Source organism: Variovorax sp. dw_954, from assembly GCF_018449755.1.
Classification (GTDB): domain Bacteria; phylum Pseudomonadota; class Gammaproteobacteria; order Burkholderiales; family Burkholderiaceae_C; genus Variovorax.
The window spans coordinates 114,778-172,448 of sequence record NZ_JAAVVD010000013.1; the positions used below are offsets into that span (position 1 = coordinate 114,778).

Here is a 57,671-nt window from a genome sequence, read left to right on the forward strand (position 1 = left end):
AACCGCCCTTGTCATCGGTAATTGTCGTCATTTCTTGCCCGTCGAATCCCGCGACTGCCATGAGTGCTTCGTGCACTCATGATGAGCTTTGCCAACATCGCCGAGTTCATCGCTCGACCATGTAGCTAATTGATTAGCTTCATGCTCCTGACCATTTACGAAGCTCGTGTTCCAAGTTGCTCAAGAAGCGCTCTTCGTCGTTTGCGTGCGATGGGACCATCCCCAAAAAAGGATCCGGCCTGCTTGTTTTGGAAAAGTATTGCTGAAGCTTCGTGGAGGCGATGTTGGCAATAAATCCTTTGAATCTAAGCGTTCCACAATCTGCCACCAGGCCGACAAAAGTTCTACCGAGACTAACTCCCGGAGTTGCCTCGTAGAACTTGCATTCGAGTGCTACATGGAGCTTGGGCGCACTGGGGGTTCCAAAACTATTTCGCACCGCCTCCGCATGCACCTTTTCGCAGAATGACACATCCAACTCATGTAAAGCTCCGGACGTCCCTTGATACTCGACATCGACGTGGATTTCGAAGCGCTTTGAACCAAGCGAACCGTCGGCGTATACATAATTTTGCGCACGTGAAGACATGCTACCAGGAGCCCCGCGGAAAACGACCGGCGAAGGGTTGCTGCCGCTCTTAATCCCAATGAGTTCGATTTTTCCGCCGGCACGCTTTACAGCGTCGCAGCATAGTGCGAAGACGTAAGCCTCATAAGCTCGATCGCACGTATTCGAATTCAGTTGAAGAAGCTGCTTTGCTGCGCTCAAATTGAGAAGTTTTTCAATCTGAGTTTTGAGGTTCGCAAGTTCAGCCGCACTAGCCACGAAAGTTCCCCGAGGAGTTAGCTATAGCGTGCTCAATCTCCCGCATTAGTTGCTGAACTTCTTCTAGTCCAGCGGGGCGCAACTCGTCTAAGCCGGCCTCGAAGAGCGGCGCCTGCGATGGGTCGACGAACTCGGGGTCTACTCGCCATTCGATCGCTCTGCCAATCCTTGTTTCTATCGCGCTGGCAATCTCCGGAACAATGAAGATCCTCTGTTTCAATCGCTCCAGAACAATAAGGAGCAACTCTGGCTCCGTGGGCGGTCTTCGCCGGAGTGATCCAACACCACCGCTCCTCGACGACATATCGTCAGGGACAGGCTCTTCCACCCCTGCTCTTCTACTCTCCTGTATGCCCTCCAAAACGTCGCTTGCCCCTAATTCCCTAAGCCTATCCACCGTGATTCCAACCACTTCTGAGGCTTGGCCCTCGTCAAGCTGCATTTTTATCTCCTGTACGCCGGCATGTGCTTGATACGCTTATAACTCAAAAGATGAGATGGACGGTCGCTAGTGCAGCTTCCAAACCATTGCAGCGTTTAGGCGGCCGCCAGTTAGGCGGCCTTGGCCCTGGCGGCCAGCCGCTGCGGTGAAGGGGAGCGTGAACAGGCAGGAAGACTCAAGGCGCCGTGTCTTAAGGCACAGACTGAAAATGTCCTGCCGCGGCCGGAGCCGGAAATGTGCTAGCGGTTACAGGCCGACTAGGCGCAGGTCGAAGCTGGCTTCACCCGGGTGAGGGTGGACTCGGCGCTGGCCTACGCGCAGCAAGCTCGAAACGCTGGAGCAACAACTAGCGGAGCAGCGTGCTGAGACCGCACAACTGCGGGGCGCTTCGGAGGGAGGAGATCGCTTTTGCCCAACGCCCTCCGCTAGGGGAATCTCAGTTTCGGTACTTCTGCGCGCTTGATCCAGCTTCCCGATGAAAATCCAAAGGTCGCAGACAGGTCGCTATTGAACTTGGCGCAGAATGGCCAAAGCCAGTTCTCCAGGGAGGATCGGCGCACCCGCGGTTCTTGACCGCCAAGAGATTGCACTGAAACCGAGATCACCCTAAGCCCAGGCCGAGTCGTCGCTACGATAAAGCCGATCAGGCAATCGGCCAGTATGGGGCCCGCCAGCGGCGGCCGGGTAGCATAGTGCTCGGATCCCTTGGGTAGCAGTAAGCAAAACGAGGGCTGGCGCTTCGAGAAGAATGACATTGCTTCCCGGCCTGCTAAGGGTGGCCGACCACGGTCGGCAAAGTTCAACATTTTGAGGAGATAGCAAATGACTGACGTAGTGACGGCTGAAGTACCGGAGAAAGAAGTGCACGAGGCGGAACTCACAGTTGGCCCAAGGGCAATCGACGCCTACGCCCGACTTAGTTATACGATGTGGTTTGCGCTAGGTGAATTTGTCGATAACTCCACTCAATCCCGCTTGAACTACGGCAATCTAATTGACGAGGTTTTACGTGTCGAAGGCCAACCATTGACGGTGTCGATAGTGCACGACAGGCCAAACAAGACCTTGACGATATCCGATAATTCAATCGGAATGAGCAAAATGGACTTGATTGCAGCATTGCGGATCGCGCAGCCTACGCCAGACAGCAAGGGCCGTTCGAAGTACGGTATGGGGATGAAAACAGCCGCATGCTGGATCGGCGCGTACTGGGTCGTCACAACTTGTGAATTGGGGAGCGGCGAAGAGTGGACTGCGACGGTCGACGTTGATGCCATCGCCAACCGCGGAGCAAAGGTGCCCCTTACTATGCGTAACGTCAGCCGCGATGAGCATTACACAAAGATATCGATCAGCAAGCTCCGACGGGTCATCCAAACTCGGTCCGAGCAAACGATCAAGGATTACCTCGGCTCGATGTACATGTTCGACTTGCGTCCTAGCGAAAGTGGCCAAGTTGAGATGAAGTTGACTTACAACGGCGAAGAAGTGCTCCCGCCTCAGGAAAGCGACTGGGATACAGATCCAAGCGGGATTGTGATGAAGCGCGACCTTTCGACCTTCACGGTCGACGGTAAGACCATCAATGGCTGGATTGGCGTCCTTAGAAAGGGGGGGAGAAAGTATGGGGGCTTCTCTATGTTCCAGAATGGGCGCCAAATCCAAGGGTATCCGACTGCCTGGAAGCCCAGTGTGATCTTCGGGGGCGTGGACGATGAGGGGGCTAACAATCTCATTACGCAGCGCGTGACTGGCGTTCTTCTGCTTGACGGTTTCGGCGTCTCCCATACGAAGGACAAGGTACTTTTCGAGGGAGAGGAAGAGGAAGCGCTCGAAAAGTTCCTGGTTGAACAGACGAAGGACTACGTCGAGTATGCGAAGAGCCGGCGAAGTTCCGGACGCGGGGTTGCGAAGTGGTCGCGGGATCAAGTGCGCGATCTTGTGAAGGACATGCAGTCCGAGTTCACCAGCGCCGAGATGAAGGATGCATTGGCGAGCGCTACGTTGCCTCCGCCTGAAATCATCATGGCAAACAATCAGCAACAGCTTTTGAACTTGACCGCAGAAGACGAAGTGGGACGCCTCAATATTCTCCCGGAGCTTCAAGTCAACATCTCTGTGAAGGAGACAAGCCAGTATGAGCCACACGTAGTTTTTGTGCCAGGTTCGCAGGCCGGTGTGCTCCACGTCATTATTAACGGCCTGCATCCGTACTATCAAACGCTTGAAGCAAAAGACGCAATTGCCGAATGCGTCCAACAGTACATTTTCGATGCCGTGGCCGAGTTCAAGACCAGCAAGCTCATTGCTCGCGTAAATCCGGATAGCGTACGCAATCTTAAAAACGGGCTGCTGCGCGCTCGCGCCGAACAATTGGCGAACGCCGATGCCGAGGTGCGCGCTCAGGCCACAGCTGGGCTTTTCGGCGGCCAGACCGAAACCTGACGGAGAGGTCATTTGCCCAAGCTGGCGCCTCGCGGATGGCAAGTGGAAGCGCTCGCCGAATGGGAGCGCGCTGAACATCGCGGGATAGTAAGCGTCGTAACCGGCGGCGGAAAGACGGTGTTCGCGCTTTCTTGCATCGATCGAATTAAGCCTGAAGCCACGCTCATCGTTGTTCCCACGGCGGCGCTGCTTGAGCAGTGGTGGGAAGAAGCTGCGAGCTATTTTGACCTGAATCTCGACGAAATTAACATTGTCAACGGCAGTTTGCGCTTCCGCGTCGGCACGATCAATATCGCTGTGCTCAACACGGCCGCCAAGCTCGTGGGCCGGATGAAGGGCCAAAAGTGCTTCTTGGTCGTTGACGAGTGCCACAAGGCTGCCTCCGAGCACTTCCGCGCCGCGCTACAAGTGAACAGCATCGCTTCGCTCGGTCTTTCAGCAACCCCAGAGCGGCCTTATGATGAAGGATTAAAAGATGTCCTAATTCCTGCTCTTGGCCCTGTCATTTTCAGCTATGACTACGCGGCTGCGCTCCGAGACGGCGTCATAGTCCCGTTCCAGCTGCGCAATATCATTTTTGAACTTGAAGATGACCGGCAGGCTGAGTACGACAAACTGAGCAAAGCGATCGCACGATCAATTGGACATCACGGTGCTGAAGCACAGCAAACAGTTGCCCTCTACCTCAAGCGCGCCCGTGTGCTGAACCTGAGCCTCAATCGAATTCGCATAACTTTACGGCTTGTTGCAGCGAATCGTGGAAGGAAGACGTTGGTCTTCCATGAAGACATCGAAGCGTGCGACCTTATTCAAAGTGTCCTTTCGGAAAATGGCGTGCGCTGCGGCGTCTACCACTCAAAGATGAGGCTCCGAGATCGTGCGGCGATGCTAAGCCGATATCGCCGCGGGGAGATAGATCTGCTGGTTACGTGCCGTGCCCTAGATGAGGGTTTCAACGTACCCGAAACAGAGATAGGCATTATCGCGGCCAGCACAGCGACGCGGCGGCAGCGAATTCAACGCCTCGGGCGAGTCGTGCGTCCCGCGAAGGAGAAAGAGGGCGCGGTGATTTATACGTTGGTCGCCAGCGGACCGGAGATTCAGCGTCTGCAGGATGAAGAAGAGACCATGGATGGCGTAGCCGAAGTTAGCTGGAGCAAGGCGTGAAGAGACTTTTCATCGGCGAGTGTCAGGAAGACAACATTTTCGAACTTGTAGACCCGACTTCCTTCCTGGAGATCGATTTCGAGGCACAAGTTATTAAGGCGCTAACCTGTTTACTGCCTGGCTACATGTGCGGCGTCTTTGCCGGCACGTTCATCCTCGAAGGAACGCGGCGCAGCGCTGATCTGGCTCTCATTCACAAGAGCTTTTCGCACTGGTTTGTGATCGAAGTCGAATTGGCCGGCCACTCGTTTGAAGGCCATGTGCTCCCTCAGGTGCGGTGCTTTCGCTATGGCGCGCCGGAAGACAGTTGTATTACCAGCCTCATGCGCGGCTTCGAGGGTGTTGATGCTAAGCGCGCCGAAAGCATTCTTCGCCACATTCCGCGCTATGTCGCTGTGGTCGCAAATTTGCCAAATTTAGAATGGGCGAAGCTCTTGAACACTCTAGACGTGCAGCTTTTAACGGTTTCAATTTACCGCGACCATAAAGGTCGATCGGCGCACGAAGTTGAAGGCCGCCTCAATGTGCCGAAGGTCAGTCTCGGTTTTGCCCGGTTCTCGGCGATCGAAAACTGCTTGCGCATTCCCAGGAACTGTGGCTTGCCAGTAGGCAACATTCAGATAATTGACCAGTTTGACGTGGCCGGTTCGTGGACGGTACACGAAGCATCGGGCGTCCTGTGGGTGTCAAAAGATCGAGGTCCAACTCTCCTCGTTCATGAAAGCTACGTGCAGATCCTTCGCGCATCTGATGGTCGGATTTGGATAAGCCCATGAGGAATAGCCCAATAGGTGATCGATTGCCTGGCGCGCAGCGAAATCTGCTGCGAACGGGTTGTATGCCCTGTAAATGACATCCCTGCGGTCCAGCATCATTGGAAGGGATCTGCTCGCGCTACTACCTATAAGAATAGTTACGTTTCGAGTTTGATTGGTTATCATAACCAAATGACAAGGCAAAGCTGGTTGGTTTCTTGGATTGGCCGAACGGACCATGAAGCAGCGGAGAAGGGGGCGGAGACCGACCTCGGTCCCATTGCCACAGCACTCTCGAGTCCGAAACGTTACGACCGCGTGTACTTGCTGACCAACTATCCGTTCAAACGGAGTCGTGACTTTTGCGCGTGGCTGCAGGAAAAATGCGACTACCCCGACGGAAAGGTCGACCTGTATGGCATCGATCTGCGAAGCCCCATCGACTACGCCTCGATCTATGCCGAGGTTTCGAGGAATTTGAAAGAGGCTCGACTGCCCAGGGACGAAGTGGATCTCACGTTTCATCTCAGCCCTGGCACGCCAGCGATGGCGGCCATCTGGATCATCCTGGCGAAGACCCGATTTCCGGCGACCCTGATTCAAACTTCCCGCGAGAAGGGGCTCGAGCCGGTAGACTTTTTCTTCGACCTCGCAAGCGACTTCTTGCCGGAGTTCCTCAAACGCGCCGGCGACCGCATCGACAGGCTCGCGGCGGGCCCAGTCGACGTCAGTACACGCTTCGCCAAGATCCTTCATGCCAGCGAAGGCATGCGTAGCCAAGTAGCCCTAGCGCAGCGGATCGCCGTTCACGAAGTTCCCGTTCTTATCCTGGGCGAGACTGGAACGGGCAAAGAGCTATTTGCGGAAGCTATCCATGCGACGAGTGCCAGGAATGGGAAGCCCTTCTTGGCGGTCAACTGCGGGGCCATTCCCCCCGAACTGGCGAACTCGGAACTCTTTGGGCATAAGCGGGGCGCCTTCACGGGGGCCACTTCGAATCGCAAGGGCCACTTCCAGGAAGCGGACGGCGGAACGCTCTTCTTGGACGAAATAGGTGACCTTCCTCTCGAAACTCAAGTGCGACTGCTCCGCGCCTTGCAGGCGAGGGAAGTGACACCGGTGGGAGAGTCGTCGCCAGTTAAGGTGAATGCACGTGTGATTGCGGCAACTCACCGCGACTTACTCGCCGACGTAGCCAGTGGCCGGTTCCGGGAGGATCTGTTTCATCGCCTCGCAGTTGGGATCTTGCGATTGCCGCCTTTGCGCGAGCGAGGGGCAGACATCACGCTTCTGTTGGATTCTTTTCTCAGGCAAATCAATGCGGACGCGAAAGGGCGCCCTGAGGCTCAGGAAAAGTCTCTTGCCCCAGACGCGAAAGCGCTGCTGTTAGCGCACAGCTGGCCGGGAAACGTTCGAGAGCTGTATCACACGCTCCTCAGAGCGTCGATTTGGTCGCTCGGCCCGGAAATCGGAACAGCGGACGTGACTGCAGCCATCCTGCGACCTCCCCGAACAGACGCGAGCTTGTTGGATCGCCCTTTGACGCCTGGCTTCCAACTGCAAGAAGTGCTTGACGACGTGTCAAGGGCGTACCTGAGCCGCGCGCTGAAGCAAGCCGAAGGGCGCAAGTCTGCCGCGGCAAGGCTCTTGGGCTTTTCGAACTATCAGACGCTAGATAACCGGTTGGCCAAGTTGCAGATGACTGCAGGCGTCGACATTGCGAGGACGTAAGAAATGGTATTGAAAAAGTAAATATTATTACGCTCTCATGAGTCAGAGAAATCGTAACCCATTGATTTGAAAGGAAATTAGAGTGGTCCCGAGCTGGAACGATCCTCGCATACGGGATGGCACACAGATTGGAGACCATCTTGAACCACGCGAGCACGCCGACGAATCCCTCTGCAGTAGCAGTACCGCTGCCTACTTTGACCAAGCACGCAAGCACCCGCATGCAGCAACGCGGGATCGGCTTGGACGACATAGATGCTGCCCTCACTTATGGAAGGACGATCCACGCCAAAGGCGTCACGTTCTTCGTGATCGGGCGCAAGGAGGTCCAAAAGTTTTCAGCCCAGGGTATTGATCTCGCGGCAGCCGCCGGTATTCAAGTGCTGGTCTCCCATGATGGCGCCGTCGTGACCACCTATCGCAGCCACGATCTTCACGCGATCAAGTCGCCGCCCCGCGCTCAGCGCCACTGCCATTCAATTAGCCATCACTAAGCAAACAAGGAGCATGAAATGGGCTGGGCCAGCATGAACGAAGACAACGAGAGCCGATTTTTCAACGCAACCATCATCCGCAATGCGGTAGACAAGAACATGAACACACCCCAGATCGCCCCGGACAAGAAACCCGGTGTCGCAACAAAGCTCAAGGCGTTCGCCGCTCCGCAAGCGCGCCCCTTGCCCGTGATCATCCTCGCCGATGTCAGCGGCAGCATGGCGGAAAACGGAAAAATAGAGGCGCTCAACGTTGCTGTGAGGCAGATGGTGACGAGCTTTGCCAATGAGTCGCGGCTGCGTGCGGAGATTCAGGTTGGCCTCATCACCTTTGGTGGGGGGGAGGCTGAACTTCACCTCCCCCTCGTCAGCGCCCACGCGGTCAAAGAAGTTATCTCTTTCTCGGCCGCTGGTGCTACGCCAATGGGCGCGGCGTTTGAACTCGCCAAGCAACTCCTGGAAGACAAGGATCGTATTCCGTCCCGCGCATACCGGCCCGTGCTGGTTCTCGTCTCGGACGGCGCGCCCACCGACAAGTGGGAGGCGCCCTTGGCAGCACTCAAATCGAGCGAGCGCGGGCAAAAAGCGTCGCGCATCGCAATGGCGATCGGCGCTGACGCTGACAGGGATCTTCTGGCGCAGTTTGCCAACGATGCGGAAGCGCCGGTATTCGAAGCCCATGAAGCGCAGGATATCCGACGCTTCTTCCGGGCAGTCACGATGAGTGTTGTGGCGCGCTCGTCGAGCCCCACACCTGACAGACCCCTCACTTTCGACATGAGCGAAATTCCCGGCGACGACCTCGACCTGGATGCGATCTGATGCTGCGCGCAGTCGGCGCAAGTGTCACAGGGCCTGGCCATTTGGAAGTCAATGAGGGTTGCCAAGATGCCCACTTGGTCAAAGGCTGGAGGGGCGGGTGGATCGCCGCTGTGGCAGACGGATTGGGATCCCGCACTCACAGCGCCCAAGGAGCGCAAGTCGCTGTTCGGTCGGCCCAAGCAGTCGTTCGAGAGTGGGAGAGTACTTCCGCGTGGCGAACTCTGCCCGCGCGGGACGTGGCGACGGAAATCTACCGGCGGTGGTTGCAAAAGGTTCCCTGGAGCGACAAATCGGTGGCGGCAACTACCCTCCTGCTCGCTATTTGCGATGTGGACGGTTACACCCGCGTTTGGCAGATCGGGGACGGTCTGATCGCTAGTCTTGTCAACGGGCAAATCAAGATTCTCACCCCGGAGCGAGGCGGCTTTGGAAATGAAACGCGGGCCTTAGGTGTCGACACGGCTTGGTCAGCTTGGCATTCGGCCGACCTTGTTCTCGGCAACGCCGACGACACGCTCTTGCTCATGACGGACGGGATCTCTGACGACATCCCACAAGACTTGATTGAGGGCTTTGTCTGCGCCGTCCGGGGAGAGTTCAAGAAGCGGTCCCGCCGGGGCGCTCGCAAATGGCTACAGCGCGAACTCACCAACTGGGCAACGCCAGGGCACTCCGACGACAAGACGCTGGCCGCCATCTTTGTGGACAGGAGGAATTCATGACAACAACATCCGAACAGCCCAACAGCCAGCCGGTGCGAAAGCCGCGGGTCTTCGACGACAAGGGCGGCATGTACGAGTTGGGAAAGCGCATAGCAGAAGGCGGCCAAGGCATCGTGTGCCCGACACAGGACCCACGATTTTTGGTCAAGGTAAGCAGACACTCCGCGGGAGATCCCAGAACGGAAGCATGGTCGCGGCAGATTGCCGCCGTCCAGCGCATGCCGATCGACGAAAACGACTTGCCCATCGCGATGCCCGTAGCCCTAGTCACCAAGCCGCGACCGGGTTATGTGATGGAGTTGATGGATGGACTTATCCCGCTGGAGGAAATCCTCAGGCAGGCGCACGAGCACTTGCTCATCGAGGACAGCTTGGCCGGATTCCTCGCGACCGGCGGCCTCGAGCGTCGCCTGCGTCTACTGGCGCGCTTGGCGCGGATCCTTGCCCGCCTACACGGGCTAGGGATTGCACATGGCGACCTATCGCCCAAGAACGTCTTCATATCGCGCTCGGTCGAACACGATCAGGTTTGGTTGATCGACTGCGACAACCTCACTTATGCGGTCAAAACCAGCACTTTGCAGATCTACACGCCGGACTTCGGCGCCCCCGAGATATTTCGCGGCCAACTCGGCATCAGCACCTACACAGACATCTGGAGCTTCGCGATCATCGCGTTCCAGACACTTACTCTGTTGCACCCTTTTAAAAGTGGTTCCTTGGTCGATGCGGACAGCGACCTCGAGGCGGCGGCCTTCCGAGGCGAAGTCCCTTGGGTCGACCATGATTCCGACGATCGCAATCGCGCAACCGCAGGAATTCCACGAGAGTTTGTCTGCACCTCTCAATTGAGCACTTTATTCCAACGCTGCTTTCAGGACGGTCTGAGCGAACCCGAAGCTCGCCCCTCCCTGGCGGAATGGGCGGAAGTGCTGGAAGCTGCGGCTGCCCTGCAGATTCAGTGCTCGGAAGCAGGTGGGGGCTGCGGAAGCACTTTCCTGTGGTCGGACACGATGGAGTGCCCGTTCTGTGGCCAGGCAAAGCTTGGAGCGAAATCGGCAGTCCTCATGGACCACATGATCTTCGCTCACCGCTCCGTCCTCGGTGACGATGCGAAGCCGGCAGACCAGTGGACAAGAACCGGGTGCGCTCAAGTCGTGGGCGCCATGCCTGTGCCGCTGCGACAGTCGCCGCCAGGCACCGCTAGCTATCCCGACAGCAAGCAACTCGCCTCTATCTGGATCCAAGATGGTGCTCTGACTATCAAAGTCGAGAGAGGAGCCGACGTGACGCTGCAAACCTCTGGCGTCAAGCAACTCGAGACCCTGAGAGGTCGTGTTCAGCTGCCCGCTAGTGGCCTTCGTCTGGCGCTGCATCTCGGGCGGCTCGACGCCCCACATAACGTGTGGCGCCTGACGTGGTGAGCCCAAATGCAGCTACATGAGTCTCCCCTACTGCAGCCTGAGGTGCTGCTCGCTCGGCCTGCGGAAAAATCGTTTGACCCTCAGGCCTGGATCATAAACAACGAGGTTAGCCTGCGGGCTGAGCAAGACGCCATCCTCATGCGGCAAGGCGACCGCGTGGCGCGGCTCGTGACAGGGCCGCAGTCTGGGAGCATGGAGCATCAGGCTGCCAATTCTGACGTCCTCTGGCTTCTGGTTCGTGCCAAGCCGAACCAGGTCGGGCTCAAGTGCATGGTGCCAGTGAGAGCGACACCGTTGAATCGCCTGGACTTGCGCGTCGACCAACGCGTGGCCGACGACCTGCATGGGAAGGGTCGCATTGCGCTTCCAGGCATTCCTGATGCGATTGCATGGCTGAACGAGGAATTCGTGCTGGCTGATGGCCTGCGAGACTCGCGACGCGTCTTCGCCGTGATCCACTCCAGAGGCGACGACCGTAAGTTGCAACTGCACGGCCGGCGGTACCAAGCGGACCTCACGCGTTCCGCCGAAGGACCAATTGTCGTGGATCGGATAGCTGACAGACCGCGAAAGTCGCTGGCGCCCATCGCCGTGCTGGCAGGGCAGATCGGCTTCGCAGACGCGTCGAACCTAGTTTCCGGCATACCGCATCTCGACCGCACGCTGCTTGACAGCGCAGTCACCAGCTACGGCGCTTACCTGGATCTCTGGCGGCTTTATAGCGAGAAGGAGTGGCAGCGTGACGTGGCACGTGCCGCTGCCATTAGCGCTGTACGCTATGCATCCTTCCAGCCAATAAGTGAAGAGGGTGGAGGCTGGAATTTGGCGATCGAACAGAAGTCCCTCGCAGCACTCAAAGAGGCCTGGCGCGAACACTCGACAGAAGATGACCAGGTCGAAATCGACGAATCCGCGCCCGAGTGGACGTCGGATCACTACACCGACTTGAGTGCGATCGACAAGCGCAAACGCGTGCGCGCGCGGCCGCAATTCACTCCCGGTGGCCTCCTTCTCAAAACCGATGACCGGCTCACACCGCCCTCAACGGGCTTCGTCTACCTCTCGCTGACCGGCAATCGGACACAACAAGAGCGGCGGGACAATGCCCGCCGTGCGATCGAATCTGGCTTGGGCGTTCCGACTCTGAACCGTTTGCTACAGGACATGCCGTTGCCCCGGCAAAGACAGTCGATGCTCGTAGGGCTCTCTTCCTATGCGAAGCAGAGCTTCAAAGCGGGAAAGGCCACGGTCAAGCAGGAACTTGCGATCAAGGTTGCCTTGAATACTCCGGACGTGGCGCTGATCATCGGGCCGCCAGGCACAGGTAAAACGCAGGTCATAGCCGCCCTCGAGAGACGGCTCGCCGAACTCAACGAAGGCCATGCGATTGCGCAGCAGGTGCTGATCTCGAGCTTCCAGCACGATGCAGTCGAAAACGCCTTGGGACGAACGGACGTGTATGGACTGCCTGCGGTGAAAATTGGTGCCCGACGGCAAGAGGCAGCTGACCCGGTGGACACATGGCGCCACAGGCAGCACGCGAAAGTGGCGGCGGAGATCGCTCGCCTGGAAGCAGAGGAACCCAGTGCAACGCTGCTAGAGGAACTCACTCGCTTGCTCAACGAACTACTCATTGCCGGGGCCTCCGCAGATAGCCGCACACAGAAGTTCGACCTGCTGCAGGAGTTGCTAAATCAACTCGCAAGTGTGGCCCGTATCCGGCCCTCACTCGACTGGCAGAGCCAGTGGGATGCCTATCGTGAAAGCATGGTATCCCTTGCTCGCACTTCTGGATCCTTGTCGAGTGTCCGGCGACAACAATTGACGCGTGCGGTCCGCTCCTTGCGCGTGTTGCCCGAGTCTTTCGACGACGATGGAACGCAGCGCGCACTTCTAGTCTTGCGCATGGCGCAGGGCTCGGAGTGGTGCACGGAGCCGCACGTCGACGTCCTCAACAGAATGTCAGACGAATCGGCGCCATCGTTGGCGCAGTTGGAAGAACTGAAAGAAGTGCGGGACGCACTTCTTGACCTTCTTCGCGCTGATCGCCGCCCAGCCAAGGTTCGAAAGACGTTGGACGAAAACGCCAGGAGGTTGCTCGGAGCGCTTCAAGGCGAACTCGCGGCCAAAGTGGCGAAATCGCGCACCGGTGCGTTTGGAGTGGTGCGGCAGTTCGCCGATGCGCTCGTCTCGCAGCCAGCGTGGGTGCGACGCGCTGTGGAGAACTACAGCAGCATTGTAGGAGCCACCTGCCAGCAGTCGGCGAGCCGCATGATGACGCAACTCAAGAACGTCTCCTCCGATGCAGTGCAACAGATCCAGTTTCAGAGCGTGATCGTTGACGAGGCCGCTCGCGCGAATCCCCTGGACTTGTTTATCCCCATGGCCATGGCTCGACGGCGGATCGTTCTCGTCGGCGACCATCGGCAGTTGCCGCACATCCTGGACCCAGTCATCGAGGAAGAGATCCGCGGCGAGCGCGGCGAGCAGATTCAAGCCGACACTTACCAGCACAGCTTGTTCGAACGACTGTGGCGGCAGTTCAAAGTGCGTGAAGCCCTCGATGGGATCCCCCGGGTCGTGATGCTGGACATGCAGTTCCGGATGCACCCGACGCTGGGCGATTTCATCAGCAAGCATTTCTACGAGGCTGCTGGTCTTGACAAGGTGTACTCAGGTAAGTTGGAGGCCGACTTTCCTGAAACAGTGCCTCTTTACGGTCGCGTCGTGTGCCAATGGGTAGACATTCCTACCAAAGCCGGAGGCGACGAAAGACTTGCGAGCGGCAGTCGCGTCCGACCCGCCGAGGCGATACGCGTCGCGCACGAGGTCCAGCGCCTGTTGGAGCAGCTTTCGCCTAGCCAGAGCATCGGTGTGATCACGTTCTACGCGGCACAGAGAGACCAAATCTTTCAAGAACTTGCCAAACTCGGGCTCGCTGAGCGAGGTCAAGCGGGATGGCATATCAAGGAAGAAATTGCGTCGAACTCGGAATGCCCTGAGCGCCTTCGCGTCGGCACAGTTGACGCTTTTCAGGGCAAGGAATTCGACGTTGTGTTCTTGTCTGTCGTCAGAAGCAGCGGCCAGAAGCTCGAAGTCCGCTCCGACTACGACATCCCGGATGCGTTCGAACGCCTTGCCAGCCGCAAGTACGGCCATCTGCGCAGCGCGAACCGATTAAACGTAGCAATGAGCCGTCAACGGCGCTTGCTCATCGCTGTTGGTGATAGAAGCATGTTCACAGGACCTTCGGCGAGAGAGGCTGTACCGGAGATGTGCGCTTTCCTTGATCTATGCGAGAAGGAGGCCGCCCGTGTCCAGTGAGCGATACCTGCGTTGGGAGCACAAACTGCCAAAGGCCAAGCAGGCGTCGCTGCTATGGCCCGTGGAGGTGTGGACCATTCTCGCCCCTGACGCAAACCGTAGCCTCAATGTCTTCCAGGAGGGCATTCTCGGCCTGCTGAGGGCAGGAATCCGAGATCGTCAACAGATGGCGAAACTACTGTGCTTGGACGAGAACCTGATCGCCTTCATCATTGCGCAGGAAATCATGCCGAACGGGTGGGTCGACGCGCAATTCAAGATTACGCCGGCGGGCGAGGATCTCCTTTCCAGTGGCATTGACGGCCAAGGCGCGCTGACGCTGCAGTACGCCTATAGAGATGGCGTCTTTGGGCACTGGCTCCCGCGCGTCAGCCGTGACCTACCAGACATTAATCCCCTCGAAATGGGCGCGAAAAAGTTCCCAGCGTTCCGCAATAGCCGCGAAGGAGGCGGAGAAATTCGGCCCTTCCTGCTGCCGCGAAGGCATAAGGTGAGCCTGCCTCACAAAGCCGACGTCCTGAAGGCGTGGCGCAAGGGTCTTCGCGACGTGATCCACGCAGATGGTGACGATGAAGGCGTGCCCGAAATTCTGAGCGACGACATCGAAATTGTCGGAGGCGAGCCCGCGTTGGCGTACGTGTGGTGCGAGATCATCCACAAACCGGGCGACCTGCAACCTTGGCTAGTGACGGATCCTTGGCGGATAACTTCGGTGGCGAGATGGCTGCGCGAGCCGTTGCAAGCGGGTCTGGCCTCCATTCCGGGGCTGGCTGGGCGCATCGAAAGTGTGTTGCCGGACAAAGGTTCTGCCGTGTTGACCGCGGAAGACCTCAGAGGACTGATCGAGCGAAAGGTGGAATTTCATCTCACGCAATGGCCTGCGCTAAACATGCCCCACCTGTCACTGTTAAGGGAGCACCTGGCGAGGGTGCTGCGACAAAAGGAGAGGACAGAAGCGACGGGTGCTTCCTCCCAGGAAGAGTTGGGAAGTTTGATACAGGAATGCGGGTCTTTGCTTGAAGCAGTAGCGCAGTGGATGCTGGAGCGCTGGCCAGTGGGAAATATTGTCTGGCCGCGCGACGGCTTGAACCGGAAGGCCGCAGAAGACATGCTAAGCATGGTGCCCATCCGCGCGACGTTGCCGAGTGAGTGCAGAAGGTTGTTGGCTGGGCAGAATTTTCGCGACGTTCGTCTCGCAGCGCAGCATCGCGATCGGGCATTCAAGGCCCTCCTGTTCGCGTCTTTGTTGGCAACGCATAACCACGACGACCATCCACTTCGTGAACTCGACGAGACCCAATTGGAGTGGGTTCGTTTGTTCACGTTGATCGACATGCGAAACAAGGGGAGCCACGCGAGCGGGAGGCGTTTGCAGCGAGGGCACGTCCTTTCAGAGGCGGACTTCGCGATCGCGTGGTTCATGAATTTCTCGAATTACTTTTGAAGAGGTCCAAGAAAGATGGGCAAAAGCAAGGCCAAGAACTATCAACAGGGACGACCATCAATCCCTCAACCGGCAGCAACTGCGCCTGCATCATCTGCGCTTGTTATGAAGCTCCTTGCGTCAGGGTCGCAAATTGCACCACTTATCGCAGAGCCCGCACCGGAGTGGTCCGAAGACACCATGACGGAGTTTCTTGACAAACTGCCGGACGGCGATCGAAGCCGGTTCCAGTCTTTCATAGATGTCTTCGATTCCCTTGGTACGAGAGCCAAAGAGGCCCATGATGAATTCAAGAGTAAGGAGGCCTCCCTTGCGGGCGAGCGCGCATCGCTCGTGGCGGACCGTGAGATGCTAAGGCTTGAAAAAGCCTCGTTTGAGGAGGCGCAATCCCGATTCGAAACGGAATCTCTGAGCTTGGGGAGAGATCGCGAGGAGTTGTTGAAGCTGCGGCTCGACCTTGTCTCGGCGAAACAAGAACTTGCGGTGCGGGAGGCCGAGATCCGAGGCGGTCTGGTGCTGGAACGGGAGGGGTCGCTCGCGATCCTTCAAGAGCAAATCGCCGTTTTCGAAAGGCAGCGCGACCGACTTCCGGGGGAGCTTGCGGCGCGGCGGCAGGAACTCATGGATGAGGCTCGCAAGGAGTCTGCGCGCTTGGTCGCGCTCGCACAGCAGCATAGCGCGTCACTTCAGCAGAGGGAAACAGAACTTGCGCTGCAGGAAGTCGCCATCCAACGCCGGCAGGAAAAAGTTCGTGTTGAGGAGGATGTTGTCAAAACACGGCAAAGAAACGTTCAGGAAGATGCACGACTGCAAGCTCAGGCCCTCTTGGACGAGAAAAGCGCGATCCTCGCCAAACATTTGCGGGAGATTGAGAGGCTGCGCAAGGTGGTAGATGAGCAGCAAGTCGAACTTGATGGCGTGGACGCAATTCGACAAGTCTTTGGCGATGACCCCCAGCGCCTGCTCGACGAGAGTGAATCGCTGCGCGCGCAGAACAAACAACTTGATCGCAAGGTACAGGAACTGCTATCGAATCAGTCTCAAGACGACGCGAAGGAACTCAGAACGCAACGCGACGCATTGCAACAGAGCCTGGATGCAGCGCGGGGTGAAGTCTTCGGCCTTCGTCAGCAAGAGCACCAGTGGCAGCGCAGTGTTACCGAACGAGAAAACGCCGAAACAATGCGCGTCGTCCTCGAAAAGCACAAGGCGCTGCTGGGCAGCGCGGTACAGGAACTCCGGACGCAGGTGGATGAACTTATCGACCAAGGTAAAGAGGGTACCGTCTTCCCCGAGCTAACGCGAATGGACAAGGATCTCACGCTCCGCGTTCCCACTGAGGCGGCGCCGATACTTTCCGCGTTGGTTGGCGATTTGCAGGCCCGCATCGCCTACGCGGAGCGCGGCAAGCAACTCCACTTCTCAAGGGAAGTACTGCAGCTCTTTATGGGTGGCTTGGCGATGAGCCGCTTGCACGTTTTTCAGGGCATCAGCGGGACCGGAAAGACAAGCTTGGCAACGGCTTTTTGCGCCGCCATTGGAGCTACCTGCAAGGTGGTTCCGGTGCAAGCCGGATGGCGGGATCGCGCCGACTTGATCGGCCACTACAACGCATTCGAGAAGCGCTACTACGAGAAGGACACGCTGCAGGCCCTGTATCGCGCTCAGACCGAGGCGGAACGAGACAAGCTGCATGTTGTTCTGCTGGACGAGATGAACCTCTCCCGTCCTGAGCAGTATTTCGCAGAATTCCTGTCCGCAATGGAGGTCTCCGAAGACAAACGGTTCATCACCCTCATGGAGTCTCGGCCCGCCAGTGGTGCGCCTGTGCTGTTGAAAGATGGGCGCCTGATCCGCCTACCGTCGAATGTCTGGTTCATCGGAACGGCCAATCACGACGAAACCACGAACGCCTTCGCAGACAAGACCCATGACCGCGCATTCGTCCTAGATCTCCCGAAGCACGGTCCCGTTACCCAGAAGATCGACCGGCCAACAAATGGTGTGACGTGGTCATTCGAGAACCTCATGGATCAATTCGACCAGGCACGCAAGATGCACGAAGCTCACGTGAAGAAGCTGCTTGGGTTCATCGACGCCAGCCGCCTGACAAGGGTCCTGAATGACGACTTCGGCCTGGGTTGGGGCAATCGTCTGGAGCAGCAGATGATCCGCTTCATGCCAGTAGTGCTCGAATGCGGTGGAACCGAGGCGCTGGCGCTCGACCACATGCTCGCCTCACGGATGTTCCGAGAAGGCAAGGTCACAGGACGGCACGACAAGCGCGCGGACGATCTCCTTCGGGTTCACGATGCACTGGAGGTCCTGTGGAAGGAGGGCAAGCTCGGAGGCATCCCTAGTTCATGCTTCGAAGCGATTGAAAGGGACATCCAGAGGTTGGAGCGCGGTGGATGAAGGTGTGGGATCGTTATTCCGGAGCAGAGGCAGACCTCCCCGACATTGTGGTGCCTGGCCGGTTCCAGGTTCTGGCGCCGTGCACTCTGAACGGCCACGCCTTGATGAACAAGGGCGACATCCTCTGGGGCGACGGTAACGTCAAGTGCGCGTTGACTGGAGACAGGGCAGACAGAACCTTTGCGCCGGCGGCGAACTGGCCCGCTGGCGTCTCCCCGAACGCGCTGGTCGACGAAGCCGTGGGTGCCGTGACGGACCAGCTCGAGACCGGCGAACTGCCCTCTCCCATCATGCCGTCACAGCTCGAAAAGCATTTTGATCTGCTCGACTTCGAACGGCTGTTGGCGGATCTCCTGGACGCGGGCCACCTCCAATCCATTTCACAACGGCCAAGGCTGGACATGCGCTACGACGTCGAGGTGCTGCCAGTCTCCCGGGCAAGGCGGCCAGCGCCCGACGCGCTGACGGCGCTCGCTTCCAACTCGCAGGATTGGAGTCGCAGGCGGATCACGGGGATTGTTCCCGCGCGGCTCAAAGCTCTTGTGAGCGAGGACGAGCATGCCATCTATGAGAACGTCGTCTTTGCGCGACTGGTCGATCGTGTCCTGACTCTGCTTCGGGCGCGGATCCATGACGCATTGCAACTATTGGAGAAGCACCAGGAAGCGAAGCTGCTTTCGGACGCGCAGCAACTCGATCGCAGGCTGCGACAGGACCTCTGCACTCTCTGGGGCCAGTCCTTTGTCGACAACCCTGAGGCCGGCACAAGGGCTCACGAAACCTATGAAGCTTTGATAAAGCTGCATCGGAAGGTCAAGCAGCTGCAGCATAAGGGGCTTTACACGCAGATACCCCGAAAGTCGAACCTCCCCATTGCGCTCAGAAACACGAACATACTGCAGCACGACCCGCACTATCGGCACCTTCGGCCGATCTGGCTACTTGCTCACGCCGGAGCGGACCGGGAGGTCAAGACGCCCCACCAGAAGTTCGAAGCGGCGAAGGCAGTCGGCGAACGATACGTCACCTACGTCGAGTTACTCGTTCGAAGGGCTCTGTTCGCCAGCGAATTGGTCAAATGGGACGATGTGGGCCGGAAGGCAACTTTTGGCCCTTGGGAACTGCGGCTTGCGGGCCAGATGGGTGGCTGCCACTTGGAACTGTTCGACGGAGAAACTTCAGTCGATCAATTGACGATTGTTGCAGGCTGGCAGGGCCGCTTAAACTGGGCAGACCAGCGCGACAACTACTACGTCTTCTTCTGCCATGACTCGGAAGCGACCGCCGACGGCTCCGGAGACGCCAGCGTTCTCCATCCGCTACAGTTTTACTCCGTGGAGAGGGTCCGACTGGCTATCGAAAAGTGGCTGCTCAAGCAGGTCTTGAGCAGATATCCGTTCCGTGTCACGCCACTCCCGGCCGATCTCCAGACAGCGATCTTTGCCGCAGCGGGCGACAGGGCGCAGAAGGCCGGCCACGGTATTCGATTCTGCGAACTTCTGAAGCCTGACGTTCAATTCGAGGTCGAAGCGGCCGTAAGAGGGAGTACTGCCAACGAACTCACAAAAAAGAAACTGCTCGAGTCGCTGAAGTTGGCGCATGTGCTCGGGACATGCCGTGCTTGTGGACATAGCATCAGCCCTTCGGCCTTTCACGGATCAGATCATGGATTTTGGGCGAACTGCGGTGAATGCGGCGCGCACTGGACCCTGAGAATTCCGCATGGTACCGGCGCGAAGGCCGAGTATCTAACGGGGAAGGTCTCGCGGCCTTTTGCAGAGGTCGGTTGCCGGGAGCTAACCGTCAGTTGGTCGACGCCCCTCGCGTCGAGCAACCATGGGAAAAAGTAAAGGGGACAAGTCCATGGGTAACCCATACGTCAGTTGCCTGGCACGATCAGGCCTGGAACGAGGCCTCTGCACTGCGCCACCCTTTCCACCGAGCGCCCTACTCATGCGAACGGTCCTTGTGGTCTATCGACACAGGTTGTGCCTCGATACAATCTAACACTCAGTTACATACCGAAGAGAAGGCTCTCCAACGCTTACGAGGACTAGGACGCGGTCGACCAACCTAAGCTAGACAGCGCAAGAAAATCCGCCAGCTGTCGCTATCATGGCCGAGGCCGAAAAAGAGGGTTTAAAGGGTGAGCCGTCCCAGAAGCTGCTATCGCTCCGAATCTGAAGCACTCCCAGACTTATGCTGAGCAGTTCTGTTGGCCGCGGGGCCCACTCCGACTTCCCGGATCTAGCGCTTGACGGCCACTATCGAACTGGCGAGCGAGATCCTGTAACTGGCTTCTACAAGCCTTGCCTCGACGTCGCTGTGACGTACGACCGGGCTGTGGGATATTTCCGCTCCAGCATCTTCGCCATCATCGGCCAGCCCTTCTTGGATTTCGCTCGCCGAGGCGGCAAGGCCCGGTTCATTTGTTCTCCCTCCATCACTGACGAGGATGCCGAAGCGATCGCGTCGGGCTACATTCAGCGCGACAAGATGGTGGAGCGAGCGGTCTCGCGGGACATAGATACTCTGCTTTCGGATCCTGCTGCGGCACATCGTGCAAGGCTCTTAGCCACCTTCATCAAGTTTGGGGCCCTCGACATAAGAATTGCCATTCGCAGCGGAGGAAATGGCATTTATCACGAGAAGATTGGCGTCTTCAAGGACGACTTCGGACACCAGGTCAGCTTCTTAGGGTCGGCAAACGAGACATGGAGCGCTTGGCACGCCGCGGGCAACCACGAGTCCATCGAAGTTTTTAGGAGTTGGCTGCCTGCAGATGAAGTCCGAGTCCAATCGCACCAGAAGATTTTTGACCTATTGTGGAAGGGCGAAACGCCGGGTGTGGACACGATTGAATTTCCCGAGGCCCAACGGCGAAAGCTTTTGACTGTTGCCGCTCCCGGACTGGACGACCCGGAAATCGCCTCGCACGATGCGACCGGCTCAAGGCGCCGTAGGCTCCTGCCACATCAAGCCACCGCAATATGCGCGTGGGAGAAGGCGGGCCGGCGCGGAGTCTTCGAGCACGCCACCGGCAGCGGGAAGACTTTCACCGCCATCGAGGCGATGAAGAAGCATTTGGGCACAGGAGAGCCGGTGATCGTATTGGTGCCGAGCCAATTGCTGCACGAGCAATGGAAAAAGGAAATCCTAGAGGAAATACCGGACGTTTCCGTGCTGATGGTAGGCGGCGGGCACGTCAAGTGGAAGGAGCGCGGCCGCCTGCGGTCGCACACAAGTCACGGGCTTGGCATGAACCGAGTGGTTATCGCCACCATGCAGTCGGCGTCGACCGACGCGTTCATCAACGGCCTTGCCCAAGGAGCTCATCTCCTGATCGTAGCCGACGAGATTCACCAGATCGGCAGCCCCAAGAACTCACTCGCACTTGCAATTCAATCTGGCGCGAGCTTGGGCCTCTCGGCGACGCCCATTCGCTACGGCGACCCCGAGGGCACCCAGAGAATCCTCGACCGCTTCGGACCGGTCATTCCTCCGCCGATTACTCTGCAGGATGCGATCGCGGCAGGGCGCTTGGTCAATTACGAGTATTTTCCCCATGCGGTCCACCTGAACGAAGACGAGTCCGAGCTTTGGAAAAAACTCACGAAGCAGATCAGTTTTGAACTGAGCAAAGCCAAAAAGGCGAATGGTAGCGGGGGGCTGACGGACAAGGCCAAGATGTTGTTGATACAGCGATCGCGGATCGCAAAAAAGGCCAGAGTGAAGACCGGTTTGGCCGCAGGAGTGATCAAGAAGGAATTCCAGGAAGGACAGAGTTGGCTGGTGTATTGCGAGGACTCGGGGCAGCTCGATGAAATGCTCTCCAAGCTTCGGGACGAAGGTCTCCGACCGCTCGAATACCACTCGAACATGTCTGGAGAAAAAGCGGAATCCCTCGCTTGGTTCAAGAAGTTCGGTGGCGTGCTGGTTTCGATAAAGTGCTTGGATGAAGGGGTGGACATCCCGGCAGTGAGCCACGCGTTCATCTTGGCATCGAGCCAAAACCCCAGGCAGTTCATCCAGCGCCGTGGGCGAGTGCTGCGTAAATCAGTCGGCAAGGATTTGGCGGTTATCCACGACGCGATCGTGGTGCCTGTGGACCCTCAAAGTGAGAGCGAACAGATCTCGCTCCTGAAGGCGGAAATGGTACGCGCGCTGGAGTTTGCTGACTCGGCGCTGAACAAAGGGGCCGGCGCCGAACTGCGCCGTATTGCCCTCGATATGGGGATCGACCCCTCACCCGAAGGCCAAGCTGCCATTGAAGAGGATCAGGACGAAGAATGACAGACGACAACGATATGGCTCTTGCGGCCTTGCTCAAAGCGGCGGCGGAGGTTGATCCATCGCTCTCCACAGAGTTGCTTCACAAATCCATGGCGATCCAACGCAGGCACCAGTTCGACCGCGATGACATCCGCGAGCTTTCTATGCAGGAGCTGAAATCCCTATTGGATGTCATGGTCGACAAGGACGACGCGAAATGATCCTGCAAACACTTTCGACCACGAACTTCATGCCCTACCGAGGGAAGATGTCCCTCTCTTTCCCAACCGATAAGGACCGCAATGTGATGCTGGTCTTTGGCGACAATATGCGCGGCAAGACGAGCCTGCTCAACGCGCTACGCTGGGTTTTCTATGGCAAGGCCGTGGGGCGACACTCCCGCGAAATTGGCCTCTTCGACTTGATAAATTCTGAAGCGACCATGGAGGGCGACTGGTCGATGGAAGTGGTAGTCACGTTTGAAGATGACGGGCATCGCTACGAGATGAGGCGCACGGCGACGAAGCGTGCCTTAGTGTCGAAGCCAGCACGCTCCGAGGATTTGCTCATGGAGCGTGCGATGCGGAAGGACGACATTCCGCTTGGGGACCACCTGATTGACGCCGAGATTAATCGATTCGCGCCAGAGCAAACCTCGCGCTTCTTCCTCTTCGATGGCGAGTTGCTGGACGAGTACGAGCAACTGTTGATCGACGGCAGCGAGCAAAGCAAGTTGATCAAAGAGGCAATCGAACAGGTCTTGGGTGTCCCCACTTTGATACGTGGGCGCGACGATGCCCAAACTATCTTGAAGGCAGCTCAAAAGCAGCAGACCGCGGATCTTCAAAAGATGGGTGGATTCGAATCTCAAGCCGAGAAGCAGCGGCACTACCAAACGCAGATTGAGTCAATCGAAAAGGACATCAAGAGCCAGCAGGATCGCTTAAAGAAGGTCAATGCAGATAGAGAAGAACTTGACGACGATCTGGCAAAAGTTGAGGCCTTTTATCAAGCAAAGCAAAAGCTCGACGACGTCATTGCGACCCGCGACAAAGCCACGACACGTCAAGACGAGTTGCAGCAGCAAAGGCTTGGGCTTGTGAGGGACGCATGGAAAGAAGTGCTTCGACCACTTCTAACGCTTAAGCGGGAGCACATACAGGACGCGCTTTCAGCGGTCACCTCCCAAATGTTTGCCCGCGCCAAGGTGGAGACCAGGATTGCCCAGATGCAAGGCGCGGTCAAATCTGCGACTTGTCACGCTTGCGGGCAGGCCCTGCATGAGAAAGAGCGCGTCGCGGCAGGCGAAGAGCTGGGTCAGCTTCAGGCCGATCTGCTGGGATTCAACGTGGACACAGATCTCATTTCTAAGCTCTCAAGCGACATGCAGTCCTTAGACAAGCTATTGAACCCCACTGAGGCGAGACAAATTGCGTTCATCGATCGCGAGGTCAACCGTTTGAGTGTTGAGTTGACAAGGTTGGACAACGAGGTTGAACAACTCAATGAGGTGATCAAGGATCAAGATACAGCCGAGATCGCCCGAAAGCGATTCCTTCGCGATGGCCTTATCAAGGAATCCTCCCGTATCACCGGAGAGATCAATGCTAGTCAAGAAAAGCTCACTGCATTCCAGCGCGAGTTGGCAATGATCTCCAAAATCTTGGAAAGCCTGCCTAAGGCCCGTGCTGCCAAAAGCTCTCGCTTGGTCAAGCTTGCTTCGGCGTTGGAGAAGGTTTATTCGCGAAGCATTGACCAACTGCGCGACGACCTCAAGGCATCGGTGGAGATGCTGGCCAGCCGAGCGTTCCGCAAACTGACCACCCAAAGCCAATATTCAGGCCTGCGCATCAACGGCAACTACGGCCTGACAATCTTGGACGAGCGTGCTCAGGAGGTGCCAATCCGAAGCGCGGGCGCAGAACAGATCGTTGCGCTTTCGCTTATCGATGGGTTGGCGCACGCTGGGCGCGCTGCAGGCCCTGTTGTCATGGATACGCCGTTTGGGCGATTGGACAAGAAGCATCGCGCGAACATCTTGGCCTACTTGCCCACCACAACCGCCCAACTGGTTTTGTTTGTGCATGAGGGCGAAGTTGACAAGGCTACCGACCTGGCCCAGCTGAAATCAAAAGTCGGCTGCGTATATGAAATCAAAGAAGTCAGCCTGAGGCACTCGCGCATCGAAAGGATCAATCAATGATCGACGTAATTGCTGCAACTGCATCAGAGCGTACGCAAGTGCGCCTGAGCAACAAGGGACACACGATTCTCACCCAATTAAAAGAGGACGGGTACTTAGCAGAGATGACCGACGGGTACCGACTCGGCATTGCCTTGGCTCTTTCGATGGGTGCCACGCCGGGAGAACTTTCAACGGAAAACCGGAATTTCATTGCCGTCTCTACGCTGGATCCGACCGGCGAGATCGCTGCAGCCATCCGCATGCTGGTGAATCTCGAAGGACAAGGTGTGTATGCCTACTCCGAACGCCTAGCCGATTGGGGGATCAAGGAGCTGCAGGAGCGCTTCAAGGGGGGCTTCCTCGATGTCGCGTCCCTCATGAGCGTTGCCGCGGAGAAATCTTCTTAGACCGATGAGACCGATTCGCGCGTTTTTGTTTGCCCAAGGCGAGAGCGGCCTGTGGAGCTGCCAAGTCTTCCGAGAGTTCGAGCCGCTCTTCGATGCCATAATTGCCGCAAATAGGGGAAGTCAGTACCCCGTCGGAGTACACGTAGGATTCGAGCGGCCCGACACAGAAGCCGTCGCGGAATTACTCTCCAGTCAAGCGGGGCTCGTATACCTATCGAGCGGAGCGATTGGGACGATGCCACTCCCAATCCGCGCAGGTCGCGCGCCGATCGGATCAACGGGCGCAATCTCGTTCCACCCCGCCATTGATGGTTTCGGGTATCAAGTTGAGCAAACTGTAGAGCCGCCACAGGCCCTCCTACAGTCAGAGACGAAAATGCCCTCGGCTGAGAGCGCCGCGCCGAGGGGATGGGTGGGCAGGCTTGCCAGCGTCAGTCCTGCTTTGACCGAAAAGCTCGATGCCGCTGGAATATTGGACGAGGATTCATACCTCCTACACGAAAGATCCCTTGACCGGGAGACTCGCCACGTCTTGGGCCTGCGTCGGTACGAAATATTAGAAGATCGGTTGCCCGACCCTGCCTCGTTCATCGACCACCTTAAATCCGCCCCTCCCTGGCTTTTGAATGCGCCTATCGCACTGCTGAATCTTTCGGTTCGTTCCAGTAATGTCTGCGCAGCCCATGAGATCAAAACCATGGGCGATTTCGCGAAGTATGGCCTGAATGGTCTCTTCAAGCTCCCGAATCTAGGTCAAAAATCGGTCCACGAGATCGGTCGGGAGATGGTGCAGCAGTTTACGACGGGGCATCCATTGAAGGCCGTCATACCAAAGTCCGAGTGGGTCGTACCTGAGCAACTTGGGGACAGCCCACCGAAATACAGTGCCTGTGATGACAACACGGACACCGATGACGAAGTTCCTACTTGTCATGATGACTCGTATACCTCACCAAGCATCACGAGTGGCCTTATAGACACTGCCGATGGGCTCAAACAAAGCGAAAGAGGTATTTGGGCTGGCCGCTTGGGCTTCCGTTGCGAGCCGATGACGCTCCAGCAGATTGCCGATCAGATCGGCCTTACTCGAGAACGAGTCCGTCAGATCGAAATCAAAATCTACAAGAAAGTTGGTACACATCCTTACTGGGACGAACTCTCCCGAAAAGTACAGGAGCATTTGAGCGAAAGAAGCTCGCCGCTTTTCCTTAATGGAGTATCTGCGATTGACCCTTGGTTCGAGGGTGCAGGCGAACTCGAGCATGCCCTGCGCGAGGTCTGTGACCGCATTCCCCGTTTGGGCTTCTACGTCTTGAGCTGGAACGACAGTCCCGTAATTTCGCGCATGAGTCAGGCGCGGTGGCTCGAAGCAATCCAGGAGGCCAAAGGCATGATGTTGGCTCTCGCGGAACAGAATCTGAGTGAACGCGACGCGCTCTCACAGGTCGCAAGTGTCCTCATTGGCAATGGGGAGGATATGCGAGAGGCCCTGCGAGAGGAAGTTTCCAGACTCTGCATATGGTCTGCCCTGCCCGATGGGTCGCGAATCCTTGCTGGCTTCGGCAAGTCGGCAGCGGCTTTGGTTTCAGGCGTCCTGCAGGCATCCGATACTCCTCTTCACATCGATGAGATCCAGCGGCGTGTCCGCACTCACTCGACCTACGAGGGCACTAACCTCCGCAACATCAGCAGGGCTGCATCCGAAGTGGGTATGCTTTTCGGACGCGGCACCTATGGCCTTTCAAAGCACTGTCCCCTGAACCCTTCTCAGATGCAGGCCGTCCGTGCGGAGGTCGAAGACATCATCTCTGGGGGATCGTCTTCAAAGCAATGGCACAGCAGTGAGTTGTACGACGAACTCCTCAATCGCGGCTTTTCATACGAGGGAAAGCTCACCAAATACATCATTAACATGGCATTGTCCAGTTCGCCTTCGCTCGTCTACCTGCGCCGCATGGTTTGGGGGGTGCGCGGCGAGTGGAGCGAGAACGCCGATGCTCGACTAGATGTGAGGCAGGCCATCGTTTCACTACTTGAAGACGAGGGCAAGCCCATGAGTACGGAGAAAATCCGCTCGAAGCTGATTGAAGGCCGGGGCCTCAACATCCATTTTCAAATCTGGGCTTCGAGCCCTCTGGTCCGTCTAGGCCCTGGCCTTTGGGGATTGGAAGGCAGGGATGTGGACATGCAGCAAGCCGGCGATATGTCATTCCAACTACTTAAGGAGCTTGCCGCTCGGCAAGTTGGCATGCATGCCTCCGAAGTAGCTGCGTACTTGGGCTTAGATAGCGAAGACAGGTTACCAGTGCTTGTCTCGGTGGCCAGTAAGGATGGACTGCGCATGGACAAGGGACAATATTGCTATCTGCAGCCATGGGGAGAATCGCGTCGCGTCTCCGTCGGGGAGGCCGCTACCGCGACGCTGAAGGCTCATCCTGAAGGCTTGTCCAGAGCCGAATTGCTTGAGTTTGTCGAGCGTGAAACTAAGCGCAAGGTTGACCGCCAGCAATTTAGTGCTGTGTTGCAGAACATCGATGCGATTTTTGACTCCGAGTCCTCTTTGTGGAAGTTCGCCGGACGTGGAGACGAGGACGAAGGCGCAGAGGGCCCAGCCGAGGCTCCCGTCACGGCTTGACCATTGGTCGACAGGGCGAGAGAACTAGAACGAAGGATAACTTTGGCCACCACGCGAAACAATATTTTGGGCGCGGAAGCTGCGGCTCGTTCGGCCTCTTCTGCCCCATTGCGTGCTTTCTCGTACGACCGCAGGACGTGCGGAACTCGCGACCTTGCTCTCTCCGAGCCCACCTCTGCTGAGACGGGGTATTGGGCTAACCCTTCTAACATCAGCAGTAAGCCGCCTCGCTGGATTGTCAGAATCGACGCCACGGTGCCGGAACTATCGGTCGACATTGCACGCGATGCGGAAGGCGAGCCATTTCAGGGCGCGGAGACCGTTGGTTATATCAACAACGGGCAGGGGCGCTGTGCTCTAGCAGCCTTTCGACTGAAGCCTTCTCTGAAGCTCTCGAATGAGTCCTATGCCTTCCCGGAGAGTTGGGAATGGATCATCCAATTCGGGTTTTCGAAGCCCTTGCCAATGGGGACGTCAGGAGACGCGCTCACCGAGTTCTCCGCGGATCGCAGCGAGATCGGATACAAGGGGCGGGCCGACGTGAAGGCCAACTTCAAGATCCAGCAGATTGGCCTGGTGATGACACTCGCTCCTCGCGAGTCTCAACAAATGCCGGACGGGCGGCTGGTCAGCTACGAAGACGCGACCGACGCACTCCAATCTTGGCTTTCATCGGGAACGGCAGAAGTATCCGCCTACGATCCCAGAGATCCAAATGAATTGATCCGTATGGAGGTCGATCTAGGGCGCTGCTTTGGAGCGGAAAGTACGGTGGCTGCTCTCGCCTCCGACATCATTCCTTCCACTGAACTCCTTGGCATACCCGACGAAGTTTACGATGTGATCAATGCATCTCTCAGGGCAGGTAAGCGCCATTTCATCTTCCATGGCCCTCCTGGCACTGGGAAGACCACCTTGGCACAGTACGTCGCTGAAAACTTGGGAGACTCGGGCGATGCGTCAGCGCCCTACACTCTGCTCACAGGTTCCGCTTCATGGAGTTCCCAGGACTTGGTTGGCGGCTACCAGCCGCTGGGGCCCGGCAAAATAGGATTCATCCCCGGCGTCATGCTTCGGGAGTTCCACAAGCCTATCATCATCGATGAACTTAACCGTTGCCCCATTGACAAAGTCATAGGTCCTTTGTTCTCTGTTCTTTCTGGGCATGCCACGTCGCTTCAGTACCGTGTAAATGTTGAGGACCCCGGAAGCCCCTTTTATCGGCTCCTTCCCAAGACCAATCCGGCCATGGAGTCACATGAATTTGCCCCAGGGGCCAGTTGGGCGATGATTTGCACGCTCAACCAAGCCGACAAAGAACAATTGGAGCAAGTAAGCCTTGCAATGACGCGACGTTTCACTTGGATTCGTCTAGGGGCGCCCCCAGATCTTCGCAGTTTCGTTCACAGGATGCTTGCGAAGCTCGCCTTGATGAAAGGCCCTTACAACGAACTGCTACCCAATCCCGTGGCAGACGTCTGGCGCATCGTGTGCGCATTCAGAGAGATGGGAGCTGCCCCTGCCATTGACTTCCTGAGGCTCGTGTCCGCAGTCGATGATTCGATTGATTTCCTAGCAAATCCTTTGCCCTCAACTCAGCGAACTTTCGTTGCTGCATTCGCCTCGACCTTCCTGCCACTGCTCGATGGGATTGGCAAGGACGAAGCCGTAGACTTGGCGTCGGAGATTTCCGCGGCATGGAACCTTTCCGAAGAGGCCGCAGGCGACTTGCAGCGCCGCCTATCGGAACTAGGCTAGGCCCTTGAGCGCTAGTCGGTCCGCTGCCATTGCAGAGTTATGCCTTTCCTTGGTGTTGGGCAGCTACAAGCGCCTAGCGCCCAACGGAAGAATGCTTGCTTCTTCAGAAGCTCGAGGCGCCCGCGGCGCTCTCCTTCTGGCTTGGGCGATGTCCCACGAAATCCATGAAATAGCTTTGGGCGCTTTGGGGCACCGCCGCGGGATGCGCCAACGAAGTGTTTTGGAGACGTCGGAGCACCTCGGACAAATCTCGGGCTCCATCGACGCTAACGAAACGCTCATGCGCCAGCATGTAAAGGCCGACCCCAGCGTCTTCGTTGTCAACGAATTAGTTGCATCCAAGGAAACCCTTCAAAGCCGTCAAGTTCCAGCTTGGGCCTTAAAGCTAGCCCGCGACGAGATCTCAAGGGCAATATGCGTTAGTGACTCAGGTGCTCGCCGAGACCTTGAAGCTCGCCTTGCGGTGTACAACGCAGCCCTAGCATCCTCTCATATAAAGAGAGCCCTCGCTGGAAGAATTGGAAGTTATCGTCCGCGACATTCGGTGATTAGCGGTGCTCGACAAAGCAGGAGCGCTCTGCATCCAAAGTCCGGCGATGTCATTCGAGTTTACGAGGGATTGCGTCGCCTCGCACCCTTCGCATTGAGGCGCATTGTTCTTGATGCGGTGCTAGGCCGCACGGGCGAACAGCGGCTTTTGGAGTTGGCGGCGGGACTGTCACTGGCTCAGGCGTTGTCTATCGTCAGTGGGCATCCGATGGTCTGGAACTTGTCGGCGGAGCAGGATGGCATCATTGCCAAAGTGGGGTTCTTCACGGTGGGGTGGAACACACCCGTACACCTTGACGCAGAAGACCCGCGCATCGTCTGCGTTCAAGACGGGCACTCCGGCTCATATTTAGCCTTCCTACGATGCGCACAAGTATTGAGCGCAGACTTTGAAAGCGAAGCGATACGTTTGGCCACTGAGAGCTTGGTGGCCGAATGCCGAAAAGAGGCCAAAAAGGGGCCACGATTCGAAGAAACGCCCTTGGCCAACTGCGCAGTTGTTTCATTTCGATTTCTTAAGTTCGATCCGGGAGAACCGAAAGTAAATCAGCTGATCGCCGCAGACTTCGATGACATCGGCCGTGGGCGGCTTGTTGAACTAGCCCGTCGAACATGCCGCAGATCCAGTCTCTCCTAACTATCTTGTCTCACCGCCGTTAGGGTGCAGCGGAACTTGCGATTCGTCTACCGGCTGTGCGCAAGGTGTACTGATCGAGTACGTAGCAGCCTTACTTCTAGGCGCGTCTGCGGCCTCCGCTTGGAAGCGAGCCATGCCCCCCCTTATATACTCGCTGGATAGCTCCACGCATGTCCATCTGCGCCTCAATGCTTCCGCGACCATTCCCGTCATGCATGAACCGCCGAAGGGGTCGAGAACCAAGTCGCCTGGATCAGTAAGCATGCGAATGAAGTATTCCGGCAGGAGGGCCGGGAAGCGGGCGGGGTGAATGTCAATCCCATTGGCTCTGCAATAGTCTTGGTAGAGGCCATTGCTCTCAGTGTTTGCGATTGCCAGCAGGTTCGGCGGAACCGAACCTCCGTTGTCTTTAGAGAACTTGTCTGATATGTCATGCCCTGACGGTCTCAACCTAGCCGAGTAACCATTCTTGAGCAGATTTCTCATGGAGTCCGAATAGGGCATCAGCACTCGCTTGTTGCTGGCCTTCGGGAACGGGGTCTTCGAGAGCCACCAAACGCAGTTGACAGCGTCCTTAACCCGAACCCTGCGTACGTTGACCCATTCCGCCGGGCTCGGAAGCTTCGCCGGATTCCACCAGTAGTGCTCTTGTGCGAGATGAAAGCCGTATTCCTCGCACAGCATAACCAATAGCTTGAAGTGGTAAAGCGAACGGGTGGGGGTGCCTGACTTCCAAGCACCTCCAATGTCAATCACCACGCTTCCGTCTTCTTTGAGTACGCGATGGAATCCTTCCGCAAATGGACGAAACCACTCGCAGTACTCGGCGGCATCCTCATTGCCATAACTCTTCTTGCGCACCAGCCCAAAAGGGGGCGATGTCATAATCAGATTTACCGACTCGGGCTTGGCAGCGTGGTGGAGGTATTGAAGACTATTCCCCTGCAGAATTTTGCCCAGCGAGGTCTTGTGAGACTCGTGCAACTTGCCGAAGTCTCGCCCTTGCAATTCCTGCCGCTGCTTGCGCAAGGGCGCCGCGGAAACGTTGTGGAGGTGGCGTAGATAGTCGCCTAGCGACTTAAACCCTAGGGTCGCGGACACCTCCTCCATCTCTTGGCGCTCGTTGGTGGTGAGCCGAATGCTTGTGATGTTTTCCCGAGTCTCGACCAACGGCGGCCTCCCCATCAAAGACTCCTTAGCGATTATCGCATCAATAAAACTGGCAGTTTAACGTATTACAAAAACGGCCGGTTGGCGTTTCCGCACGGCACTACGTCGCGTCTCGAAAGCAAAGGCCACCGAGTTCGCCTCTCGATTCCGCTGCGAAGCTGCGCGCCAAGGTAGGAGGTCCAGGCTGATCGCTGTCTGGCGCCCACACTAGGGAAAGAGCACGTGAGCCGGCCGGTCGCCGAGATGGCGGCGACTGTCATCCAGCTGGGACGTGTCCAGCCCGTAGGTCCGCAGCAGCCACCTCGACTGCCCGCCGATTTCACTCCCTACTTCACCGCGGCCGTGCAGACAAAGTCGGTTGCTCACGAGCAGCAGGTCGCCTGCCTGGATGGCCACGGCCAAGGCTACTTCGCTGCAGGCCTTAGTAAAATTCTCAGTTGCTTTTTCTGCAGCGCCGCCAGGCTCAGTTGGAGAAACGCTGGAATGGCTGAATCGAACGATCGTGCCGATGGCTGCATCTTTGAGCACTGGCTCATCGATGGCGGTATGGACCTCCCCGAGGATATCGCGCATACCTTCGAGAAAGGTCGCTTGCGACTCGATGGAAAACTGCGCCTGCTTCAGTTCGTGAATGTCTTCCGGTGACAGCTTTCCCAAGGCCTCTCGGAGCACCATCACCGTCGTCGGCACGGACTTCGGATTTCTCAGGCCGACCAGAGTCACCAAATCGGGCGACGGCGCGATTCGCGTATTGGACGCGTCGGTCTCGCCGTTGAACGGAAAGCTCACGCCGTCCGTGTGCCCGCGCAGTCCTCCCTGAGACTTGCGCGCGAACTTACCGTCGCCAGGGATCGCAGTCAGGCTGACGAAGAGTTCTCCGCTGTTCTCGGAACCGTACGACACGGTTTCCATGCCGAGGAAGGAATGGGCAGCGATGGCCGCAGCGCGGCCCGCGTACGTGCCTGTGGCGTCCGGAACAGGCGTGAACCAGTCCGGCGTGTCGGGCAAGTGGGTCGGCTCGAATACGTTGGTCAACACCACGAATGGCGCCGACAGGACTCCTTGACGGACCGCCGCCAAGTCTTCACCAGCTGCAATGAGCGCTTCTTCCACGCCGATGGACAGCTCGCCACCAAGCTTTCTCGGCTCAGCCAGCTCGTCCACTCGTTGCTCAAATGAGGTCGCCAGCTCCCAGGCTGCGACGGCGGTCCTGATGGCCGCAGCCAGCTTCGGCGCAGTCATAACATCTCCACGGGGGGGGTTGATACATTATTGATATACATCTACACTGCGTCAAGGGGCTCGCGTGCCCCGCAGCCATGGAGGGCGTCAATGCAAACCACGCTTAAACCGGTAGACCTTGCCGAAGCTCAAGCACTCTTGTCCCGGCTCCCAGATACATTCTCTAGCATTCTTCGGACAGCCCGATTGCGGGCGACGCCTGAGGGACATATTTCCGTTTCCTATGCCATGCAAGGCTCTTTGAAGCGCGAAGTGACGGCTGCTTCGCCGAATGAAGCGATTCGACTGACTCTCGTCGACGTGGCGACCTATGTCACGTCGTGCGCACAAGAACACGAAGCGATTCCAATGAGTTCCTGTGCTACTGGCACCGAATTGGCAACGGAGGCGCCTTCTCCAGAGCGCGCGCTTTCCAAAGCGAAGCAACAGACGCTTGGTGCTTCGTTGCCTTCTCGCCTGAAGGAACATCTCGGCGAGTTGGCTGCCGCCGAGGCGACGAGCTTCGCCGACGTGTGTCGGCGATTTGTTGTCTTCGGATTTGAAGACTTCATCGCGAGGGCGCTCTACGCGGGCCCCACCTTGCTATTCAATGTGCTGGCCAACGAGTTGCACGAATGGGACGACTCCGACACCGAGCAGGTAATGGTGCGTTTGGACCCAGGCCAGGCCGTGCGGCTCCGGTCGACCGCGAAGGAGTACGAGAAGTCGGTCTCCGAGTTGACGGTGCTGTGCTTGGCCCATGGTATTGCGATGCAGAGGCTGCTCGAGCCCCTCGAATCTCGGGTTTCGAAGTGCAAGGGGCCGGCAATTAGAGGGCTGGTTTCAAAGCTTGGACTTCAGCCTTTTGCCGTTCCTCTCGTATCGGGCATCCTCGCAGGAAGCGTACGCGCACCGAGGAAATTGCTCCCCAAACTCGCCATAGCCTTGGACGCGCCTGAGTCTTTGCTGTCCACTGTATTTCGAGGTAGTTTTGACCGGAGGCTGGTACCCGCATTCAAAGCGGAGGGCGGAAAGCCAGTGCTTTCTACGGCGCCTTCAACTTGGACCACCGCGGTGAAGGCGTTGAGCCTTTCCCCAGAAGATGCGAAAGCTCTTCTTGAACTGGGAGTCTGATACGCATGAATCCCTTCCAGCGCGCTCGAAATGAAGCACATGCAACCAGAGCGAAACTGGAGCCCTCACATGCGCACACCCCGCTATCGGCCAAAGACCTGCTGCAAAGGGTCGAGTCGATCCTAAACATTGCGATTGAGTCCGTGCCGCCCACCTATCCCGACCTTGGGGGCGGGACGGCTGTGCTCCAGCGGGAGCAAATGTTCATCTATGTGAGTACGGAGGTCGACAAATGGAATGCCGAGTTCTGTGGTCTTGTCGCCCATGAACTCGGGCACTTCTTTCTTGATGCGACGAAGCCAGCCACGACTGTTGCGCACTTGAGCACTCTGGTGGGCAGCGCTGGCAGCCCGGCCGTCCTCAAAGTGGAAGCCTACGGCGCGCGCGAGCGGCAGGAGCTCCAAGCAAACGTCTTCGCCCGCGAGTTGCTGCTACCGAGAGATGTCGCCCGCCAATTCGCATTGGCCGGAAAGGGCACTGCAGATGCGGCCACCGAGCTCGGTATCCCACTGGAATTCGTCAGGCAGCAAATGCTCGATGGCCTCCTGCTTCCGGACTCAAGCGAGACGACCAGCCCGCTAAGTGAACCGAGCCCCGACCAGTTGGCGGCGGCGAGAGCCGAAGAACGCGCGGCGAACGTGGTCGCAGGACCGGGCACAGGCAAGACCACCACGCTCATCCATCGAGTCAAGTACCTGGTGGAAGAGAAGCACGTGCATCCGAGCCAAATTCTGGTCCTCACGTTCACAAACAAGGCGGCTCTGGAACTGGTCGAACGGCTGCGAAGCGCCGGAATTGCAGATGCTTCCGATATCTGGGCGGGCACATTCCACTCGTTCGGACTGGAGTTTCTGCGGAAGTACCACCAGCACTTCGAGCTGGACTCGGACCTTCACGTCTCGGACTTGATGGGCTCGATGACCAATCTGGTCAAGGCGCTGCCGCGCGTCAAGCTCGGGCGTTTCCTGCGAGTGGAAGACCCGTACGACTGGCTTGGGGCCGTCGGCGACGGCATCACGAGGCTCAAAGAGGAGATGGTCTCCCCGGCTACCTACAAGAGCTTTATAGAGACCAACGAGGTCGAAGACAAGGAGATTCAGCAAAAGCGCCTCGATGTGGCCACCCTCTTCGAGTTGCACGAGACCTTGCTCAAGGAGCGCCGGACTGTTGACTTCGTGGACCTCATCTCGAAGCCGGCAATTGCACTGAAACACGATAGGAAGCCATTCGTCGAGTTGGCTGACCGCTTCCAATACGTCTTGGTGGACGAATACCAGGACGTCACGCAGGCTATGGTCGAACTGCTTCGTCAGCTGGCGTACAAGAAGCATATTTGGGTAGTCGGGGATGTTCGCCAAGCCATTCATCATTGGCGGGGCGCTTCGCTGAAAAGCCTCCAGAAGTTCGACGTTGAGTTCAAGGCGCATGCCGCTGGGACTTCAATCCAGCGGTATCCGTTGACCTTCAACCGAAGAAGTTCGCAGGAGGTCGTCGACCTTACACAGCAGATTGGCCGCGACCACGCTCTTGAGAGCACGTTGAGGCTCGATGAGGTTGTCGCGACCAATGGCACATCGGGCGCAATGCCTGTGGTTGTCACCTGCCGCGACGGCGATGCCCTCCTCGGCGCGATTTTTGAACACATCAACGAATTGCAGGTCAGCGGGGTGCCCTTTCGCCACCAGGCAGTGCTTTGCCGCAGGTCGAGCGACGTAGAGCGCACCGCCGAGCTTCTGAAGCAGGCGGGGGTTCCCATCATCTACAGCGGAGAGCTGACTGCAAGGGCCGAGGTTAAGCACATTCTCTGCCTCATCCAGCTCCTCGTTGAGCGTCGCCCGAAGGCATTGGCCGGCCTGTCGGGGATTTCTGCTCTCAACATGCCGTTGGCAGACTTACACGTTCTGCTAAAGGCAGCCGAGCGCGATGTGGCCTTCCAGAGAGGTCGCTGGATCCACGTGCCGCCACCCGGGCTCAGCTCTCGCGGCCTGGAGGTGACGGCCAGTCTCCGAGACCTTATCGGGCAGTTCCAGCATGGCTCCAATCCCTGGGCCTTCATCTGCCATCTCCTGCTGGACAAGCGCTTCGGCGTCCCGCCTGCCGCTGACATCAGCGTTCGAGCCTGGGTAAGTCGCATTGCCCTCTGGCAGTTCGCCTACAGCGTGCGAAACGGCGACGGCGAAATGAAGGAGGCGCGGCTGTCGCGGTACTTGCTGCGACAACGGCTGCGGCAGCGAATCGGTGATGCCCAAGGTCAGCGCGAGCTTCCGCCGGAAGCAGCCGTGCTCGACGGCGTTCGCGTGATGACCGTTCACGGAAGTAAGGGGCTGGAGTTCGAGGCGGTGCATGTGGGCTTCGTTAGCGCGGACAGCTACGGAAGCCGAGAACCCAGTTGGCGGCCTGAAGGCATTCTCGACATCGTGCCGCCAGAGGCCCTCGGTAGCAGCATGGATGAATACAAATTTGAGGAATCAGTCGAACGGAACAACCTCCTTTACGTGGCTATCTCGAGAGCGAAACGGCACCTGTATCTCTATCAAGACACCAAGTTCAAGTACTCAACCGCACCCCAACTGGACCACTATCCCAGGAAGTACCTCTCAAAGGCATACAGCGGGTCGTCGCTGACCATGGCGAGGGCAATGACGAATGGGGCTTTTGCAGCGGCGACGGCGTTGCCTTTTGAAGATTTCTACAGCTACGCAACTTGTTCGCTGCGCTACTGGTACAGCCACGTGCTGGAAATGCAAAGCGAGTCGGATGTCGACGTATCGCTACGCGCGCGATGGGCAGTGATGGATGCGCTCAAGGCGTTCTCCTCCGGCGCGTCAGGCTCGGCACAGGGGGCGCTGGGTTCGGCCTGGACGAACCGAAAATTGCCCACCGCTGTCGAAGACCCCTCACTGTGGGCAGACGCGCTTTATGCGCTTGACCGAGGTGAGCGCCAAGTGAAGACCTTGCGGGAGCGAGGCGGCCGATTTGAGCAGGCCTTGGCTACCATCGGCGGACTAAAGCTGCAGATGACTTGGGGTTTTCGCATCGACGGGACCTACGGGGGAACCGAGTACGCAATCCTGAGGTTCTCCCGTCGCGGAATCAGCGACTTCAAGACCATTATGAATCCGGTGCTGCGTGGGCTGGGCTTACCGGGACCTACGTCCATGTCTCTTCACCATGTGCTTTCGGAGAAGACCGACCAAGTGGAGGGCTCGAAGGCCATTGAAATGACCAAGGCCTACAAGGCGGCACAGCGTTTCGCCGCCGGCGACAATGCGCCGGCCATCGGTCACCACTGCAGCCGTTGTGACTTCTGCACAATCTGTCCGTCTGCCCCTCGGTAGTTCCCGGCTCGCCACGTCTCGAGTTCTACACGCTCACAGGAGACGGCTTGGAATGGGCCGTTTGCCCAGTCAGGGAAAAAGGACACTACTGCTGGTTCGCTAAGGTACAAGGCCGGCATACACCGCCCGGTCCAGCAGCTCGCGACGTACATTTGGGTCTAGGGTAGGAAGCGCGATCGTACAGACGGAGCTCAAATCACTATCATGAGATCGTGCCTCAACCGCCCCGCACGGGCAGCGCTAGCTTAGCCGGTGGCGTTTAACATAAATCGGATAGCCTTATTTTCGATATAGCGGCCGATCGGTACAGTCGTGCTTTGAGCAAATCGAAATATCGCATATTTGACGGTCTAGTTCATGGATCCGAGACAGCGATCGAGCGTTCGACTGGAATACCGCAAGCCACGCGATCGAGTCCAAGTCACACATTATTGGCTCAGACCAGTCCCAGTCCGAGCCCCCAGCGAGCCGACCCGCTGAATCGGGTGAACCATTTTGCTGACTTGGCTGCGGAATTGACTGACTCCTACAGCGCAGGGTAATCAGGCGCCAGGGCTAATGTCTTGTTCAAACAGTGGCGGATCGTAGGCGGTCACCGGAGGCGGGGGTCTTAAATGTTTTTCAATTTGAACAAGTGCGGTTTGGACCATCGATCCTTGAGCTAGCTGCGACGTGCCTGTGTCCAGCGTCACCACGTTCGGATTGCCGTGCTTTTCCAGGCTGCCTGGCTTGCCGCCTTCCAACGGGTCGTACCAAGCGCCGGTAGCGATAATGGCAACGCCACTCATCAAGTCATCGGCGATGTGCAGCGCAGCGAGGAACTCCCCGCGGGAATTGAAAACTCGCACGATGTCGCCGTCCGCGAGTCCCCGCGCCGCTGCATCCGCTGCGTGCAAAGTGATGCGCTCGCGGCCTTTGAGCTTGCTCTTCCTGCTGACAGGGGAGTGATCCAGCTGGCTGTGAAGACGGAACGTTGGCTGGTGGGACAGGAGGTGCAGCGGGTGCTGCTTCGTCTCATCGGAGCCAAGCCATTCGGCAGGGTTCAACCAGGTCGGATGCGGAGGGCAATCGTCATACTTGTAGCCATCGATGCGCGCCGAGAAAATCTCGATCTTGCCCGAGGGTGTCGGCAATCGATTGGCCACGGGATCCCGGCGGAAGTCGCCAAGTAGCGGCGGCATTTGGGAAGGGGCTGGGAACCGGTATTCGCCGTCCGTCCAGAACTTCTCGAAGGGCGGTGGATCGAGTCCCAGAGCCTGAGCCTTGGTACGCGCGCCTTCGTACATGTGGCGCAACCAGCCCATTTCGTCGCGGCCCTCGGTGTTAGGCCAGTCCGAAGCCGAGCCGATGCGCCAGGTCGGCCATGATGTCAAAGTCGTTGCGAGCCCCGGCTACCGGCTCGACGACCTTTTTCATTGCAATCCAGTACGGCGTGTGCTCCTGCGCAAGGATGTCGTTGCGCTCCATGGTGGTTGTCGCGGGAAGCACGATGTCGGCATGTTTGGCCGGCGGATTCCACCAGGGTTCGTGGACGATGATCGCCTCGGGCTGCTGCCATGCCTCGAGGAAGCGGTTGAGGTTGCCGTTGTGGTGGAACGGGTTGCCGCCGATCGAATAGAGCAACTTTGTCTCGGGGTAGGTGATCGTCTTGCCGTCGTACTGGATCTGGGCCCCGGGGCGCAGCATCATGTCCCCGACCCGACCAACCGGCACATAGGTCTTGACGGGATTGGGGCCGAGCGGAAGCGTCGGACGCGGCAGGTCGGTCCGGTGCGGGATGTTGATTCCGCTGATCGCACCGAAGCCCAGGCTGAAACCCCGCCCCGGCAGGCCTATCTGGCCAAGCATTGCGGCCAAGGTGATCGTCATCCAGATGGGCTGCTCGCCGTGGTCGGCCCGCTGGACCGACCAACTGGTCGTGACCAAGGTCTTGGAGCCTGCCATCTTGCGTGCAAGGCCCTGGATCGTTTCAACCGGGACCAGCGTGATCTTGCTGGCCCATGCAGCGTCCTTTGGCTTCCCGTCATCGCGGCCCATCAGATAGGCCTCGAAGCGCTCATAACCCTCGCAGTACTTGCCGAGGAATTCATGATCAGCAAGGCCCTCGGAGGCAAGCGTATGAGCCAGGCCCAGCATCAAGGCGGTGTCGGTGTTGGGACGCAGGGGGATCCACTCGCTTTCGACTTCGGCGGGAAGATCCTGCCTTGAAGGACTGATGTTGACGAAGCGAAGGCCGTTGACCTTGGCACGGCTGAACCAGTCGGGGCTTTCGTGCACGACTGCCCCACCCGGATCGATCGTCGTGTTCTTCAACGACGCCCCGCCGAACATGACGATCAACTCGGCATGCGCGATCGCATCAGGCCATGACACGACCATCTCGGTGATGTCCGAGCTGCCAATGACATAGGGGGTGATGTGCATTGCCGCGCCGAAGCTGTGGTTGCCACGTTTGTCCGTATAGCCGCCGAAAAGGCCCAAGAATCGCTTCAGTACGCTGGGTGCGTGGTGCAGCCGGCCCGCACTCGCCCAGCCATAGGAGCCGCCATAGATCGCCTCGTTGCCGTACTTTGCCTTGATGCGCTGGAACTCACGGGCGATGAGGTCCAGCGCCTCGTCCCAACTGACCGGCACAAAGGGCTCCCCGCCGCGCTTGTACGTGCGGTTCGATTTCAGGAAGCCTGCACGCACGTGCGGCTGTGAGATGCGAAGCGCGCTGTGGACCGTGTCGGGAAGGCTCGAGAGGAATGGCGGGGGATTCGGGTCTGCGTGGAACGGGATTGTCCGGACCACCTTTCCCTGCTTGTCCGTCTCGACGTCGTACACGCCCCAATGGGAGGCTGTCTGCGTAATTCGGTGGCCGGAAGTCTTTTCCACTGAGCATCTCCTGGGCGTAGCTGCCGCCACGCTTGCTGTCGTGCAGGCTTGCAAGTTCGTTGTCCCGAGGGACAGGCATGGAATATCTGATCCGTAGCTCAGCGCAGGCAATCGCGCAGCAAAGCCGCGCACTTGTCGGCAGCCTCGACGGGCCAATGAATGACCACTAAGGTACCTTCGCGCTGGATTTCGATGCGGATCGCCCGGTTGGCGTCGACAAGCGCGCCGCGGCTGCTGGACCCGCCCAGCAACCGGGAGAGCCACCCGGGCTGCGACGGCGCCGGGGTCACGGATGTGGCAAGCTTTCCCGTGGCCGGTGTCGCAGGCGCTGCTGGCGATGGCCTGGGCCCATTCAACGGCGCCGAAGTGGCCGTCGGTGCAGCGGAGGTCGTATCGTTCCGGAGGACCGGCGCGCTCTCGTGCTGAGGCATGGACAACGACTCTTCGATGGTGTCCGCATCCGCAGACGGGCTCACCGATGCGTCGCCCTCGATCCTCTGGCGCAAGTTGTGCCCGAACTCTTCCCACAGTCGGTCCGCCTTCGTCTTCATGGCGGAAAGGCCGAAATTGCCAAGACGCCCGAGCACGTCGACCTTCACCTTCAGGCGCATCTCCGTGCTGCCGTCGGGCATCGCTGCCAGGAACAATTCGGTTTGCTGCTTCATCGAGCTGGCGACCGAAGCATCATCTCCGGTGCCTTCGCAGCGCAGATAGGTGGGCGGTCGTTGCTCGACGATCGTGGTCTTGATCCGGAACTTTGCGCTGATGAATGACAACTTGACGGTCATCACCGCGCTGTATTCCGTCGGGCTCACGACTTCGATCGACTGCATGCCAGGCACGCAACCGGCCATGACCTGGGGGTCCAGCAGCAGCGACCAGACCTTGTCTGCCGGAGCGGCGATTGCCAACGTCTTTTCAATTTCCATTCATCTTCTCCGCTGCTTCCAGCACCGATTCCACAATCTGCGTGTAACCGGTGCATCGGCACAGGTTGCCATTCAGGGCCATGCGCACCTCGTGCGCTGTCGGGTGCGGGTTGGCTGTCAGCAACGCACACGACGCGATCAAGAATCCCGGCGTGCAGTACCCGCACTGCAGCCCGCCGCATTTCATGAAGCTCTCCTGCAAGGGATGCAATTCGCCGCCCAGCGAAAGGCCCTCGACGGTGGTGAGGTCACAGCCGTCTGCCTGCACTGCAAGCGACAGGCAGGACTTCACGACTTCGCCATCCACCAGCACAGAGCAGGCACCGCACACGCCGGTCTCGCAGCCACGTTTGGTACCGGTCAGGTTCAGGTCGTCTCGGATGAAATCGGACAGCATGCGGCGCGCGGGCACCTCTGCACGTTGGAGTTCGCCGTTGACGAGGAGTTGAATGGTGTGTTTGCTCATGCTGTCGCCAAGCCGAACACGTCGGCAATCGTCCTTCGGCTGATGACGCGGACCATGTCCCGGCGAAATTCCTCGGAGCCGCGTGCATCCGAGATGGCGGAAATCTCCGCCGCCACGATGTCGGCTGCGTCTGCGGCGACCTGTGTCGTGACCGTCTTGCCGGCGAGAAACGCCTCCGCCCTGGTGAGGCGCCGGGGCACCGACACGGAAGCGCCCACGACGATGCGCGCTTCGTGGCAGTGGCGGCCGTTTCGCCGAGTCATGAGCGCGACGCTTGCAAGTGGACGGTGCTCTGCGGCCGTCCGCAGGAAACGCGTGTACTGGCCACTCGCATCGGCGCTCAATAGCGGCACGCGTATCTCGATCACCAGTTCATCCGGCGCCAAGGCAGTGGCGTAGAAGTCCACCAGAAATTCGTCGATCGACAGCACGCGTTCCCCCCTGGTGCTTGCCACAACGACTTGTGCGCCATGCGCGAGGAGACATCCCGGCGGGTCGGTGGAGGGGTCCGCGTAGCAGAGATTGCCACCAAGGGTGCCCTGGTTGCGCACTTGCGGATTCGCGACCTGGGCGGCCATTGCCGCGAGCACCGGATAGTGCACCCGCACAAGCTCCGAGCGGGCCACCTCGGAGTGTTTGACCAAGGCGCCTATGCGAAGGCCGCGTCCCGGGTCGAACGTGAGGCCGCGCATGCTCCGGATGTTGGCGACCGACACCACATGCGTAGGTGAGACCATGCGCTGACGCAGCGCCAGCATCAAGGCAGTTCCGCCGGCCATGACCCGCGCCTGATCACCCAGGTCGGCGAGCATGTGGCTGGCCTCCGTCACGGACGCAGGCTGCAGGAAGTCGAAGTCATGCATGTCGCGCACTCTCATTGCGACTGCGCAGCGCTGCCAGAACCCTTTCCGGTGTGATCGGGAGGTGGGTCATGCGAATGCCGACGGCGTCATAGACCGCGTTGGCGATGGCTGCGGCGCCCGGGAGAATGGCCGTTTCGCTCGCGCCCTTGGCGCCGTAGGGGCCGTTCGGATCCATGGACTCGACGATGCCGCTGCGCAGCTCGGGCAACGCGTCGGGCGTCGGCATCGTGTAATCGGCGAAATTGCCGTTCGCGATGCGACCATCCTCCAGCTTGAGGTGCTCGTACAGTGTCCAGCCGATCGCCTGTGCGGCCGCGCCGTTGCTCTGGCCGTGTACCGCTTGCGGGTTGAGCGCCTTGCCGCAGTCATCAGAGACGAAACTGTCGATCACTGACACCTGACCGGTTTCCACATCGACCTCTACCTCCACGGCTTGCGCTGCGTATGAATACGCGGGGGCAATGTTGCCCATCAGGGTTTTCTTGTCGAACATCCGGGTCTGCGCGTCCCAGGAGCCGCTCACCTGAATGCCCTCACCGCCATCCCGCCAGATGTGGTTGCGGGCGAGCTCGGCGAATGTGACCTTGCGCTCCGGTTCCTCCCGAACACGCACCGCGCCGTTCCAGAGTTCCAGGTCCGTTTCCAGCACGACCAGTTGCCTTGCGGCCTGCGCGAGCAGTTTGTCTCGCGCCGCCCGAGCCGCGACGATCGCGGCATTGCCTGCGGTGATCGTGACGCGCGATGCCAATGATCCAATGGCAAAGGGCGCGGAATCCGTATCAGGCTGGACGATGTGGACGCAATTCAGGCCGACATTCAACTCGTGCGCGACGACCTGCGATATGACCGTCATCGCGCCCTGCCCCATGTCCGCTTCCGCCGAATGGATGATAGCCTTGCCATCTTCGTTGATCTTGATGACCACGGAGGAGCCGTCCCAGTCGCCGATGGTTCGATTGCCGCTGACATGCATCGCGGCGGCAAGCCCGATCCCGCGCCGCTTGCTGCCTATTCCCGGCTTTGTTCGCCTCTCCTTCCAGCCAATGGCGTTCGTGCATTGGGTGAGGCACTCCTGCAGACCGGTGCTGCCGATCTTCCAGCCGTGGACGGAAGTCTCGCCCTGCCCGATCGCGTTCAGGCGGTGGACGTCGAGCGGATCCAGCCCGAGCTTCAGGGCCATCGTATCGATGTGGCTGTTGAGCGCGAACAGCATCTGGGTGCCACCAAAGCCGCGGAACGCGCCATGCGGCGGCGTGTGGGTGTACACGAGGGAAGCGTCCGAGCGAACGTTGGCAAGGCGGTGCATGTTGTCGCTCCGCATGGCGCTCACGTGCATGACTTCCGCCGACAGGCCGCTGTAGGCGCCGCAGTCCGCCAGGATGCGCGTGTCCTTGCCCAGGATCCTTCCGTCGCGGTCCATCGCCAGCTTGAGAGTGATGCGTTCCGGCACGCTGCTGCAGCAGGCGAGGAAGTCCTCGAGCCGATTGTTGACCAGGCGCACAGCCTTGCCTGTACGAAGCGCAAGCAATCCCGCAATCAGGCTGTTCGCATCCTCGATGATCTTGCCGCCGAAACCTCCTCCAGTCGTCGCCTGGATCACGCGCACCTGGGACACTGGCAACTCAAGCGCTGACGCAAGCCGCGCGCGCACAAGGAAGGCGGTTTGCGTCGATGTCCACACCTGCAGCCGGCCGTCCGGGTCCATTTGCGCCACGGTGGCCATCGGCTCCATGTAGCCGGGATATTGGGCGTGCGTGGTGTAGGTTTCTTCGAAAACGAGGGCAGCGTCGGCGAACGCCGCGTCCACGTCGCCGCGCTCGAAGTTGATCTCGTGCGAGATGTTGCCGCGGCCCGGATGAATTCCCGGGGCGCCATCTGCCAACGCCGCCTCGACTGTGAGCAGTGCGGGAAGCTCTTCGTACTCGACCTTGATGAGATCCAGAGCGTCGCGTGCGATTTCTTCGGAATCGGCAGCTACAGCCGCCACTTCTTCGCCGGCGAATCGAGCTACGCCTTCCGCGAGGATGCGCCGTTCCTTGTGATGAACGCCCCAGCACACTCGGGGACCGTCGGCTCCGGTAACCACCGCCTTGACACCTGGCAAGGCCGACGCCTGGCTGGTGTCGATACTCAGGATCCGCGCGTGCGGATGCGGGCTTCGCAAGACCTTGCCGTGCAGCATCCCGGCAACCTTGATATCGCCTGCGTAGAGTGCCCGTCCAAGCACCTTGGCCCGAGCGGTGACTTGGGGCACAGACTTCCCGATGGTTGAGTTGCTCATGGCCATCTACTCGGCGCTGATATGCAGGTCACGAATGACCTTTCCCATCACCTGGTACTCGTGGGCATTTGTCTTCCGCAACACGTCAGGCGAACCGCCAACCGGCACGGCGCCGAACTGGGTCAGCTTGGCCTTGACATCGGACTCGGCCAGGATGGCGTTGAGGTTGGTGTTCAGCATCTGGATGGCGTCGCTCGGCGTCCCCTTGGGCGCGAAGAAGCCGTTCCACGCTCCGACCACGACATCCTTGTAGCCAAACTCGGTCAAGGTGGGGACGTTCGGGGCAAGGGAAGAGCGCTTGGCGTCGCCGATGGCCAACGGCGTCAGACGGTTGGTCGCGACATAGTCGCGGACGATGCCCAGCGTGACCCATGCAGTGCTGACGTGGCCCGCAACGACGTCGGTGACGGAAGGCGCCACACCCTTGTACGGGACGTGCATGATCTTCACGCCAGCGGCGGAGTTGAGCCACTCGCCGACGATGTGCATGGGCGAGCCCGCCCCGGGGCTGGCGTAGCTCAGGGGCTTGCCGGCCTTGGCTGCAGAGATCATGCCGGGAATCGTCTTGATGTCGGGATCGGGGTAGGCCACCAGGACCAGGGGCTGCGTGCCGATCTGGATCACTGGCTCGAACCCGTTCAGCACGTCGTAATTCGATGACGGGCCGAGCTTCATCACCATGGGGGCGGTGGTGAACGGGTTCGGCGTGAACAGCAGGGTGTAGCCGTCGGGATGCGCACGGCTCACGTAGCTGTTGCCGATGGTGCCACCGGCGCCTGGTCGGTTGTCGATCAAGACGGGAGTGTTCAGGCGTGCCGAAAGTTTTTCGCCCAGCATGCGTGCGATGGAATCGGTGTCGCTACCGGCGGGGTACGAGACCACGATGGTGATCGGCTTCGAGGGATACGCCTGGGCCAGCGCTGAACCGCAGGCCCAGAAAGCACACGTCAGGAAGACAGCGAACAAGCTGAAAAGTCGGCGTGAAGCAGGCATACAAGCACTCCTCGAGTTGTTCCACCTATGGAACGTTGGTTTGTCGGTGAACCAAATGATAATCTCTTATTGAGAAGTCAACAAGACAATTTCGGTTCTGTTAGCGTTCGGATCGGGTAAACACTGACGATGCGGCTCATCGACCTCGTGCGCACAAGTTGAGCGATCAGGGCGTCCGTCGGCCCGCGAGTGAAGGGCCCGAATAGTTGCTTCAGCGCGGGTTCGCATTTGCGGCTACGTTTATTGCAGCGCGGGAGTACGGGACCATCGCGCCTCCCGGTGAGCGATGCTGCTTGCACCGGTGCTACGCCACGTGCTGCCTTTGGTCGGGAGCAAGAGGCATGTTGACTGTGAAAGAATATCTCTCTGCTATGAGTGCCTCGTCAAAATCTAAATCGACTCACCCCTGCAATCCGAAAAAATCCCCATGGGACGACCTGGATGCCGATGGAAAAGGGCTCTCCGTTACTGACTTCCTTACGACCCAGGTCATCAATACCGGGAATGCATTGCGCAAGCGCATTACGCTGAGCTACGCAAAGCAGTTCGGCATGTCGCCGGCGGAGTGGCGAATCTTGTCGGTGCTGGCCCATGCGCGGCGTATGGACTTTTCCCAACTCGCTCTTTCCGCTTCAACCGACAAGGGCTCCTTGGTCCGGATGCTTCGCAGCATGCAAGGCAAGGGCTTCTTGACGACGGTCAGCGAAGGGGCCGGATCTCAAAAGAAAGTTACCTGCACGATTTCACCGAAGGGCGCCGACCTTTACGACCAGGTGATGCCGATCGCTCGTCGTCGGCAAGCTGAAATGCTCCTGGAGTTGGCACCGGAACATCGTCGCGTCCTTTACCACTCGCTTGGCAGGCTGTTGGAGCTCTGCGGTCCTCAAGACGACGACTCCCACGACGCCTAGCGTTGCCCCGGCGCGCGACCTATTGATCGACCTGCGGTCTACCCTCATACGCCCTCGCAACATGCCGCTGCCTCCGTTGCGCAGCACACCGTTCGCTACCATTGCGCGTTGTTGATCAGGCCGTCACCTTCGGATTCTGGAGATGTCGATGGCCGCGCAGAGTTCTTCGTACTCGGTCAGGTCCACGCCCAGGGCGCCAAACCATTGGTCGAAGTGCAGGTCCAGTGCGTCGCTGCAGGGATGCTTGCCCCTGTGATGACGAATGAAGTCTTTGCGGTGCTGCACCTTGTCCGCGATGAGCATGTGCTTCACGGCTTCGATAGGGCCGGCGGAAGGATAGCCATTGGACTCCATGCGAAGGCCTTCATGCGAGCGTTGCGCCCTGCTGGTTGGCCAGGCATTGGCCCTGCTGCGGAATTCCATGACCAGCAGGATCACGAACGGGTCCGCGTCGACGCTGTTCATGAAATCCTGGCCGTGGTGAATCAGGTCCTCGTCCGCTTGGAACAGTGGGTGCAGGCAGAATGCACGCATCGCAGCCTCCGTGGCGTCGAGTTCGCTCAGGATCATCAGCCCCTCGTCGATGCGCTGCAGGAGCGCGACCCCTGAGCCTTTCGCGACCCTATCGGCGTAGTGCGTCCGGATGGCCTAGTACTCGGGCGACCAGGTGGCACGAAGGATGTCCTCTGCAACGATCAAAGCGGTAACTCCATCTGCGAATTGTCCGCGATCGCCATGTCGCTTCTCGCGCGATTTGGACCAGGCGATTCGCGCCGCGATGTCGTGAGGCAGAGTCTGCCAACCGTGCACTGGCGACCCTTCCGAATCGCGCGCAGACTGCGACGCAAATCGCCTGACTTACCGGAGCTATCCTTTCCCTTCAACTTTCACGAGGAATCTCAGTTTGAACAAGACCGAACTTATCGCCGCGATCGCAGCCGACGTGGATCTCAGCAAGGCCGAGGCGGCCCGCGTTCTGGAATCAGTGCTCGAAAACTTGACCAAGGCCCTGGCGCGTGGGGAGACTGTGCAAGTGATCGGATTTGGCAACTTCACGGTGGCGAGCCGCCCCGAGCGTGCTGGCCGCAATCCGTCGACGGGTGAACAGATGACGATCAAGGCGAGCAAGTCGCCGAAGTTCACAGCAGGCAAGGCACTGAAGGACGCCGTCAACGCTTCCGCATAGTCGTTCGCGACCTGGATCGGCTCCGTGACAATCCTCAGCGAGGCCCTTGACGCGACCCGCCAACGCGGGTGTCGACCGGTCAGAAGCAGCGCTCCCGCAGGGGCATCGGCAAGACGCCACAACGGTCAATCTCGCGGGCGCGTGGTGAGGTCGATGCAGTTGCTGACCACTCTCGCAGGCGCCCCCTTTGCGGGGAGATATTTTCAAGACAGTCCCGCATCTCTGCACGGCGAGCGTCTTGATGCACGGGCAGACGCGCGCGTCAACGCCGCGAACGACGCGACGCGCATCCGCTTCGGTGCCGCGGCCGGCTTGCTTGAGGTGACTGGCGCGTACCATTTCCGGCCACTCCACTCTCTAGCGAAAATCCTCCTTCATGGCTGATTACGATGGCGCTGAGTCGGTCCCTCAGGGCGATCACATGGGCTTGGATCTTGCCCTTGCCATTTCGCCGGCCGGCCGGGGCTACCTCGAGATCGTGCACGATGCGAGCGACGCTGCGGTGTCGCATGCGGCAACGCGGATTCGCAAGGCCTACGAGCGCGGCAGCGCGCATGGATTGCTGCAGCTGGGCGCGGTAGAACTGGGCGCCGCCCTGCCCCCCTCGCTGGCCTTCGGGCGCGAGTTCGCGCATCTGTTCATGGTGCGGCTGACCGCCCTTGTCACGCTGGCCGAGGACTGGGCGAACGTCGAGTTGCCCGCCCCCCGCGCAGAGCTGGAGCAACTGGCAGCCGCAGCGCCACCGATGACGGGTGCGGAATACCTCGACGGAACGGCGCTCGATGCATGGTGGGCGGACATGCACTCGGCAGTGCGCGAGGAAATCGCGGCCAGCGGTGGCGCGATAGATTCGTGGCTGCGAAGCAAACATCCCAGTTGGAACCTGGTTGGCCGGGTCTGTTTTCATCTGGCGGAGAACAAGGGCAACGAACTGGCACCGTTCGCCTTTCTTGCCACCTGCGCGAGCCATGTGTCAAAGGAAGCTCGCGTCCAGCACGTGCCATTGGGGCGAGCGCTGCAGAGCTATTCGCAGGCCCAGGATCGCGCCGGGCTGTTGAAACTGCTGCTGCCGGTGCACAAGGCCGCCGAGCAGAGCCCGTGGCTGAAATCGCTGGTCGATTCAGGAAAGGTGTTCCATCCGTTGGCCTGGTCGCCACCCGAGGCGCACCAGTTCCTGCGCAACGTGCCGCTGTTCGAGGCCAACGGCCTGATTGTGCGCATACCGGACTGGTGGAAGCCGCGCCACCCGCCACGCCCGCAAGTGCGGGTGACGCTGGGTCAGCAAGCCTCGGGCATCGGGCTGGCCACGATGCTCGACTTCAAGGCCGAGCTCACGCTCGACGGCGAAGCGCTTTCCGACGAGGAGCGGAGAAGCATGTACTCGGCCGGCGACGGTCTGGTGCGACTCAAGGGACGCTGGGTCGAGGTCGACCGCGAAAAGCTCGACGCCGTGCTGGCCCACTGGAAGACGGTGCAGCGCTCGGCCGCTGCCGACGGGATTTCCTTTCTCCAGGGGATGCGACTGCTGTCGGGCGCCGCCATTGACGGCGAGGCCCCGGCGGCGCTGGCGGAATCGACTGCCGAGTGGTCCATCGTGGCGGCGGGCGACTGGTTGCACGATGCGCTCGCACAACTTCGCGAACCTGAGGAGGGGGCCGATGCGCAACCCGAGCTTCTGGCGCAACTGCGGCCCTACCAGCGCAAGGGGGTCCAATGGTTGTGGTGGCTCAACCGCCTGGGGCTGGGTGGCTGTCTGGCCGACGACATGGGACTGGGCAAGACGGTTCAGGTGCTGGGCCTCTTCTCGCTGGCCAAGCGCGAGCGCGATCCGGGGCCGCATCTTCTGATCGTGCCCGCTTCGCTCATCGCCAACTGGCAGGCGGAGGCGGCACGCTTCGCACCCCACTTGCGACTGCTGGTCGCGCACCCTTCAGTGATCCCGGCCAAGGAACTGGCCGCGCTATCTCGGCATCGACTCGCGGGCGTTGACATCGTCGTGACGAGCTACGGCACTGTCGCGCGCCTCCCCTGGATGGCCGAAGTGCAGTGGTCCCTGGTCGTGCTGGATGAAGCGCAGGCCATCAAGAACCCCGGCGCACAGCAGACGCGCAAGATCAAAACCCTCAACAGCCGGGTGCGTTTCGCGATGACGGGCACGCCGGTGGAAAACCGGCTCGGCGACCTCTGGTCGCTTTTCGATTTCATCTGCCCCGGATTGCTGGGGTCGGCAGCGACATTCAACCGTTTCGTACGCCGCCTGGCGGACAGCGAGCACGCGGACTACGCGTCGCTGCGCCGCCTGGTGCAGCCCTACATCCTGCGGCGCCTCAAGAGCGACAAGCGCGTCATTGCCGACCTGCCCGACAAGACCGAGGTCAAGGCCTACTGCGCACTCAGCAGGGTCCAGGCGAGCCTGTACCAGCAATCGGTCGAAGCGCTGGCCACGCAGATCGAGACCCTGGAGGGCATAGAGCGCCGTGGCGTGGTCCTGGCCTTTCTGATGCGCTTCAAGCAGATTTGCAACCACCCTTCACAATGGCTGGGCGACGGCGCGTACGGGCCGCATGACAGCGGCAAGTTTGCACGTCTGCGCGAATTGACCGAGGCGATCGCTGCGCGCCAGGAGAAGGTGCTGGTCTTCACGCAGTTCCAGGAAATGACCGCGCCGCTGGCGCAGTTTCTGCATGGCGTTTTCGGGCGACCAGGCCTGGTGCTTCACGGCGGAACCGCGGTGAAGGCACGCGCGGCCCTGGTTGAAGCGTTTCAACGCGAGCAGGGGCCGCCATTCTTTGTCCTGTCCCTCAAGGCGGGGGGCACGGGCCTGAACTTGACCGCCGCGTCGCACGTCGTGCATTTCGATCGCTGGTGGAATCCGGCCGTTGAAAATCAGGCGAGCGACCGTGCCTATCGAATCGGGCAGAAGAGGAATGTGCTGGTTCACAAGTTCGTCTGTCGCGGCACCGTGGAGGAGAAGATCGACGCCCTTGTTGAAGCAAAACTCGGTTTGTCGAACCAGATCATCGAGGGCGGCGGCGAGGCACTGTTGACAGAAATGAGCAACGACGAGTTGCTGCGCATGGTGGCGCTGGATATCGGTAGTGCGATGATCGAGCCCAAGGCGGGCCACACGGGCCAAGTGGGCAAGGACTAAGACCTGGGAGCCGAGAAAACACATGGCACGAAACGACTACGGCAGTTGGGCGCCCTACGTTCCGGTGGCACAGCGGCAGCACAAAGCGAAGCAAAAGGCCGCGGCGCTCGCGAAGAAGGGGCAGGTTTGTCAACCGGTCACGATCCAAGGCCGCGCCATCGCCAAGAGCTTCTGGGGCAAGGCGTGGTGCGACAACCTGGAGTCCTACAGCGACTTTGCAAACAGGCTGCCGCGCGGGCGAACGTATGCGCGCAACGGCTCGGTGATCGACCTGCGCATTGAGCCCGGCAAGGTGCACGCGCTCGTGTGCGGATCCGAACTCTACAGCGTCGAGATCACTGTGCACCCGCTGGAGGCGAAGGCGTGGGACGCGATCATGAAGGAATGCTCAGGCAAGGTTGCGAGCGTGATCGAGTTGCTGCAGGGTCGCCTGTCCCAAGCGGTGATGGAAACGGTGACGCGCCGTGGCGAGGGGCTATTCCCGCAGCCGACGCAAATCAGCTTGCGCTGCAATTGCCCGGATGCGGCATCCATGTGCAAGCATGTCGCGGCAACGCTGTACGGCATCGGTGCACGGCTGGACGATGAGCCGGAACTGCTGTTCCGGCTGCGCCATGTGGAGCCGACGGAACTGATTCGGCAAGCCGCCGACATTCCGATGATGACGCCGCCCGACGCGCAAGGTGTGTTGGACAGCGCCGATCTGTCGGCCCTGTTCGGCATCGATCTCGACGATGCATCCGCCGCGCCAACGGCGCTACCGCTGCCCGCCGGAGCGCCGTCGCGCAAGCGCTCACGGAAGCCCCAAGTCGTCGATCCGCCCGCGCCGCCGGTGTCGGCGAAAAACAGAATAGCGGTAGCGCCGCGCCGTGCGCAAGGCAGGGCCGTCACGGCCGGTGAGTTGATTTCGCGCGGCGTCGCGCGACACATGATTCAGGCCTGGCTCGCTTCCGGCGTTCTGTTGCGCACGAAGCAGCGCGGCGTGTACCGGACCACCGCGCAGACTGAAGCTCGAATCGTTGGCTATATGGCTCGAGCTCCTCGAAGCCAGGCGGGAGAGTGAGTTCGTCCAAACATCAAAGGTCAACCATCAACTGCCATGAGGTTTACGATGGTGTCGTTCTGGACTTCGCCACTGTCAGTCGTCTTGCCTCGCCGCTTCTTTCCTGACATCTCGGCACGGCCGCGGCGGGACTTGGTTGTGCGACCCTTTTGCTCCTATCAAGACGCCCATGAAGAAACGGCTGCCGCCCCCACACCCGCTCCGGGGAGCCCCGTCGTCCCCGATCCACCCGCTCGCGTGCCCCGCGTTTCGCGCCTTTCCCAACGGACGGTGCCTTCGATGGCGCAGTCGGTGGCTTCTACCGCCGCCAAGTCCAGCTTCAGCCAGGTCGTGTCGAGCGCGCTGGTGCCACCGCCGCACGTCACGGTCAAGAAAGACCCGAAGCTCGCCAACAACTGGAAGACAAAGTCGCCCGAGCAATTGAGCGACGCCGAAGTCATCGCCATGCCCGACAGCGAGTACATGAACGAGAAGCAGATGGCGTTCTTTCGGCTCAAGCTGGTGAGCCTCAAGCAGGGCATCCTGGAAAATGCCACCCAGACCACCGACCACCTGCGCGACGACGCGGTGGTCGTGCCCGACCCAGCCGACCGCGCCACCATCGAGGAAGAGCACGCCCTCGTATTGCGCACGCGCGACCGCGAGCGCAAGCTGTTGAAGAAGATCGGGCAGTCGATCCAGCGCATCGACGCCGGCGACTACGGCTACTGCGACGAAACCGGTGAGCCGATAGGCGTCGGTCGCCTGCTGGCGCGGCCAACGGCGACCTTGTCCCTCGAAGCGCAACAGCGCCGCGAACTGAAGCAAAAGATGTTCGGGGACTGAGTAACTGCAAAGAGGAGTCGGGCCGCCCGCCGTCCAAGGGAGCGAAGTTCGTCCGCTTTCCGTTCAAGTAATGGGCGGAACTGCACGAGGCGCTTCGACGCTGCAACGGCGAACAGGATAGTGGACGCCGGCCAAGCAAGTTGGTGCAGCTCAACGGAGCACGCGGACCCGCCGACAGGACGGATGCCGCAAGGCGGCGGCATCAATCCGGCGCGGGAGAGGATCCTCAGGCCGCCCAAAGGCACGAAAATGACGCCATGACCGATCCTGACCCTCTGTCCGAAGAGGGGGCCCTGAGACCAACCCCGTTGCCGCTAGATGGCGAGCGTTCTGATGCCCGGGAAGTAGCCCCCATCAGCGCCGCCGATGAGGCGGCGCAGTCTCGCTTCGGTGCGGCGGCTATCGTGCTTGACCGCCTGGACACGCGGCCGCTGCATCTCCGATCGGCCAGGCGCCCGTGGTGGAAGTTCTGGGGCTGAGCGCCGGCGATATGCGCATGACAGGCTGAATCCCCCTTTGTCGACTCGCATCGGACTCGCTGCCCCTCTCTATCGAACGCCGCATTGCGCTCCGCATGGAGATGACCTGGGAGTTGAATCAGCGATGGTCTCGTTCGCGCAGTCCGGCTGTATCAGTCTGATTGTGTCGCGCTCGCCCGCGGCCACATAGACCGGCGGTGTCGTTCCAGGGATCGGAATGCAGAAAGAAGCGCCGCCGGTGGCGCAGAAGAGTACTTCTGTTGCGTCAAGGGCCGCCTGGTGAAGATGTTCCGTTCCTGGGACTGGCATTGCTCATCGCGAGGCTACGCCACGCGCCGTGGAGGTGGGGGTCGAAAGTGTTGAGTTGCCTGCGGCTGTTAGAAAGCCTCGTCACAAATAAACTAACGGGGAACAGAAGTCTTTCATCGGCAAAGTACAGTACAGCAACATAATGCTGCATTCCGTTAGTATGTTCTTATGTCTACCCTCGCCCTGTTCTCCGACACTCCGGCGGAAATCCATACCGCTGCTTTCGAGCGCTGGCTGGCCGACCAGCGCGCCGCCGGGACATTGCGCCAAGCGTCCTCGATCGCCGTCTACGGGGAAATGTGGGCCGCGTTCACCGCCTGGTGTCTCGGCCAGCAACCCACTGTGACGCTCGCGTCGCTGGACCCGCGCGATCTCGAGGCATTCCATGCAGCCCGGTTCGGTACCAAGAACTCGGACCTGTCCCTGACCCCTCGACATGCACTGCGATTGATGCGACTGATCGACCGGGTGCTTGGCCACCATGCGGCAGAGATGAATCAACAGCCGAACACAGCGGCGGCCGACTGGATCGCTTCGCACCCCGAAGTTCGCTTTGCCGATGCGGCAAGCGCCGATCCGCTTCCGGAGTACCTGTCCAGTGTCGAGGCCAGGCACCTGATCGCCTACCTCTCGGCCGCACGGCCACGACCGGGCCTGTCGGAGGCCCGACGCAACAGCCACTCCTCGTTCACCTGGCAGGAACTGCGCAATCGCACCGCGGTGGCACTGCAACTGGGCGGCGGACTGACGCCAGGCGACGTGCGGGTCTTGACGCTGCAATCGCCGACATCGCATGGCGGCCGCGTGCGCGAGCGGCCCTGGAAAGTGTCGGTTCCGGGCAATGGCAGCTCGCTTCCGCGCGAGACACCGATCGCGCCGTGGGCCGGCGAACTGCTTCAGCACTGGTTGCAGGTTCGTGCGGAGGCAGGCATCCCCGGTGAGTTCCTTTTCCCGTCGACGCGCACGGGCAAGCCCTGGAGCAAGCTGTCGCACTACCAGTGCGCGCGCCAGGTGCTCGAGGACGCCGGCCTGGACAGCAGCGAGGGCGGATCCTTCCGCCTGAGGCACACCTTCGCCATTCGCCAGCTGCGCCGCGGTACAGACGCTGTGCAAGTCGCGCGCTGGCTCGGGATCGAACCGGAGGCGATGAGGAAGTACGACCGGGTCGTCGCTGCACCGGCCGACGTCATCTGAGTCCTTGCCCAGAAGATTGTGGGCGCCGCAGCCGGCGGAAGATGCCAACTCACGCTCCTCGCGAAGCCTCAGCGTCTGATCTCCGAACGCGACTTCACGGCGACCTACTCCTCATCGTGCTGGCCGACCGTGCCGTCGCACTTGGCGACGATGAGACGACGAACGCGTGATGACGCGACTGATATGAACGGTCATCGATCGTCCAGCCGCACTGTCAACAAGCCGCGCCTTGTGAGGCTACTTACTTTGCCGCATCCACCACATCCGATGCGGCAGTCGTGATCACGCTCACGCAGAACAAAGGCGCCCACGCAGCCGTTCTCATGGCCGTAGCGGCTTCCGTGCGACGACAGGAAGGCGTGCTCAAATGCTAGCGACCGAGCGCTAGTCGCGAGACGCTTCTTCATGCTCGCGCATGCGCTTGCGGAAAAGCGCGTGCGCTGCCTTGACCGCATCGACCGGGCCTCTCAGCGTGACCTCCGACCATCCCGCCGGCAACGCGTATCCCTTCACGTGCTTGACCACCTCGGCGCGGATCGCGTAGATACGCTTGTCGAGCAAGCAGTACTCCATTGCCAGCTTCTGTGGCCGTTCATTTCCGAGGAACAGGCGTCTTGCGATCTCCGCGGTCCGCTCATCGAAGCGGCGCTCCCTGAGGACGCGTTCAAGAATGGGCTCGTCAACGGTCATGGCTTGGCGGGAGGTTCATGAAAACGCTCATCAGGGCGAGGAACAGCCAGTAGAGCATCAGCGTGCCTATCGAAAAGGCCAGCATGCCCCATCGCGGAAACCGCGGGTCGCCGATCAGGAAGCCGAAGATCAGCGTGACGATGAAGCTCAGGAACGCGATAGGCACCAGCGTCGCGCGCAACAATGGCTCGAGCAGGATCAGCACCGCACAGCAGGTCAGCCGCACGGCCTGCCAGACAACAAGGAGCAGCACTCCCAGCATCCGGAGTCCGAGCGATCGTCGGGGAGCCACGAACTCGCCACGCCTTAACTGACGCCGGTTGATCTGAATGTTGGCCATTTCATTACTCCTCCGTGGCCCAGCAAACGAGCCGCAAATCTTTCAGCTTGACCATGTCGCGCGACCCATCGCCGAAACGCACTTCTGCGGCGTCGTGATCGTGCGCCTTCAAGCGCAACGAGCCGCGTCGCCCGGCGTGTTCGACAACCAGCACGGTGCGTCCCGCACTGGGTGCGCCGCTGGCTTTGACACCGACGGTGCTCGACGACGTGTTCGGGTTCACCGTCGCACTCTCTTCCCGTGACGGCGGATCCAGGCTGGCCCGGGTAATGACGCTTGCGCCAGCGAGCAAGGCAGTTGCCCGCTCGGGCTGCGTCTTCATCGTCATGGCCAGCCGATAAAGCACACGCACATCCGCCCCCAGACGTCCGGCTTCGAACGCCTGTCGAATCTCCTGGGGCGCCTCGATCAAGCCTGCCACCTCCGTGATGAAGGAGCGCGATTTGTTGAGGCGCCTGCTGATTTCGACGCGCGAATGCCCTTCCCGTTCGCGCTCCGCGATGAATGTCGCCAGATCGAACGGCGACATGTCTTCCCGATGCAGGTTTTCCGCGACTTGCGCGAACGGATCGATGCGCTCGTCCAGGAACGCTGGCATTTCAGTCAATCCCGCCTCGCATGCAGCACGAACGCGACGCTCCCCGCGGTTGACGATGAAGCGGCCCTCGAGGTCATGATTTGTTCTCAGCGACACAGGTTCGAGGACACCGTGCGTGAGAATCGACGAGGCCAATTCTGCAATCGAAGCCTCATCGACATTGCGCCGCGGTTGACGGGGATCGAAATCGATCAGGGCAATCGCAACCTGCATCGGCTTTCCGGGGCCGGCTATCGGCTCGATCTGCAACAAGTCGCTCGCCTTGAACTGCGCCAGGCCGCTGAGATCAAGGCTTTGGATGGTATTCATGTGGCACTTTCCTCCACCGCAGCGTCGTAGTGCATGCGCTGCATGATCAAACGGAAAACCTCAAACACCTCTTCACTTGCCTCGCGCGCCGAAGTCTTGCTGAGTTCCCAGACCGGCATGCCTGCAGCCAATGCTTCCGGGATGGCGGAGCGGGTGGAGATCTTGGCGGGGAGCACGAACTCGCCGTAGTTCGCCACCAGGTCGCGCAGAGCCGCCTTCTGCCGCAATGAATGTGGATTGAACCGGTTGGCCACGACGCCAGCCAACGTCAAGCGCGGGTTGTAGCGCTTCTGGACACCAAAGATCGTCTTGAGCATGTCCGTGACGCCGTCGATGCTGTACTCCTCCAGTTCGATCGGACAGACAACCACATCGGCGGCGATCAATGCCGTGCTCATGCGCAGGCCGAGCGCTGGCGGCGTATCGATGATCACGAAGTCATAGGTCCCTCCCAAGGCAGCGACTTGCCGGCGAAACGCTGGAACTACCACCTCAGCGCGCGCCAATTCGAGGTCTGCCAGACGTTTGCTGCCCTTGAGCAACGTGACGCTGCCAGGCGCAGCCCTTGCAACAGCAACCGTCTCCACCGCGAACAGTGCGGCGGCCTCCAACTCTCCGCCAAAGCGCGCCAGTGACTTCGAGCAATTGCACTGCGAATCGAGATCGATCACACACACGGCCGCGGCGTGTTTGGCGGCAAGCCACTGTGCAAAAAGTACTGCGAGCGTCGATTTGCCTACGCCGCCCTTTTGATTGCTGATGACCACAACACGCATTGAACTCTCCTTTGCCGCGGCAGATGCTTCCCGTCATCCGTCCCATTTTTACGGTCGGTTGCAAAACTTGCGAGGTACCTGACTTCGGGTATCTTGAGCGAAAGGTGCCGGCGT

At 59.5% G+C, this 57,671-nt stretch carries 43 protein-coding genes; 27 read left to right on the plus strand and 16 right to left on the minus strand.

What is annotated here, in order from left to right; genetic code table 11:
• Positions 1 to 139: 139 nt before the first annotated feature.
• Both HB681_RS20615 and HB681_RS20620 read right to left on the minus strand, forming a co-directional pair.
• Complete coding sequence (locus HB681_RS20615) at positions 140 to 826, minus strand: hypothetical protein (RefSeq protein WP_213956733.1); 687 nt, start codon at positions 824 to 826, stop codon at positions 140 to 142.
• Positions 819 to 1,268 carry a hypothetical protein gene (locus HB681_RS20620; RefSeq protein ID WP_213956734.1) on the minus strand — a complete coding sequence of 150 codons (450 nt, stop codon included), beginning with the start codon at positions 1,266 to 1,268 and terminating at the stop codon, positions 819 to 821. Before HB681_RS20620 ends, HB681_RS20615 begins: the two co-directional genes overlap by 8 nt.
• Before the next feature lie 822 nt (positions 1,269 to 2,090).
• Here HB681_RS20620 and HB681_RS20625 point away from each other — a divergent pair.
• The 19 genes from HB681_RS20625 to HB681_RS20715 all read left to right on the plus strand — a co-directional run bounded on the left by HB681_RS20625 (position 2,091) and on the right by HB681_RS20715 (position 30,454).
• On the plus strand, positions 2,091 to 3,713 hold the full coding sequence (locus tag HB681_RS20625) for an ATP-binding protein (protein ID WP_213956735.1): 1,623 nt from the start codon (positions 2,091 to 2,093) through the stop codon (positions 3,711 to 3,713).
• Positions 3,714 to 3,725: 12 nt separating this feature from the next.
• Complete coding sequence (locus HB681_RS20630) at positions 3,726 to 4,880, plus strand: DEAD/DEAH box helicase (RefSeq protein ID WP_218511098.1); 1,155 nt, start codon at positions 3,726 to 3,728, stop codon at positions 4,878 to 4,880.
• Entirely contained in the window at positions 4,877 to 5,656 is a 780-nt protein-coding gene (locus tag HB681_RS20635) for a hypothetical protein (RefSeq protein WP_213956737.1), read from the plus strand. Before HB681_RS20630 ends, HB681_RS20635 begins: the two co-directional genes overlap by 4 nt.
• A 297-nt stretch (positions 5,657 to 5,953) precedes the next feature.
• Positions 5,954 to 7,366 (plus strand): sigma-54 dependent transcriptional regulator, encoded by a 1,413-nt coding sequence (locus tag HB681_RS20640; RefSeq protein ID WP_345944709.1) that lies wholly within the window; start codon positions 5,954 to 5,956, stop codon positions 7,364 to 7,366.
• A 140-nt stretch (positions 7,367 to 7,506) separates the two neighbouring features.
• On the plus strand, positions 7,507 to 7,860 hold the full coding sequence (locus HB681_RS20645) for a DUF4258 domain-containing protein (protein ID WP_256354494.1): 354 nt from the start codon (positions 7,507 to 7,509) through the stop codon (positions 7,858 to 7,860).
• 18 nt (positions 7,861 to 7,878) lie between these two features.
• Positions 7,879 to 8,682, plus strand: coding sequence for a VWA domain-containing protein (locus tag HB681_RS20650; protein ID WP_256354495.1), 804 nt, complete (start codon positions 7,879 to 7,881; stop codon positions 8,680 to 8,682).
• A complete protein-coding gene (locus HB681_RS20655; RefSeq protein ID WP_213956740.1) occupies positions 8,682 to 9,404 on the plus strand; it encodes a PP2C family serine/threonine-protein phosphatase in 723 nt (240 codons plus the stop codon). Before HB681_RS20650 ends, HB681_RS20655 begins: the two co-directional genes overlap by 1 nt.
• A complete protein-coding gene (locus HB681_RS20660; RefSeq protein ID WP_213956741.1) occupies positions 9,401 to 10,828 on the plus strand; it encodes a serine/threonine-protein kinase in 1,428 nt (475 codons plus the stop codon). Before HB681_RS20655 ends, HB681_RS20660 begins: the two co-directional genes overlap by 4 nt.
• 6 nt (positions 10,829 to 10,834) lie before the next feature.
• Positions 10,835 to 14,152 carry an AAA domain-containing protein gene (locus HB681_RS20665; RefSeq protein WP_213956742.1) on the plus strand — a complete coding sequence of 1,106 codons (3,318 nt, stop codon included), beginning with the start codon at positions 10,835 to 10,837 and terminating at the stop codon, positions 14,150 to 14,152.
• Complete coding sequence (locus HB681_RS20670) at positions 14,142 to 15,596, plus strand: hypothetical protein (protein ID WP_213956743.1); 1,455 nt, start codon at positions 14,142 to 14,144, stop codon at positions 15,594 to 15,596. Before HB681_RS20665 ends, HB681_RS20670 begins: the two co-directional genes overlap by 11 nt.
• A gap of 15 nt (positions 15,597 to 15,611) precedes the next feature.
• Positions 15,612 to 18,011: an AAA family ATPase gene (locus HB681_RS20675; protein ID WP_256735023.1), complete on the plus strand. Its 2,400-nt coding sequence runs from the start codon at positions 15,612 to 15,614 to the stop codon at positions 18,009 to 18,011.
• Positions 18,008 to 19,861 (plus strand): hypothetical protein, encoded by a 1,854-nt coding sequence (locus HB681_RS20680; RefSeq protein ID WP_213956744.1) that lies wholly within the window; start codon positions 18,008 to 18,010, stop codon positions 19,859 to 19,861. The genes HB681_RS20675 and HB681_RS20680 overlap by 4 nt, the downstream gene beginning before the upstream one ends.
• 349 nt (positions 19,862 to 20,210) lie before the next feature.
• The gene (locus tag HB681_RS20685; RefSeq protein ID WP_213956745.1) at positions 20,211 to 22,304 is read left to right on the plus strand and encodes a DEAD/DEAH box helicase family protein; all 2,094 of its coding nucleotides are present in this window, start codon (positions 20,211 to 20,213) and stop codon (positions 22,302 to 22,304) included.
• Complete coding sequence (locus tag HB681_RS20690) at positions 22,301 to 22,504, plus strand: hypothetical protein (protein WP_213956746.1); 204 nt, start codon at positions 22,301 to 22,303, stop codon at positions 22,502 to 22,504. Before HB681_RS20685 ends, HB681_RS20690 begins: the two co-directional genes overlap by 4 nt.
• Positions 22,501 to 24,486, plus strand: a complete 1,986-nt coding sequence (locus HB681_RS20695; RefSeq protein ID WP_213956747.1) for an AAA family ATPase — start codon at positions 22,501 to 22,503, stop codon at positions 24,484 to 24,486. The genes HB681_RS20690 and HB681_RS20695 overlap by 4 nt, the downstream gene beginning before the upstream one ends.
• Positions 24,483 to 24,875, plus strand: coding sequence for a hypothetical protein (locus tag HB681_RS20700; protein ID WP_213956748.1), 393 nt, complete (start codon positions 24,483 to 24,485; stop codon positions 24,873 to 24,875). Before HB681_RS20695 ends, HB681_RS20700 begins: the two co-directional genes overlap by 4 nt.
• Before the next feature lie 235 nt (positions 24,876 to 25,110).
• A complete protein-coding gene (locus HB681_RS20705; RefSeq protein WP_213956749.1) occupies positions 25,111 to 27,510 on the plus strand; it encodes a DNA-directed RNA polymerase subunit alpha C-terminal domain-containing protein in 2,400 nt (799 codons plus the stop codon).
• Between the two features lie 42 nt (positions 27,511 to 27,552).
• On the plus strand, positions 27,553 to 29,268 hold the full coding sequence (locus HB681_RS20710) for an AAA family ATPase (protein ID WP_213956750.1): 1,716 nt from the start codon (positions 27,553 to 27,555) through the stop codon (positions 29,266 to 29,268).
• Between the two features lie 148 nt (positions 29,269 to 29,416).
• Positions 29,417 to 30,454: a hypothetical protein gene (locus HB681_RS20715; RefSeq protein ID WP_213956751.1), complete on the plus strand. Its 1,038-nt coding sequence runs from the start codon at positions 29,417 to 29,419 to the stop codon at positions 30,452 to 30,454.
• On the opposite strand, the gene HB681_RS20720 is transcribed toward HB681_RS20715, so the two are convergent.
• Both HB681_RS20720 and HB681_RS20725 read right to left on the minus strand, forming a co-directional pair.
• Positions 30,455 to 31,564 (minus strand): site-specific DNA-methyltransferase, encoded by a 1,110-nt coding sequence (locus HB681_RS20720; RefSeq protein ID WP_256354499.1) that lies wholly within the window; start codon positions 31,562 to 31,564, stop codon positions 30,455 to 30,457.
• Positions 31,565 to 31,831: 267 nt separating this feature from the next.
• Positions 31,832 to 32,866 (minus strand): TauD/TfdA family dioxygenase, encoded by a 1,035-nt coding sequence (locus HB681_RS20725; protein WP_213956753.1) that lies wholly within the window; start codon positions 32,864 to 32,866, stop codon positions 31,832 to 31,834.
• Positions 32,867 to 32,956: 90 nt separating this feature from the next.
• Between HB681_RS20725 and HB681_RS20730 the strand changes: the two genes are divergently transcribed.
• Together HB681_RS20730 and HB681_RS20735 are read left to right on the plus strand one after the other, a co-directional pair.
• Positions 32,957 to 33,979 carry a hypothetical protein gene (locus HB681_RS20730; protein WP_213956754.1) on the plus strand — a complete coding sequence of 341 codons (1,023 nt, stop codon included), beginning with the start codon at positions 32,957 to 32,959 and terminating at the stop codon, positions 33,977 to 33,979.
• 5 nt (positions 33,980 to 33,984) lie between these two features.
• Complete coding sequence (locus HB681_RS20735) at positions 33,985 to 37,317, plus strand: ATP-dependent helicase (protein WP_213956755.1); 3,333 nt, start codon at positions 33,985 to 33,987, stop codon at positions 37,315 to 37,317.
• Positions 37,318 to 37,859: 542 nt separating this feature from the next.
• Here the strand turns inward: HB681_RS20735 and HB681_RS38195 are convergent.
• The 7 genes from HB681_RS38195 to HB681_RS20765 form a co-directional block, all read right to left on the minus strand.
• Positions 37,860 to 38,621 (minus strand): molybdopterin dinucleotide binding domain-containing protein, encoded by a 762-nt coding sequence (locus HB681_RS38195; protein WP_256735024.1) that lies wholly within the window; start codon positions 38,619 to 38,621, stop codon positions 37,860 to 37,862.
• A gap of 19 nt (positions 38,622 to 38,640) precedes the next feature.
• Positions 38,641 to 40,194 (minus strand): molybdopterin-dependent oxidoreductase, encoded by a 1,554-nt coding sequence (locus HB681_RS20740; protein ID WP_345944710.1) that lies wholly within the window; start codon positions 40,192 to 40,194, stop codon positions 38,641 to 38,643.
• 98 nt (positions 40,195 to 40,292) lie between these two features.
• Positions 40,293 to 41,123 (minus strand): SRPBCC family protein, encoded by an 831-nt coding sequence (locus HB681_RS20745; RefSeq protein WP_213956756.1) that lies wholly within the window; start codon positions 41,121 to 41,123, stop codon positions 40,293 to 40,295.
• Positions 41,113 to 41,589 (minus strand): (2Fe-2S)-binding protein, encoded by a 477-nt coding sequence (locus HB681_RS20750; protein ID WP_213956757.1) that lies wholly within the window; start codon positions 41,587 to 41,589, stop codon positions 41,113 to 41,115. Before HB681_RS20750 ends, HB681_RS20745 begins: the two co-directional genes overlap by 11 nt.
• Positions 41,586 to 42,452 carry a xanthine dehydrogenase family protein subunit M gene (locus tag HB681_RS20755; protein ID WP_213956758.1) on the minus strand — a complete coding sequence of 289 codons (867 nt, stop codon included), beginning with the start codon at positions 42,450 to 42,452 and terminating at the stop codon, positions 41,586 to 41,588. Before HB681_RS20755 ends, HB681_RS20750 begins: the two co-directional genes overlap by 4 nt.
• Complete coding sequence (locus HB681_RS20760) at positions 42,445 to 44,739, minus strand: xanthine dehydrogenase family protein molybdopterin-binding subunit (RefSeq protein WP_213956759.1); 2,295 nt, start codon at positions 44,737 to 44,739, stop codon at positions 42,445 to 42,447. The genes HB681_RS20755 and HB681_RS20760 overlap by 8 nt, the downstream gene beginning before the upstream one ends.
• The gene (locus HB681_RS20765) at positions 44,740 to 45,726 is read right to left on the minus strand and encodes a tripartite tricarboxylate transporter substrate binding protein (RefSeq protein WP_213956760.1); all 987 of its coding nucleotides are present in this window, start codon (positions 45,724 to 45,726) and stop codon (positions 44,740 to 44,742) included.
• Between the two features lie 341 nt (positions 45,727 to 46,067).
• On the opposite strand from HB681_RS20765, the gene HB681_RS20770 reads away from it, so the two are divergent.
• Positions 46,068 to 46,637, plus strand: a complete 570-nt coding sequence (locus HB681_RS20770; protein ID WP_213956761.1) for a MarR family winged helix-turn-helix transcriptional regulator — start codon at positions 46,068 to 46,070, stop codon at positions 46,635 to 46,637.
• A 123-nt stretch (positions 46,638 to 46,760) separates the two neighbouring features.
• On the opposite strand, the gene HB681_RS20775 is transcribed toward HB681_RS20770, so the two are convergent.
• Entirely contained in the window at positions 46,761 to 47,207 is a 447-nt protein-coding gene (locus tag HB681_RS20775; protein ID WP_213956762.1) for a hypothetical protein, read from the minus strand.
• 334 nt (positions 47,208 to 47,541) lie between these two features.
• Between HB681_RS20775 and HB681_RS20780 the strand changes: the two genes are divergently transcribed.
• The 5 genes from HB681_RS20780 to HB681_RS20800 all read left to right on the plus strand — a co-directional run bounded on the left by HB681_RS20780 (position 47,542) and on the right by HB681_RS20800 (position 54,844).
• Positions 47,542 to 47,823: an HU family DNA-binding protein gene (locus HB681_RS20780; RefSeq protein ID WP_213956763.1), complete on the plus strand. Its 282-nt coding sequence runs from the start codon at positions 47,542 to 47,544 to the stop codon at positions 47,821 to 47,823.
• 559 nt (positions 47,824 to 48,382) lie between these two features.
• Positions 48,383 to 50,974: a DEAD/DEAH box helicase gene (locus HB681_RS20785; RefSeq protein WP_256354503.1), complete on the plus strand. Its 2,592-nt coding sequence runs from the start codon at positions 48,383 to 48,385 to the stop codon at positions 50,972 to 50,974.
• 22 nt (positions 50,975 to 50,996) lie between these two features.
• Positions 50,997 to 52,037: a hypothetical protein gene (locus tag HB681_RS20790; protein WP_213956765.1), complete on the plus strand. Its 1,041-nt coding sequence runs from the start codon at positions 50,997 to 50,999 to the stop codon at positions 52,035 to 52,037.
• A 48-nt stretch (positions 52,038 to 52,085) separates the two neighbouring features.
• Entirely contained in the window at positions 52,086 to 52,862 is a 777-nt protein-coding gene (gene dksA / locus HB681_RS20795; RefSeq protein ID WP_256354514.1) for an RNA polymerase-binding protein DksA, read from the plus strand.
• A gap of 956 nt (positions 52,863 to 53,818) precedes the next feature.
• Entirely contained in the window at positions 53,819 to 54,844 is a 1,026-nt protein-coding gene (locus tag HB681_RS20800) for a tyrosine-type recombinase/integrase (protein WP_213956767.1), read from the plus strand.
• 384 nt (positions 54,845 to 55,228) lie between these two features.
• Here the strand turns inward: HB681_RS20800 and HB681_RS20805 are convergent, their stop codons facing one another.
• From HB681_RS20805 to HB681_RS20820, 4 genes are read right to left on the minus strand one after another with little or no spacing between them, the layout of a single operon-like run.
• Entirely contained in the window at positions 55,229 to 55,534 is a 306-nt protein-coding gene (locus tag HB681_RS20805) for a hypothetical protein (RefSeq protein WP_213956768.1), read from the minus strand.
• A complete protein-coding gene (locus HB681_RS20810) occupies positions 55,524 to 55,874 on the minus strand; it encodes a hypothetical protein (RefSeq protein ID WP_213956769.1) in 351 nt (116 codons plus the stop codon). The genes HB681_RS20805 and HB681_RS20810 overlap by 11 nt, the downstream gene beginning before the upstream one ends.
• A gap of 4 nt (positions 55,875 to 55,878) precedes the next feature.
• The gene (locus HB681_RS20815; RefSeq protein ID WP_213956770.1) at positions 55,879 to 56,781 is read right to left on the minus strand and encodes a ParB/RepB/Spo0J family partition protein; all 903 of its coding nucleotides are present in this window, start codon (positions 56,779 to 56,781) and stop codon (positions 55,879 to 55,881) included.
• On the minus strand, positions 56,778 to 57,557 hold the full coding sequence (locus HB681_RS20820; protein ID WP_213956771.1) for a ParA family protein: 780 nt from the start codon (positions 57,555 to 57,557) through the stop codon (positions 56,778 to 56,780). The genes HB681_RS20815 and HB681_RS20820 overlap by 4 nt, the downstream gene beginning before the upstream one ends.
• Between the last annotated feature and the right edge of the window lie 114 nt (positions 57,558 to 57,671).

What these genes read in the sequence shown, in the direction of transcription:
- HB681_RS20620 (WP_213956734.1), bottom strand. Translation starts at nt 1,268, where the DNA reads ATGCAGCTTGACGAGGGCCAAGCCTCAGAAGTGGTTGGAATCACGGTG.
- HB681_RS20625 (WP_213956735.1), top strand. Translation starts at nt 2,091, where the DNA reads ATGACTGACGTAGTGACGGCTGAAGTACCGGAGAAAGAAGTGCACGAG.
- HB681_RS20650 (WP_256354495.1), top strand. Translation starts at nt 7,879, where the DNA reads ATGGGCTGGGCCAGCATGAACGAAGACAACGAGAGCCGATTTTTCAAC.
- HB681_RS20655 (WP_213956740.1), top strand. Translation starts at nt 8,682, where the DNA reads ATGCTGCGCGCAGTCGGCGCAAGTGTCACAGGGCCTGGCCATTTGGAA.
- HB681_RS20660 (WP_213956741.1), top strand. Translation starts at nt 9,401, where the DNA reads ATGACAACAACATCCGAACAGCCCAACAGCCAGCCGGTGCGAAAGCCG.
- HB681_RS20665 (WP_213956742.1), top strand. Translation starts at nt 10,835, where the DNA reads ATGCAGCTACATGAGTCTCCCCTACTGCAGCCTGAGGTGCTGCTCGCT.
- HB681_RS20675 (WP_256735023.1), top strand. Translation starts at nt 15,612, where the DNA reads ATGGGCAAAAGCAAGGCCAAGAACTATCAACAGGGACGACCATCAATC.
- HB681_RS20680 (WP_213956744.1), top strand. Translation starts at nt 18,008, where the DNA reads ATGAAGGTGTGGGATCGTTATTCCGGAGCAGAGGCAGACCTCCCCGAC.
- HB681_RS20685 (WP_213956745.1), top strand. Translation starts at nt 20,211, where the DNA reads ATGCTGAGCAGTTCTGTTGGCCGCGGGGCCCACTCCGACTTCCCGGAT.
- HB681_RS20690 (WP_213956746.1), top strand. Translation starts at nt 22,301, where the DNA reads ATGACAGACGACAACGATATGGCTCTTGCGGCCTTGCTCAAAGCGGCG.
- HB681_RS20695 (WP_213956747.1), top strand. Translation starts at nt 22,501, where the DNA reads ATGATCCTGCAAACACTTTCGACCACGAACTTCATGCCCTACCGAGGG.
- HB681_RS20700 (WP_213956748.1), top strand. Translation starts at nt 24,483, where the DNA reads ATGATCGACGTAATTGCTGCAACTGCATCAGAGCGTACGCAAGTGCGC.
- HB681_RS20705 (WP_213956749.1), top strand. Translation starts at nt 25,111, where the DNA reads ATGCCACTCCCAATCCGCGCAGGTCGCGCGCCGATCGGATCAACGGGC.
- HB681_RS20715 (WP_213956751.1), top strand. Translation starts at nt 29,417, where the DNA reads ATGTCCCACGAAATCCATGAAATAGCTTTGGGCGCTTTGGGGCACCGC.
- HB681_RS20720 (WP_256354499.1), bottom strand. Translation starts at nt 31,564, where the DNA reads ATGGAGGAGGTGTCCGCGACCCTAGGGTTTAAGTCGCTAGGCGACTAT.
- HB681_RS20725 (WP_213956753.1), bottom strand. Translation starts at nt 32,866, where the DNA reads ATGACTGCGCCGAAGCTGGCTGCGGCCATCAGGACCGCCGTCGCAGCC.
- HB681_RS20730 (WP_213956754.1), top strand. Translation starts at nt 32,957, where the DNA reads ATGCAAACCACGCTTAAACCGGTAGACCTTGCCGAAGCTCAAGCACTC.
- HB681_RS20735 (WP_213956755.1), top strand. Translation starts at nt 33,985, where the DNA reads ATGAATCCCTTCCAGCGCGCTCGAAATGAAGCACATGCAACCAGAGCG.
- HB681_RS38195 (WP_256735024.1), bottom strand. Translation starts at nt 38,621, where the DNA reads ATGGGCTGGTTGCGCCACATGTACGAAGGCGCGCGTACCAAGGCTCAG.
- HB681_RS20745 (WP_213956756.1), bottom strand. Translation starts at nt 41,123, where the DNA reads ATGGAAATTGAAAAGACGTTGGCAATCGCCGCTCCGGCAGACAAGGTC.
- HB681_RS20750 (WP_213956757.1), bottom strand. Translation starts at nt 41,589, where the DNA reads ATGAGCAAACACACCATTCAACTCCTCGTCAACGGCGAACTCCAACGT.
- HB681_RS20755 (WP_213956758.1), bottom strand. Translation starts at nt 42,452, where the DNA reads ATGCATGACTTCGACTTCCTGCAGCCTGCGTCCGTGACGGAGGCCAGC.
- HB681_RS20760 (WP_213956759.1), bottom strand. Translation starts at nt 44,739, where the DNA reads ATGGCCATGAGCAACTCAACCATCGGGAAGTCTGTGCCCCAAGTCACC.
- HB681_RS20765 (WP_213956760.1), bottom strand. Translation starts at nt 45,726, where the DNA reads ATGCCTGCTTCACGCCGACTTTTCAGCTTGTTCGCTGTCTTCCTGACG.
- HB681_RS20770 (WP_213956761.1), top strand. Translation starts at nt 46,068, where the DNA reads ATGTTGACTGTGAAAGAATATCTCTCTGCTATGAGTGCCTCGTCAAAA.
- HB681_RS20775 (WP_213956762.1), bottom strand. Translation starts at nt 47,207, where the DNA reads ATGATCCTGAGCGAACTCGACGCCACGGAGGCTGCGATGCGTGCATTC.
- HB681_RS20790 (WP_213956765.1), top strand. Translation starts at nt 50,997, where the DNA reads ATGGCACGAAACGACTACGGCAGTTGGGCGCCCTACGTTCCGGTGGCA.
- dksA (WP_256354514.1), top strand. Translation starts at nt 52,086, where the DNA reads ATGGTGTCGTTCTGGACTTCGCCACTGTCAGTCGTCTTGCCTCGCCGC.
- HB681_RS20800 (WP_213956767.1), top strand. Translation starts at nt 53,819, where the DNA reads ATGTCTACCCTCGCCCTGTTCTCCGACACTCCGGCGGAAATCCATACC.
- HB681_RS20805 (WP_213956768.1), bottom strand. Translation starts at nt 55,534, where the DNA reads ATGACCGTTGACGAGCCCATTCTTGAACGCGTCCTCAGGGAGCGCCGC.
- HB681_RS20810 (WP_213956769.1), bottom strand. Translation starts at nt 55,874, where the DNA reads ATGGCCAACATTCAGATCAACCGGCGTCAGTTAAGGCGTGGCGAGTTC.
- HB681_RS20815 (WP_213956770.1), bottom strand. Translation starts at nt 56,781, where the DNA reads ATGAATACCATCCAAAGCCTTGATCTCAGCGGCCTGGCGCAGTTCAAG.
- HB681_RS20820 (WP_213956771.1), bottom strand. Translation starts at nt 57,557, where the DNA reads ATGCGTGTTGTGGTCATCAGCAATCAAAAGGGCGGCGTAGGCAAATCG.